Here is a 56,522-nt window from a genome sequence, read left to right as displayed (position 1 = left end):
GGCTGAAATGGGCGGCGTCGTTGAAGCCCCAACTGAAGGCGATCTCGCTCACGCTGCGTCGGGCAAGGGCCGGGTCGCATAAATCGCGTTTGGCGGCATCGAGCCGCTGTCCCCAGATCCATGAATTGAGTGAGACGGCCTCGCTGGAAAAAGCACGGTGGATCGTGCTGGGTGAGATTTTCAAGGCACGGGCAATCGTTCCAACAGAGAGGTTCGGGTCGCGCAGATGGGTGGCGACATGGGCCTTGATCTGATCGCGGTGAAAGGCTGTCAGGCCCGACAGCTGCGGAGCAGGGGTGCCGCCCAGCGTCGACAGTCCGGCCACCAGAATATTCTCCATGCTTTCTGCAACGGCCGTGAGCGACGCCGGTTCGAGGCTTTCCATGTCGCGGACGAGCGAATTGATCATGCTGTTCACCAGATGCCCCGCACCGCACCGGCCGTCGACCGTGCGGGCGGTGAGCGCCTCAGTGTCCTGCATGCGCGAGCGGAGGACCGTGCCGGGGAGTTGCAGCACGTATTGGCGAAACTCGCCGTCGAAGACGAGTTCGTAAGGCCTGGTTGAATCGTAAAGCGCGAAGTCGCCCGGTTTCAGCTCCGCCGTTCGTCCGTCCTGGATCACGACGCCGCGTCCGGTCGCCTGGAGACTGACGAGAAAATAGTCCTCGCTCGTTCTGGCGATCTTGGCGGGCGTGCGCCGGACCCATTGGGGTGTCGCGGTGACCTGGGACAGGGTGAGGGTCGCGAGCCGGCCACAAGCGATCTCTCCCCGAAACGAGGCGCCGTTGTCCGGCGCATCGCAGTCAAGCTGAACAAACGTGTCGCAAACGAGGTCGACCCAGTAGGAAAGACGGTCCTTTGCGACGATCGTATCTGTCGACCAAAGCCTCTCCATCCAAAAACCTTAGCAAAGCTCTCGGGTCTGTCCATTGAAAAGCGCGAATTGAAACGCTGGAGCAAGTGTGCTGCGTGGCTGAGACAAGCCGGCTTTCAACCGATGCATATGATCAATTTCTGGACAGGATCAAAAGCCGAGCAGAGGGGAAGCACATGTCCGTCACACATCCGAAATTCAAGGCCGCCGCCGTCCAGGCATCGCCGGTCTTTCTCGATCTCGACGCAACGGTCGACAAATGTATCGGGCTGATCAAGGAGGCCGCCGGGGCCGGGGCGGAGCTGATCGCCTTTCCGGAAACCTTTCTTCCCGGCTACCCGTGGCACATCTGGCTGGATGCGCCCGCCTGGGGCATGCAGTTCGTGCAGCGCTATTTCGACAATTCGCTGACCTATGGGTCGCCCCAGGCCGAGCGTCTGTCGAAGGCGGCAAAGGACAATTCCATCATGGTCGTCATGGGCCTGTCGGAACGCAAGGGCGGCAGCCTCTACATGGGCCAGTGGATCATCGGGGCGGACGGCGCGACCATCGCCCAGAGGCGCAAGCTGAAGCCGACCCATGTGGAACGCACAGTCTTCGGCGAGGGCGACGGCACGGACCTTGCCGTTCATGACACACCGCTCGGCCGGGTCGGAGCGCTGTGCTGCTGGGAGCATCTCCAACCGCTTTCCAAATACGCCATGTATGCTCAGGACGAGCAGATCCATATCGCCGCGTGGCCGAGCTTTTCGCTCTACAGGGGCGGTGCCTATGCGCTGGGGGCGGAAGTCAACAACGCGGCGAGCCGGATCTATGCGGTCGAGGGCGGCTGCTATGTCATCGCGCCCTGCGCAACGGTCTCGCAGGAGATGATCGAACAGTTGTGCACGGACGAGATGAAGAAAAACCTGCTGCTTCCAGGCGGCGGCTTCGCCCAGATCTATGCGCCGGATGGGCAATTGATCAGTGCAACGCTGCCGGAGGACGAGGAGGGGCTCGTCTATGCGGATATCGATCTCGGCATGATCTCGCTCGCCAAGGCCGCTGCCGATCCCGCCGGTCATTATTCCCGTCCGGACGTCACGCGGCTCCTGTTAAACCGGACACCGGGCGACCGGGTGATCCTGCAGGATCGCGGCGACCGGCAAATTCCAGCATCGGCTGTTGCCGTCGAAGCCGATGCAGTCGAAGAAACAGCAGGCAGCGAGGAAGCGGCCTGAAGGAAGAAGCCCTCCGGACTATTTGAGAATTTCCCGGACATGTCCTGCGCGTGTCCGGGAAGATCGTGGATACCCTCGTCCTTTCTTTGCTGCATTTCCTTCTCTCTATTTTCAATTATCGAAATATTAGCCAATACCCCCAAGAATTGGTGGGGTGGAGGAGCGAATTTCATGTTCAGGGGCGCTATCGTCTTTGGTTTTCTGATTTCCTTTGCTGCCGCCATGTTCTGGACGGCGCAATCGGGGCTGAAATCCACCGTGGACAGCGCCATCGCAGCCAATGCGGAACGCAAGGCGCGAAACTGGGCGGATTATCTCGCTCACACCATGCCCGATCTGGACGCCCTTCTTCAGACCGGCGTTCCCGACGAGGCCCAGAACGCCACGATCGAGACGGCCGTGCAGGTCGGTGACGTCTTCCGTTTCAAGCTGTTCGACGCCAACGGCCGGCTGGTCCTGATTTCGGATGAGCGCGGCACGCCGCTCGAGCCGGGGGCGAAGGCCGACCACAACGGACATGCCCGAAGCGTCCTGGAGACCGGTGCCGCGGTGATCGAGGTGAATGACGGAACGGAGAAAGCCAATCGGCCCGACCTCTACGTCGAAGCCTATGTTCCCGTTCCGGGAGCTGACGGAAAGGCCGTCGGCGTGGTCGAGGTCTATCTGGACCAGAGCCAGGTCGCCTCGCTTTTCCGCGCCAATTTCGTTCAGTTGGCCTTCGTTCTGGGCGGGGTCTTGCTGCTGATGTTCGGGGTCCCCTTCGTTGCCTACATCGTCAAGATGCGTCAGCAGGTCCGCACGGGCGAAAAGGTTCGCATGCTCTCCCTGGTCGATCAGATTACCGGCCTGAACAACCGGAACTCGTTCTTCCAGCAGGCGGAGGAGCGCCGCCGGAATGGAAAACTGGATCTGGCGCGGACGGCGGTCATCTTTATCGACATCGACAAGTTCAAGGCGATCAATGACACGTTCGGCCACAAGACCGGGGACGAGTTCCTGCGCCATGTCGGCAATGCGATTTCCAGTCACCTGGGGCCTTCCGATCTTGCCGCCCGGATCGGCGGCGACGAATTCGTTCTTCTGGCGGTCGATCGTACGGATGAGGAACTCTACGACCTGATCGAGGGGGTACGGACAACGGTCAGCGAACCGGTCCGGCTCGACGGTATCGCGATCACGGGCCATCTGAGCGTGGGCGTCTATCTGGAACAGGGCGGCGGACTGGGCCTGGAAGACCGCATGCACAAGGCGGATATCGCGCTTTATCAGGCGAAACTTCTCGGACGGAACACATGCGTCGTGTTCACGCCCGACCTGGAGGACACGATCGCGCGGCGCAGGCTGGTGGAGGAAGCCGTCATCTGCGGGCTTTCCGCCGACCGTTTCGAACTCTATTTCCAGCCCCTGATCGATCCTGTCGGCAGCCGGGTGGTCGGCTTCGAAGCGCTGCTGCGGCTTCAGGACGGCCAGGGCACCTTCATCCCGCCAAGCGAGTTCATTCCGATTGCGGAGGAGACCGGCGATATCATTCCGATCGGCACCTGGGTCCTGGAACAGGCGATCAGGACCGCGGTGGATTGGCCGGAGCACATGTTCGTCTCCGTCAACCTGTCGACGCGGCAGTTCGAGGACGGCAGGCTTACCGAACATGTGTCGCAATTCTTGTCCGACTACGGCTTCGCGGCGCGCCGGCTGGAACTGGAAGTTACGGAAAGCCTTCTGATCGAACAGTCGCACAACGCATCGCAGCAGCTGAAAGATCTCCGGGATCTCGGCGTCACCATCGCCATGGACGATTTCGGCACCGGCTACTCGAGCCTGGGCTATCTATGGCAGTTCAATTTCAACAAGCTGAAGATCGACCGGTCCTTCGTCCAGTCAATCGGACAGGGCGACGGCAAGTCGCGCGAAATCCTCGATACGATCATCATGCTCGGCCACAAGCTGGACATGAAGGTCACCGCGGAGGGCATCGAAACGAAGGAGCAGGCGGCTGTTCTGGAGACGCTTGCCTGCGATCATTTCCAGGGCTTCTACTACGGCGAGCCGATGCCTCTTTCGGAAATGGCGCCCTATCTCATGGAACATTCCGTGCTGCCGCTGGTGCGCGAGGACAAGGACGCAGGCAGGGACCGGGAGAAGGCCGCCGGCTAGGGTCCTGACCCTAGACCCGGCAAATGCGCGCAGATCGCCGCGCGGTTCGTTCCACCAGAAAATCCACCTTGGTGTTCTTCCCGATTTTACATGCGCGCCAATCGATGCAAAGCTTTTCGCCGAATCTTGAAGCGCGATAGAAGCACCGCGGGCATGCCGGAACAGAAGCAAGACTTCCTCAAGCGGAAAAGCAGGCTGTTTTGACGGCGCGGGCGCTCCTTCTTCTGGCGGGCGCTGTCGCCGCCTGGATAATGCCGGGTGAAGCCGCACAGGCCGGAAGCGCGGCTTACAAGCTGCTCAAACTCGACAGGCAATTTGTGAAATGGGGCGCTCCGCAGCTCGGGATGCCGGCCCTCATCACTTATGCATATGCGGACGGTCCGATCACGGATGAGAGCGCGCGCAATTGCAAATCCATGGACCGGCTCGACGCGGCTGCGGCTCGCTCGGGGCTTTCCGTGTCCGATATGACCGCAGCCGCGGAGGCGGCGTTCCGGCTTTGGGAAAAAGCGGGCGGTGTCGTGTTCGAAAAGACCGACGCTGTCGACAGGGCGAATATCGTGATCGGAGCGCAGACCGTCCCGCGCGGCTACGCCTTTACGAACGTTCACAAGGCAACCGGTGCGCCGCGAACCGTTTCTCGGGAAAGGAACAGTGAACGCGGCCTGGGAAGCGAAGATAGGGAAGCCGTGCGCCCGTCCGGAGAAACAACCGCGCAGGTCGCCCCTATCTCCAGATCGGCGATCTGCATCAATCCGGAACGGACCTGGAAACTCGGCCATGACGGAGACCTCAAGGTCTACGATCTGTCGTTCACCTTCGCCCACGAAATCGGCCACGCGATCGGGCTGGATCATCCGGGACGGAAGGGGGAGGTGATGTATTTCAAGTACAGCGAGGATTTCGATGGTCTTCAGGCAGGCGATATTTCCGGTATCGTCAGGCTCTACGGCCCCCCGGCATCATCAAATTGACAAGGTTCGGCGCTATGCGCGTGACCTGCGTGCTTCCCAAGTTCTTTATTTCACTCAATAATTTTATATCCGTATCTCCCGAAAATCGCCCTGTTTGATCACTACCTTTGCGTGTGTTTCTGGCGCGCCGCACTCGGTTTGTGCGGCGTTGGGGGTGACTGAAAAGGGAGTTAGACATGATGTACCGAACGATTGCAGCCGGGCTTGTCGTGGCCGCAATGGCCGCCGGTCCAGCCCTTGCCCAACAGGCAACGACACCGTCGCAGCCGCTTCCGCCCAAGAGCGAAGCATTCGATCCGGCGGTGGAAACGCCGATGGACGCTCCAAAGCCTGCCGACGCAGCCCAGGCGACATCGTCCCCGCCGTATGTGATGGCTCAGACGAAAGGCAACATTCTTTCCACCGACCTGATCGGACACGATGTGGAGAGCCCGGACGGGGAGACGCTCGGCGAGGTCTCCGCATTCGAAATCAGCCCGGAGGGCCGGATTGTCGCCTATGTGATCGATGTCGGCGGCTTCCTTGGCGTCGGGGCCAAGCAGGTTGCGATCCCTGCCGACCGGATACAGCACGACTTTACCCTGGGCGGTGAGAGCAAGCTGATGCTCAACGCCTCGGCCGAGCAACTGGAAAATGCGCCGGTCTACATGACCCTGCTCGAGAAGAAGCGCAAAATGGATGCAGCGAAGGCGGAAGAGCAGTCCTCGCCGCGTCAATCCACCGGTGCGCGGCCGACCCAATAAACCATCTGGTGCACGACAGTCCCGATAACGGAGGCCACCGAGGATCGGGTCGCGGAATTTCCGCGGCCCGATCTGCTTCGGGCAGACCCCGCCGAGGCTTCCTGTGCGAACCGCGGCGCGCGTTGCCCTGTCAGATTCCGCTGCGGATACGGCCGGCAAAACACTGCAGCTTGTCCCTGATTGCGGCCGCAATCTCCGGATCGGCGGCAAGGCCATCTGCCTCGATCCGGTTGGTCGTCGCCGGCAGCACGAAACTCGCCTCTTCCACCACATCGGCCGCCATGGTCTTCAGGACATCCCGCAACAGGGCCGGAACATGTTCGTGGCGGGAGGTCGCCTGGAAGAGCGCCACGGCTTTTCCGGGAAATTTTTCGCTTCCCACCATCCAGTCGAGCGCATTCTTGAAGCTGCCGGGCAGGCAGTGCATGTACTCCGGGCAGGAAATCACGAGCCCGTCGGCGTCCTCGACCCTTTGCCGCAAGACTTTTGCGGCATCCGGCAACAGCGCGTTGTCATCCAGATCCGGTGAAAAATGCGGCAGGGCGGCGATACCGTCATAGATGGAAATTTCGATATTGTCGGGCTGAACCTGCCGGGCTGCTTCGAGCAAGGCCCTGTTGGAGGACCCGGTGCGCAGGCTACCGCACAGGGCGAGTAATTTAATCCGCATGGCAAGGTCCCGTTGATGACACTGGTTGTGACAGGACGGCCATCGTTAGCAGATTCGCAAGGGGCGTGGGCGACGCCGGGCTTCAGATCTCTCCCATCGCCCTTCTAAACCGCCTGACACTCTCCGCAAAGCCGTAGATCAGGGCATCGGCCGTAAACCCATGGCCGATGGACATTTCGCGGATGAAGGGCGCGCGTTTGATCAGGGGCGGGATGTTGGCGACGGTGAGATCGTGGCCGGCGTTGACGCCGAGGCCGCAGTCTCTGGCGGCTTCCGCGGTGGCGACCACCTTGTTCAGTTCCTTTTCCGCCCGGTCCGGGTCGTCGTAGCAGGCGCCATAGGGGCCGGTGTAGATCTCGATCCGCTCCGCGCCGAGCCGGGCGGCATGTTCCGGCGCTGACGGATCCGGATCGCAGAACAGGGAGACCGTGACCGCCCAGTTCTTCGCCGCCGTGATCGCCGCGGCAAGGGCGGAGGTGTCGCGGTCGAACTGCCAGCCGTGGTCGGAGGTCTGCTGTTCCGGATCGTCGGGTACGAACAGCACCTGTTCGGGCCGGGCCTCCTCGACGAGCTTTAAAAAATCCGCGGACGGATAGCCCTCCAGGCACAGCTCCTTATTCGGATAGCGCTCCTCGATCAGCTCGGCGAGGTCGTAGACGTCGGTCTTGCGAATGTGGCGCTCGTCCGGGCGCGGGTGGACGGTGATGCCCTTGGCGCCGGCTTCCATGGCAATCGCCGACAATCCGGTCACGCTCGGCCAGGGCAGGTCGCGCCGGTTGCGGAGCATGGCGACGGCATTGACATTGACGGAAAGGCGCGAGGCGGTCATGGGATCTTCTGGATGCTTGAAACGGATTTCGGACGGCAAACAGGCCGTTTTTTAAAAGGAATCAGCCGAAAGGCCGTTGATGTCAAACGGGAAATTGTCCCTAGGGACAATGGCAGCGGAATGGAGCGCGCCTGGAAACAGGCGGTATGAGGCCGGATGTCCGCACTTCTGCCGGAGCCGGCAAAACGAGTTCAGGGTGCTTGTTCAGACCGCATTCGGGGGACAGCCTGGGAAACCCGCCGTTTTTCGCCGAAGTGATGCCTTGGCGGATGTTTTTTACGTGCTAACCCGTATGTCTCATTACGTTCAATAGGCAATTCAACAGGAATTGCGGGTGGGACCGATACACGGTTCGGCCTGAGGCGGATTTTCCGCTTTCCTGAGTTCTATTATTCCTAAGGTTGAAACTATTTTGAATGCTCTTTTCAGTTTTGAATTTAAAATATCCTGCAGGCCAGATGTATTGTTGTCGTTAACCCCTGTTTAGTCTTCGTCATGGAGTATTTGTTTAAATAGTGATTTGGGGGTTTCATGATACATTTATCAAGTGTGCGAGGACGTCTGCTCCTTGTGACCGCGGGCGTCATTTTCGGTTTCTGCGTCATGGTTGCCGTTGCCTGGGTTTCGGCCCGCAAGAGCGAACAGGCCATGCAGGATGTGGAGCAGCTCAGCGCCAACCTCTAGGTGGTCGAAGGCATGCGCCTGGCGAATGTGGAACTCGTCCTGGCCGCCATGGACACCATCATCGACAAGGACGAAGGCAAGGTTCTGCCCGAGCGCGCCCAGGCCATCGAGGATGCGATCAGGACGATCCGCGACGGCATCGAAACCGCCAGGGCAACCGGTGAGGTGATCGGTCAGCCGGACCTGATGGCCACTTTCGAAGCGGATCTGGCCACGGTCGCCAAGGCAATCCAGGTCGACCTGAAGACGATGATCGAGGCAAATGCCCCGACCGAGGAATTCAGCAAGCTCAACGACGCCATCGACGGCGGCGGCGAAAACATGATCGGCGCTCTGTCGACCCTGTCCGAACAGGGAAAGGTGGTATTAAGCGAAACCATCGTAAGCGAGAATTCGACGGCGTCGATGGCCCGGTTTGCCCAGATTGGGACCGCCCTTCTGGCGATCCTGCTGATTGCACCCGCCATGCTGTTCGTGGTTCGCTCCATTACCTCGCCGCTGACCCGTCTTCGGGAAAACATGGTTCAGCTCGCCGATGGAGAGCTTGAAATCGATATCGTCGATGCCGACCGGAAAGACGAGATCGGCCATATGGCCCGCGCCGTCGAGGTCTTCCGCGACAATGCCCGCGAGCAGTCCCGGCTATCGGTGGCAAGCGAAGCCGAGCAGTTGCAGAAGGCGCAGCGGCAGGAGCGGATCGATAGCCTGATCGCCTCCTTCCGCACCAACGTTCTGGAGCGTTTGAGCACGGTCGGGGCCAATACCGAGAAAATGGAAGAGACAGCCGCGGCGCTGACGGAGGTCGCCAATGCGACCAATCAGCAGGCAAGCGATGCATCTGCCGCTTCCCAGCAGGCTTCGAGCAATGTTCAGACGGTTGCCGCGGCTGCGGAGGAACTGGCGGCTTCGATCTCCGAAATCGAGCGTCAGGTCGAGCAGACAACGGCGATTGTCGGCGAGGCTACCGGATCCGCACAGGAGACCAATGAAAAGGTGGCGAGCCTTGCCAATGCGGCGCAGAAGATCGGCGACGTCGTGTCCCTCATTCAGGCCATTGCGGAGCAGACCAACCTCCTGGCGCTGAACGCGACGATCGAGGCAGCGCGCGCCGGCGATGCCGGCAAGGGGTTCGCGGTCGTTGCGGCGGAGGTCAAGGAACTGGCGACGCAGACCTCCAAGGCGACGGAGGAAATCAGCCAGCAGATCTCGGCGATCCAGGGATCGACCGATCAGGCGGTGGAAGCGATTGGCGTCATCGCGGAAAAGATCGAGAGCGTCAACGCGTTCACGACCACGATCGCCGCCGCCGTGCGCCAGCAGGGCGATGCGACCGGCGAGATTTCGGAAAACGTCAATCAGGCCGCCGTCGGCACCCAGCACGCGACCGACAATATCGCCGGCGTTACGGAAGCGGCTTCCAGGGCGACCGCTTCGGCGGAAGACGTCCGCCACGTCTCAAGCGACATGGCCGTTCAGGCCCAGGCGCTGGAAGATGCCATCAGCGCCTTCCTGGATGACGTTGCCGCCGCCTAAGGCGTCCAGGTCCGTTCAAGACGAAAAACCCCTCTCCGCCCGGAGAGGGGTTTTTTATTGCTCTTACACCCGGTTCAGCAGCCGGGCCCGGATCGTGTTGGGCAGGGCGCGGATTTCCTCCAGGATGTCCTCGGAGTTTTCGACCGGGCTGTCCACGTCGACCACCACGTAACCGATGTCCCGGTAGGACTGCAGGTACTGGGCGCAGATGTTGAGGTCGTGGCGGGCGAACAGGTCGTTGAGGGTGCGAAGCGCCCCTGGCGCGTTGTGGTGCACCTGGATGAACCGGGTGGCATCCGTGCCCTTGGGCAGTTGCACGGCCGGGAAGTTGACCGCGCCGATGGTGGAGCCGACGTCGGAATATTCCACCAGACGCTTGGAGACTTCCTCGCCGATCCGGTCCTGGGCTTCCTCGGTGGAACCGCCCACATGCGGGGTCAGGATCACGTTGTCGAGACCGCGCAGCGGGCTGATGAATTCGTCCTTGTTGGACTTCGGCTCCACCGGGAAGACGTCGATGGCCGCACCCGCCAGGTGACCGCTCTTCAGCGCTTCGGCCAGGGCGTCGATGTCGACCACCTTGCCGCGGGCGTTGTTGATGAGGAAGGCGCCCTTCTTCATCTTCGCAATTTCGGTTGCGGTGATCATGTTGCGCGTCGCGGGCGTGTCCGGCACGTGCAGCGAGACCACGTCCGACTGTTCCAGCAGTTCATCGAGGCTTTCGGCCGGCATGACGTTGCCGTGCTGCAGCTTGTCGGTCAGATCGAAGAAGATCACGCGCATGCCCATGGCTTCGCCCAGGTTGGCGAGCTGGGTGCCGATGTTGCCGTAACCGACGATACCCAGCGTCTTGCCGCGCACTTCGTGGGAGCCGACAGCCGTCTTCATCCACTTGCCGTGGTGGGCGGCGGTGGACTTCGGGAAGATGCCGCGCATCAGCATGACGGTTTCGGCAATCGTCAGCTCGGCGACCGAGCGGGTATTTGAGAACGGCGCGTTGAAGACCGGAATGCCGCGGATCAGCGTGGCGTCCAGATCGACCTGGTTGGTGCCGACGGAAAAGCAGCCGACGGCCACCAGCGTCTTCGCCGCTTCCAGCACCTCTTCGGTGAGCTGGGTGCGCGAGCGGATGCCGACCACATGGACGTTCTGGATCTTTTCGATGAGGGCGTCCTTGTCGAGGGCGGTCGAAAGGAGCTCGACATTGGTGTAGCCGGCTTTTTCCAGAACCGCGTGCGCGGTCGGGGAAATCCCCTCCAGCAGCAGCCAGCGAATCTGGTTTTTCGGTCGGGAGAGACCGTGGATCATGGCGGGGGCCTTCCTGATGGGATGTGGCAGGAACCTGTCTGAAGCCGGAGGGCCGGTCACGACCGTCCGGGCGCGCACATATACGCAAAGACACAGGGGTGCGTCTACCGCTCACGCGGATGTCTTTCGCGATTGCGACATAAAAACACGGGATTTGCTCAGGTAATCGGCGGGTAAAGCCTGCTCATGCGGGACCACAGCGCGTCGATGGTGGCGTCGTCGTAGCCAAGTCCCAGATCCTCGGTGACATAGCTGCGAAAGGCTTCCGGGGTTTCGATCTGCCAGGCCTCGCCGGTGCCGTCGTCCTTGCGCCGGGCCGCGCCGTTCAGAAAGGTGAAGCGGCCGCCGTCCGTCAGGCGGGCGAACATCAGATTGGCGATGAACGGCTTCCTGTCCCAGGTGGCGCAGATATAGTTCGCGGCCTCTATGTCGGGGCGGGTCGGCTGCATGCGGTCGAAGCTGTAGAGTTCGAGCCAGCCATCGGGCATCTCGCGTTCCAGAACCTGTTCCCGCGCTTCCTCATCGAAGCGGATGCGGAAGTTCTGGCCACGGATGGTCTGCGGGTCCGCCGTCTCAAGACTGACAGGTTCGGCAGGCGCAGGTCCTCCGAAACCGCAATCGGCCAGCCATTCCTTGCCGTCGATGGTGACGACGAAGGCGAGATGGCTTCTGTTCCACCCCTCCGGCGGCCCCTTGCGTACGCGGGCGAGCACCGGCCGGGCGGAAAAGCCGATCGCTGCCAGCGCCTCCCCGAACAGTGTGTTCTGCTCGAAGCAGTAGCCGCCATGCCGGTTCTCGACGATCTTTTTCCAGACTGCTTCGGAACGGACATCCGGGATCTGCCCCAGGAACGGCAGAACGTTTTCGAACGGGATGGCCGCCATGTGGTGGGACTGCAGCGCGCGCAGCCCCTCCAGGGTCGGTTCGCAGCCGGTGAGGCCGATGCGGTCGAGATAGGTTTGAAGGTCGAATGTCATGTCAGACGCTTAGCGCCCGCCGCCTGATTTCACAAGCGGCGGGCAAGCCGGACCTTAAAGCCCTTCGGCGCCGCGCTGGACGGCGGCCACGCCGGTGCGGGAGACTTCCACGAGGCCGAGCGGTTTCATGATGGAGATGAACTGCTCGATCTTGGAGGTCCGGCCGGTGATCTCGAAGACGAAATGGTCCGTCGTCGCGTCGATGACGGTGGCGCGGAAGGCGTCGCCGAGACGGAGCGCTTCCAGGCGCTTGTCGCCGCTGCCGGCGACCTTCACCAGCGCCAGTTCCCGCTCCAGCGGCTTTTCCTGGTTGGCCATGCGCGCCTGAACGGTGAGGTCGGTCACCCGGTGGACGGGCACCAGCCGGTCGAGCTGGTTGCGGATCTGCTCGATCACCATGGGCGTACCGGTGGTGACGATGGTGATCCGCGACAGGTGCTTCTCGTGCTCGGTTTCCGACACGGTGAGGCTGTCGATGTTGTAGCCGCGGCCGGAAAACAGGCCGATGACCCGGGCGAGGACGCCCGGTTCGTTGTCGACCAGGACCGAAAGCGTATGGGTCTCGATCTTGTCGCTGACTTCCGCGAGGAAATAGGCGGATAGGGCGGTCGGATTTGCTTGTGCGTTCATGTTTCTATCCTCAAACCAGGGCCTTGCCTGCCGCGCCGATGGCATTGGCCACGGCTTCGTCGTTGGCTTCGTCGGGAAGCAGCATTTCGTTGTGGGCCTTGCCAGACGGGATCATCGGGAAGCAGTTGGCAAGGTTCGCCACCCGGCAGTCGAACAGCACCGGCTTGTCGACGGCAATCATTTCCTCGATGGCGCCGTCCAGGTCGCCCGGCTTGTCGACCCTGAAGCCGACCCCGCCATAGGCTTCGGCCAGCTTGACGAAGTCGGGCAGGCTGTCCGTATAGGAGTGGGACAGGCGGTTGCCGTGAAGCAACTGCTGCCACTGGCGCACCATGCCCATGTACTGGTTGTTCAGCACGAACACCTTGACCGGAAGGCCGTATTGAACCGCCGTCGACATTTCCTGGATGTTCATCAGGATCGAGGCGTCGCCGGCGATGTCGATGCACAGCGCGTCGCGGTGGGCGACCTGGGCGCCGATGCAGGCGGGCAGGCCGTAGCCCATGGTGCCGAGGCCGCCGGAGGTGAGCCAGCGGTTCGGCGCCTCGAAGCCGTAGAACTGGGCGGCCCACATCTGGTGCTGGCCGACCTCGGTCGAGATATAGGTGTTGCGGTCCTTGGTCAGTTCATACAGCCGCTGAATGGCGTACTGCGGCATGATGATGTCTTCGTTGGGCTTGTAGGCGAGCGAGTTGCGCGCCCGCCAGGCGTCGATCTGCTCCCACCAGGCCTTCATCGCGGCCGGATCGGCCTTCAGCGACGACGACCGCCAGATGCGCACCAGATCCTCCAGAACGTGGCCGACGTCGCCGATGATCGGCAGATGGGCCTTGACCGTCTTGTTGATCGACGACGGGTCGATGTCGATGTGGATGATCTTGGCATCCGGCGCGAAGGCGTCGACGCGGCCGGTGATGCGGTCGTCGAAGCGCGCACCGATGCAGACCATGACGTCACAGTCGTGCATGGTCATGTTGGCTTCAAAGGTGCCGTGCATGCCGAGCATGCCGAGCCAGTTTGCGCCGCTCGCCGGATAGGCGCCGAGGCCCATCAGGGTGGAGGTGATCGGGAAGCCGGTCAGGTCGACCAGTTCGCGCAGCAGCTGGGCGGCATGGGGACCGGAGTTGACGACGCCGCCTCCGGTATAGAACACCGGCTTCTTGGCATGGGCCATCAGTTCGGCAGCCGCCCGGATCGACTGGGCATCACCCTTGACCTGCGGACGGTAGCTCTTGTGGGCGGCGGCCGGGTTTGCGCTCGGGCCGTGATAGGTGCCGGTGGCGAACTGGACGTCCTTCGGAATGTCGACAACGACCGGGCCCGGCCGGCCGGAGGTGGCGACATAAAAGGCCTCATGCAGGATGCGGGCGAGGTCGTCGACGTCGCGGACCAGCCAGTTGTGCTTGGTGCACGGCCGGGTGATGCCGACCGTGTCGCATTCCTGGAAGGCATCGTTGCCGATCAGATGGGTCGGGACCTGGCCGGTGATGCAGACCAGCGGGATGCTGTCCATCATGGCGTCGGTCAGCGCCGTGACCATGTTGGTCGCGCCCGGACCGGAGGTAACCAGCACCACGCCCGGCTTGCCGGTGGCCCGCGCATAGCCTTCGGCCGCATGGCCGGCGCCCTGCTCGTGGCGCACAAGGATATGCTCGACCGCGTCCTGCTGAATGATCTCGTCATAGATCGGAAGCACAGCGCCGCCCGGGTAGCCGAAAACGGTGTCAACTCCCTGGTCCTGCAGCGCCTGGATCACCATGTTGGCGCCGGTCATCTCCCGTGTCATTCTCGATTTCCTTGCGTTTGGCCTGTCGGCATGTGGCTCGTCGTGTCTGTTTTCTGGGTTTTTGTCAGGGTTTCGAATTCGCGACCTTGATCCGGCTCATCCGGAAGCACGAAGCGGAACGGGGAGGCATAAAAAAAGGCCCCATCGGGACCTCAGCGCGCGCCAGCCTGTTCCGAACGGGTCATCCCGTTCCGGCGGCGCGCTTTCCTACTACTAGAATGAGAGACGTCATGATGCAGTCTTCCCGAATCCGAAACTTTTGACAATTCAACGGCCGGAGACCCCGGACCGGAGATCGCGAAGGAACACAACCTCCTTCTTGATGCGCCGCACCCTAGTCAGGGGGGCAGGCAGGGTCAAGTGCAAAATTCCATTTATTGCGTTTATCGTGGCAAGGCTTTTTGAAAATTACAGGCGGGGTTTGACGGGAGGCGGCGGTGAGGGGCGCAATTGTGCGGGCGCACGGCTTTGCCCAACCCCGGTTGTCATCCCGGCCGGAGCGCAGCGGAGAGCCGGGATCCAGTATTCCGAGACGGTGGTTGCTTGAGTCGAGACGTCACGGCGTACTGGATCCCCGGTCGCGCTGTGCTTGCCGGGGATGACAAGCGAGGGAAGGGCAAGGCTGAAGGCCTTGCTCCCATGTCATTCGGGAAATGCCAAAAAAATGTCACGAAAGGGATTGTGCCGAGCCGATCACGACGATATATACCCGCCATCCGGTGCGCTTCGAGCGCGGCCGCGATGGGTGTATAGCTCAGTTGGTAGAGCATCTGACTCTTAATCAGACGGTCCCGGGTTCGAATCCCTGTGCACCCACCATTTTTCTCGTTGCGCTACCGCCTTCGGCTACTTGAGCGAGCGATTTCCGACTTCGTCGTTTCGCTTCACGCTGCCGCGCCTTTTGTCAAAGGCGCTTCGCTCCAGTCGGGGCCTCGCATCAGCTCGGGCGGCTGTTCGCCTTGCGAACCCCTAAGGGGTCGAACCCTTCGCGCCGAACCCGCTATTTCTTTTCCCGTATCAGTCCGATGAATGCCGTTCGACAAAGCTTGTTGCTTGCGTCCGAACAGTCCCCCGACACATAGTCCCTCACCATAATCGCTTCGGAGGGGCGCAATGAGCACGGAAAATCCCGTCATCGGACTTCTCGGCATCGGCGAGATGGGTGGCAACATGGCCCGGGAACTGACCGGGGCCGGGTTCCGGGTCGTGTCCGTGCTGACAGGGCGTTCGCGGGAGAGCGTCGGACGGGCGAAAGAGGCGGGGATTGAAGACGCTGCGGATCTGACGAGCCTCGTTGCCGCCTGCGATATCCTGTTTTCCGTCCTGCCGCCGGCCGTCGCGCAGGAGGAAGCCCGCGCCGTGGCGGACTGCCTGCGCGACGCGCCCAAACCACTTATCTTTGTCGAAGGCAACGCGATTTCGCCGGTGCTGGTGCGGGAGATAGCAGACCTGTTCGACGACACGCCGGCAACGTTCGTCGACGGCGGCATCGTCGGCCAGCCGCCGAAGGACGGCAAGGTTCCGCGGCTTTATCTTTCCGGGACAGGGAGCGAGATGCTCGATGTGCTCGACGGTCCGGCGTTCGAGATCGTTCACCTTGGCGACTGCATCGGCGATGCCTCCGGTTTCAAGATGGTCTACGCCTCCCAGACCAAGGGGCACAACGCGCTGCTGACCGCCGGGTTCGTGGCTGCCGAACGGATGGGACTGCTTGAGGCCTTTATCGCGGAACTGAAGCGCAGCCAGCCGGGGTTTCTCACCAAGGCGGAAACCAACATTCCGCGCCTGCCCGCCGATGCGGGGCGCTGGGTGCGGGAGATGGAGGAAATCCGCGACACCTACGAAGCGCTCGGCCTGACCGGCGGTTTCCATGAGGGCGCGGCCGCGATGATGCGCCTCTTGGCAAACTCGCCCTTCGGCCACGAGACAAGGCGCACCCGGGACACGTCGCGCGGCATGGTCGAGACGGTCAGGGCGCTCGCGCCGCAGGCGGCCAACGAAAATCGGCGGTCGGAACGCTAAACGTCCATTTCCCTAAGTCCGGCAGATGGCGAACAGTTCGCCGCGGGAATTGATACCGAGTTTCTCGTAGGCCCGCTGGCGGTAGGTGGCGACGCTGGTGGGCTTGATGTCGAGTTCGTGGCCGATCAGCTCCGCTTTCTTGCCGGCCAGCATACCGAGGCAAATGTCCCGCTCGCGGGCCGACAGTACCTGCAGGGCAGGCGGTTCGGACGAGGGCGCCAGGGCGTCGAAATGAAGCTGGACCAGCCGGGCGGCGATATTCAGAAGATCCGGTGAGGTGTCACATCGGGTCTGCCAGTAGAAGCTGATCGCCAGCCGTTGTTTGCTGACCGACAGCACCGTCGTCTTGTCCTCGATGGACGGGTCGTCGAAGAACCGGCGCCGGTAGTCTTGCGAAACTTCCGGCAGGACGTCTTTCAGCCGGTGGGTTTCGAAACTTCCCCCGTCGAGGGCCATGATCCGCGTATAGAGCGGGTCCTGCAGGAACCAGTCGTCCAGATAGTCCGCGGCCAGGCGCTTGCCGATGCCGCCTTCGATGAAATTGCGCGACAGCAGGCACTGGGCGTGGTTGTCCCTGTAGCTGAAAATCATGATCTGGGCGGTCGCCGTGGATTTCAGAAGGTCAAAGAAAGGCTCCAGGAACGCCGGTTTGCCGAGCGTGCCCAGGCATTGCGAGACGTCCGCAAGACTGCCGCCAGCGGCGTGACTATGGTCCTTGTCCTCCATAAAAGAGGACATATTCCATGGCGCCTGCGATGTATAGCAGGGGAAAGACAGGCCTCGCCTGTTCCAGAAAGGGAGGAAACCCCCATGCGTCCTGCAGGCCGATTGGAACTCGATTCGCTCTATTTCACCTATCCGCATTTCGACGGCCCGACGGACCGCGCCCATCTGAGCGACGATGCGCCGGTGGCAATCGTCGGCGCGGGCCCGGTCGGGCTGACAGCGGCGCTCACCCTCGCCAGTGAGGGCGTGCGGTCGGTGGTTCTGGAAAAGAAGGCGACCTTCAACGACGGCAGCCGGGCGATCTGCATTGCGCGCCAGAGCTATTACATCCTCGACCGGATCGGCGCGTTGAAGCCGTTTTTGGAGAAGTCACTCGGCTGGACCACGGGGCGGACATTCTACCGGGGCAAGCAGATCCTGGAATTCAAGATGCCGGACAGTGAGGCCGAGCGGTTCCGGCCGATGTACAATCTCCAGCAGCAGTATATCGAGCAGTTCCTGTGGGAGGCGGCGGATGCCTCGCCGCTGATCGAGATCCGCTGGCAGAGCGCGGTAACGGATGTCGCCGACGAGAACGACGGGGTCAGGCTTTCCGTCTCCGATCCGGCCGCGGACTACGCCTTCAAGGCGGACTGGGTGCTGGCGGCCGACGGCGCCCACAGCCCGGTCCGGAAAATGCGTGGGCTCAGGCTTCAGGGCGAGAATTACGAAGGCCGCTACGTGATTGCCGACGTGCGCATGGAACACGATTATCCGACCATCCGCCGGGCCCTGTTCGACCCGGTCTGCCGGCCGGGCGGAACCGTGCTGGTGCATCGTCAGCCCGACAACATCTGGCGGATCGACTACCAGCTGCGCGACGCCGAATCCGCGGAAGAGGCGACGCGGGAAGAGGAAGTGCGCCGAAACGTGGAAGCGGTGCTGGCCGATATCGGCCATACCGGCGGTTACGATCTGGAATGGTGGAGCGTCTATTCGGCGAACACGCTGGCGCTCGACGATTACCGGGACGGGCGGATCTTCTTCATCGGCGACAGCGCCCATATCGTGCCGATCTTCGGCGTGCGCGGCCTGAACAACGGGCTCGCCGATGTCCAGAACATCGGCTGGAAACTGGGCTGGGTGCTGAATGGCCGGGCCGGGGAGGGACTGCTCGACAGCTATACGCCGGAACGGCGCGGAGCGACGCTGGACGTCTTTGCCAATGCCTCGAAAAGCACCCGGTTCATGACGCCGCCGAGCCATGGCTGGCAGGTGATGCGCGACGCGGCCCTGTCGCTCGCCCTGACGAAACCATACGCAGGTGCGCTGGCAAACCCCCGGCAGATGGTTCCCTATACCTATGCCGACAGCCCGGTCACGCTTGCAGACGATCCGGCTTTTTCCTCCGGCCCCGCTCCCGGTTCGGTCGCCGCCGACCCGCCTCTGGACCAGGGGCATCTTTCCGAAAGGCTTTCAGGCTTTACGGTTCTTTCCTTCGGAGACGGGCCGGATAAAGGTGAATTGGACTGGATGGAAGGCGTGACTGTCCTACGTATCGGGTTAGAGACGGATGGCGCCCGCGCCTATGACGCGGAAGAGGGCACGCTCTATCTCATCCGCCCCGACATGCACGTGGCGGCAAGGTGGCGTCAGGGCGAACCGGACGGGGTTGAAAACGCTCTGCGCCATATTCTTCAAAATGCAGGAGGGGCTCGATGACTTCAGACGAGTTCGAAACCTTCTATGAGGCGATGGCGGAGGCGATTGACGCCATTGCTCCGGAATACACGGAAGTGTTCCTGGCGAAGCTCTGCCTGGCGCTCGGTCAGGAGATCGGTGAAGGCGAGAAGGCGCTGGCGCTGATCGCGGACTGCAGGAAGGACCTGGCTCGCGAATAATTGGCGGCGAGGGGTCCGATGAATTGCGGACTTCTCTTTTGCTCTGCCATGGCTGTATAAGCGGCGGGTCACTCTGACCGCAAAGAAATACAGCTGCCCGAAGCCTGAGCGCCATGTCGAACCAGTACCTGATTGCCGCCCTCTACAAGTTTGCCACCCTCGAGAACTACGAGGAGATGCGTGACGCGCTGAAGCGGTTCTGCGTGGAACGGGACGTGCGCGGCAGCCTGCTCCTGGCGCGCGAAGGCATCAACGGCACGGTGTGCGGTCCCCAGTACGGGGTCCGGGAGCTTCTGGAGCACCTGCGCGCCGATCCGCGGCTTGCGGACCTGGAGCACAAGGAGGCCTGGAGCCACCGGCACGTGTTCAAGCGCATGAAGGTGCGCCTGAAACAGGAGATCGTGCGGCTTGCAGTCGACGGCATCGATCCGAACGAACTGGTCGGCACCTATGTTAAGCCGGAAGACTGGAACGAACTGATCAGCGACCCGGATGTGGTCGTCATCGATACCCGCAACGACTACGAATATGCCTTCGGCACCTTCGAGCGCGCACTCAACCCGAAGACCCAGTCGTTCCGCGAGTTTCCCGACTGGGTGCAACAGGCGGTCGAGCTTGAGAACAAGCCGAAGGTCGCCATGTTCTGCACCGGCGGTATCCGCTGCGAAAAGGCCACCTCGCTCATGCTCCGGGAAGGCTTTGAAGAGGTCTATCACCTTCAGGGCGGCATCCTGAATTACCTGGAAAAGGTACCGGAGGACAAAAGCCTCTGGAAGGGCGAGTGTTTCGTCTTCGACGATCGGGTCTCGGTCGATCACAAGCTCGAGCCGCGCTGGGGAGAGTGGGTGCCGGAAGAAGCCCGGCACGTGATCAACGAAGATACGGATTACGACAACCGGTAGCGAACTGTATGTCCGGACCTGACGTTGCGGCTTTTTGGGGTTTAACACTTCGTTAATTTTCCCTAGACTTCGCCTTGCGGCCTGTCATTTCACAGGCTCGGGACAGGGGGGAAGTGTCATGCGTCGAACCGTTGTCAGCGCCAGTGTGGGCATTTTGTTGGCCCTCTCCCAGCATCAATCGGCCTTTGCCGGCGGCAGGGCGCTTGCCTGTTACGAGCAGGCCGTCGTTCCGGCCGTCTACCAGACCGTTCAGGAACAGGTGCTGGTCAGGCCGGCTTCCAGTCATGTGGTGCGCCAGCCTGCCGTCTATGCCTATCGGGCCCGGCAGGTGGTGCTTCAGCCGGAACGGATCAGCTATCGCACCGTTGCGCCCGTTTATGCGCTTCAGTCCCGCCGGGTGCAGGTCCGGCCTGCAAGCTACGGCTGGGAATACCGTGTCCGGAAAGGACGCCGGATCCTGTGCAAGATCGCCTATCCACCCGCTTATTCCACCGTCCAGGAACGGGTGCTGGTGAAGCCGGGCGGCAGGGTCGCCGTCCGCCAGCCGGCGATCTACGGATCGGTCAAGGAACGGGTGCTGGTCCAGCCGGCATCACAGCAGGTCGTGCGCGAACCGGCGGTCTACAGCACCGTGACCCGTACCGTGAAGGTCCGCGAGGCGCAGACCGTCTGGAAGCCGGTCAGGGTGCGCAGCGGCTGCAGATACTAGTGGCTGCCGGGGTTACGTATTCCGTGCGCCCTGTGGGCCAGGCAATTCCTTGAAATCACGCTGAGGGCAACCGCGCCGGCGATGCCTTCCAGGGCGACCGGTGTGAGCGGAGCGAGCAGAACCGGCACGGCAAAGACCGGTAGCGAAAAACGGGCGCTTCCCTTGAGTGTAAAACGGTCGCGGACGAACCACAGGCCGACCATGTAAAGCGCGACCGGGACCGCGACGGCGTAGGTCCCGGCCATTAGAGACGCATGTCCGTGACCGGAGAGGACATCCACCAGAATGGCGAAACCGACGCCGACGGCGGCGCCCGACGCAAATATGATGTAGTGGCCATAGCCCCAGATCAGGGCGCGGTTGAGGTCGCTGGTTTCAAGATGGTCCTCGGCGCTGAAATAAAGCCACCACATGGAAAAGACGATGACGAGGGCGGATACGGCAACGTCGATGAAGGCGAAGTCGATCGTGCCGTCGGCCAGTTGCTGCAGCGACATGGCGCCCGACAGCAGGGTTTCGCCGAGAACGATGATGTTCAACAGGCCGTAGCGTTCGATGATGTGATGGCGGTGCCAGGGTGTGGTGCTCTTGCGTTCCGCGATCACCGGGACGGTCAGCTCCAGCACCACCCCGACGAGAAACAGACCGTAATTCACGGGAGCCGCGAGAGGTTGCAGCGGAATGAAGGCGACGATCCAGAATATCTGAACGAGGCCGATGCCGACCGCATAGGCGATGGCCGTCGCTTGGCGCTTCCGGTCGGATGCGGCCGCCCTGAGCCAGAAGGCGATCATGCCGACGCGCATGATCACATAGCCGATGACGACCATGGCGAGGTCACCGGTCTCGACCAGGACATTGATGCCTGCGGCCATGGTCAGCGAGCCGGCCATGATGACCATGGTCAGAAGCCGGAAGACCATGTCGTCATTGTCATAGGCCGAGGCGAACCAGGTGTAGTTCATCCAGGCCCACCAGATCGCGAAAAAGGCCATCAGGAAGGTGATCACGCCTTCGAAGGTGTGTGCTTCGACGACGGCATGATGGAGGCCCGCCGCGGCCGCGGCAATCGCGATGACCGAGACAAGATCGAACAGCAGTTCCAGGGGCGTCGCCGCCCGGTGTGCTTCTGCGGGGTTTCTGGCAATCAGGGGGCGGTAGAGCAAGGACATGATCAGGCAATTAGGCTCGCGGTTGAAAAGGCGGTTTCGCATTCTTGCGATATTGGCAAGGCCTTACAACCGGGAAGGACGCCAGGCGACGCGAGCGGTCAGATTGCGCCCGTCCTGAACCGGGCCGCCGGCAGGCCCTTTGTCCCATGGCCTTCCACCAGATAGACCCCGCCGGAGACACCGTCGTCGGTCTCCGGTGAAGCCTTGAGGCTCGTGACCACCAGCTGGTCGAGATCAGGTCCGCAGAAGCAGGGCATGGTCGGCTTCGGGCAAGGCATGGGAATGGCGCGTTTCAGCTCGCCGTCGGGCGAAAAGCAGTTGAGAACACCGGCGGAGACGCCCGCGCTCCAGTAGTTGCCTTCCGCATCCACGGTGGCGCCGTCCGGTCTGCCGGTCTCGTCTTTCTGTTGGGCGAAGAGCATCTTCGCTCCGAGAGCGCCGGTCGCAGGATCGAAGACATAGGCCTCGATCCATCCCGGCGAACTGTCGGAATGGTACATGAGGGTTCCGTCCGGGGACCAGGCGAGACCATTGGAGACCTTGAGCCCGTCGCGGATCTGCCAGACGTCGCCGCCCGCATCCACCCGGTAGAACCCGCCGATCGGCTCACGCGGGTCCGACGTGTCCATGGTGCCGACCCAGAAGGCGCCGTCCGGGCCCACCTTGCCGTCGTTCAGCCGGGTCTGGGGCAGGTCGGTCTCGATCTCCGCCAGCACCGACCTTTCGCCTCTCTCAGGATCGAACAGGATGACCTTGTCCCACACGCTGACGACAAGCCGGCCGTCATCCGCCAGGCCGAATGATCCGACCTCGTTTTCGAATTGCCACGATGTGATGGATTTGGTGGCCCAGTCCATGGACTGGATGGTCCGGCCTTGAATATCGGTCCACAGCAGGCGGCCGGTCCTGTCGTCCCATGTCGGACATTCGGCCAGCTGATAGGTCGGATCGATAAGCCGGGTTACCTTGTAGGTCACCCTGCGGTTTCTCCCTTGGTGCAGCTCCATGTGCTGTCGCGACTATAACTTGCGTCATCAAGGGCGTCGATACGGATTGTCCACCGACGTGCACCGGCCGATCAATCGCGGTTTTCGGCCATCGGAAAGGCGGTCTTGCGCACGATCGGCCGGATGGCGAAGGAGGATTTCATTCTGAGAACGCCGGGCAGGCGCGCCAGTTCCTCCCGGTGAATACGCTCGAAATCGGTCGGGTCGGCGGCCGTCACGCGCAGCATGTAGTCGGCGTCGCCGGCCATCAGATAGCATTCCATGATCTCGCCGGAGCGGGCGACCGCCTTTTCGAAACTCTCCAGCACCTCGTTCGACTGGCCCGTCAGGGCGATTTCGACGAAGACATCCATACGCCTTCCAAGCTTGCGCTGATCCAAAAGCGCGACATACTTGTCTATGATCCCGACGTCTTCCAGGGCGCGGACGCGGCGCAGGCAGGTCGACGGCGACAGGCCGACCTTTTCGGCAAGGTCCGCATTGGCAATCCGTCCGTCGCGTTGCAGTTCCTGAAGGATACGGCGGTCAAGCCGATCGAGTTTCATGAAAGCTCCTTTGGCAGAAAATTCGAATAATTTGCCAATTTTTATTTCGATATTGCAATTTTGAGGTTTTCCATGCGGCGATTGCAAGGAAATTCGAGCGATGGTGGCTTAAAATAGTTAGCAACTCGAACCCGACCAGAGAGGGCAAAATCATGCGCATCGGTGTGCCGAAGGAAATCAAGAACCAGGAATACCGGGTCGGTCTGACCCCGGACAGTGTTCAGGAGATCGTGGCGCGCGGCCACGAGGTTTTCGTGGAAACCCAGGCGGGCGCGGGCATCCGTGCGGACGACGCGGTCTATGAAGCCGCGGGCGCGAAGATCCTCGGATCGGCGGCCGAAGTCTTCGACACGGCGGAAATGATCGTCAAGGTCAAGGAGCCGCAGGCCGTGGAACGAGCCATGCTGCGTCCGGATCATATCCTTTTCACCTATCTCCACCTTGCGCCCGATGCGCCCCAGACGGCGGACCTTGTGAAGTCCGGCGCGACCTGCATCGCCTATGAAACGGTCCAGGGTGTCGATGGCGGGCTGCCGCTGCTGGCGCCGATGTCCCAGGTCGCCGGCCGGCTGGCCGTGACCGCTGGCGCGACCGCGCTGGAACGTGCAAACGGCGGCGTGGGCATCCTCATCGGCGGCGTGCCGGGCGTTGCGCCGGCCAAGGTCGTCGTCATCGGTGGCGGCGTCGTCGGCTCCAACTGCATCACAATGGCTCTGGGCCTCGGCGCGGACGTGACGGTGCTGGATCGCAACGTCACCGTTCTGGCCCATCTGTCGCAGACCTTCGGGCCGGCGCTGAAGACCGTCTATTCCACGAAGGCGGCGCTGGAGCAGTACGTCATGGACGCCGACATGGTGGTCGGCGCGGTTCTGGTTCCCGGAGCGGCAGCACCGAAGCTTGTCAGCGCGGACATGGTCAAGCGCATGAAGCCGGGGGCGGTTCTGGTGGACGTGGCCATCGACCAGGGCGGCTGCTTTGCCACCTCGAAGCCGACCACCCATTCGGAGCCGAGCTATATCGTCGACGAGGTCGTCCATTACTGCGTGGCGAACATGCCGGGTGCTGTTCCGCGGACGTCTGCCTATGCACTCAACAACGCCACCCTGCCGTTCACGCTCGCCCTTGCAGACAAGGGCGCGAAGCAGGCGCTGCTCGATGACCCGCTGTTCCTGCCGGGCCTGAACGTTCATGCCGGCATGGTTACCTGCGAAGCCGTCGCCACCGCACTTGGCTATGACTTCGTCGATCCGAAGACGGCGCTGGAAACCAAGGTGTCGCAGGCCGCCTGAGGCAACTTCCTGCGGAAGAACATGAAAAAGGCAGGGGCTTGCGCCCCTGCCTTTTGTCGTTTCTGAAGACCGGTCCGGTAATTCGCCGCCTCAGGGGCAGCGCACCTTGTAGGGCACGCCGTTCTGGTCGCGGGCAACGCAGTTCCTCGGCGTGGTCATCACGCCGATAATCCCGCCGCCCATGGCACCGATTGCAGCGCCGGCAAGGGTGGCTCCCCCGCCCGAGCCGACGGCAGCGCCGACCGCGGCACCGGTCGCCGCACCGAGACCTCCGCCGATCAGCATGCGGTCCCGCTGGCTTTCGCTGTTTACGCAACCGGCTAGGAAAACGGCCAGAACCGCTACGGCAAGTAAGGGTTTCATCCACGCCTCCCGACGTTTTAGGAATCGAATCACCCTTATTTTACAACGGTTCTGGCCAAATGTCGGTCTTGTCTATTTTACGGGCATGCAACCCGGTACGGACGGCCGTAGCGGTCATAGGCAACGCAGTTCTTCGGAGTGGTCGCCGATCCGACGACCGCGCCGCCGACTGCACCGATCGCGGCACCGGCAATGGCGCCGCCGGCACCGCCGCCGTCAATGGCCGAACCGATGACTGCCCCGGTTGCAGCACCGAGGCCGCCGCCGACGAGCGCACGGTCACGCTGGCTGTCCGACTGGCAGGCCGCCAGAAGCAGACCGGCAGCTGCGAGAACAATCAACTTCTTCATTTCACAAGTCTCCAGATTCCATCGAAGAGTACGAAGGTGATCTCATCATATTGTATTGGCAACAATGAGATATGTCATTTCGTTCCATATTTTTCGCTTAAAGATGCCCAAAGGTAATCGGGTTTCTTCAAGACGGCAATCGGTCTGTGGAGCGGTCTCCACCATTTGAAGCCTAACCGGCGACCGGTTGAGAAAGCGTGGCGAGAAGGCCTTTCGTGGAGCTGTCCTTGCCGTCCGGTCCCTGTTCGCCCCGGACCATGGGCAGCAGCGCGGTCGCGAGTTCCTTGCCGAGTTCCACACCCCACTGGTCGAAGGAATTGATCCCCCAGATCACGCCCTCGACGAAGACCCGGTGCTCGTAAAGGGCGATCAGCCGGCCAAGTGCAAACGGGGTCAGCCTGTCGTAGGCAATGGTCAGGGACGGCCGGTTGCCGGGGAAAACCTTGTGCGGGGCAAGGCGGTCCGCTTCTTCGTCCGACTTCCCTGATGCCTTCAGCAGGGCTTTCGCCTCCTGAAGCGTTCGGCCGACCATCAGGGCCTCCGACTGGGCCAGGCAATTTGCGACCAGCATTTCGTGATGGTGAACGAGATCCGCTTCGTGGCCCCTGGCGGCAACGATGAATTCGCAAGGGATCACTGTCGTTCCCTGATGCAGGAGCTGGTAGAAGGCGTGCTGTCCGTTGGTGCCGGGTTCGCCCCAGACCAGTGGCCCCGTGTCCATGTCTACCGGTGTGCCGTCCAGCCTGACCCGTTTGCCGTTGGATTCCATGTCGAGCTGCTGCAGGTAGGCGGGAAGGCGGGCAAGCCGCTGGTCATAGGGCAGGACCGCCCGCGCGGAATACCCCAGGATATCCCGGTTCCAGACACCGACCAGTCCAAGCAGCACAGGCAGGTTGGTCTCCAGCGGCGCTTCGGCGAAATGCCGGTCCATGGCATGGGCGCCTTCCAGGAAATCGGCGAAGGCATCGGGGCCGATGGCGATCATCAGCGGCAGGCCGATGGCCGACCAGATGGAGTAGCGTCCGCCGACCCAGTCCCAGAAGCCGAAGATCCTGTCCTCCGCGATGCCGAAGGCCGCGACCTTGTCGAGGGCTGTGGAAATGGCCGCGAAATGCGCTTCGACGGCCTCTTCGCCGAGCACATCGGTGATCCATTTGCGCGCCGTCTGCGCATTGGTCATGGTTTCGATGGTGGTGAAGGTTTTCGAGGCGACCAGGATCAAGGTTGTTGCCGGGTTAAGCGCCTTCAGCGTATCGGCGATATGAGCGCCGTCGACGTTGGAGACGTAGTGGACCGCCGGACCGTCGTGGTAGGGCGCCAGCGCCAGCGTGGTCATCAGGGGGCCCAGGTCGGAGCCGCCGATACCGATATTGACCACGTCGGTGAAAGGCGCGCCGTTCTTTGCCGTCAGATCACCGGCGCGGACCACTTCGGCGAAGTCGGCCATTGCTGTCAGCACGGAGCGGATCTCAGGCATGACGTTCTCGCCATCGACAAGCACGGGCCGGTCCGAACTGTTCCGCAAGGCGGTATGCAAGACGGCGCGGCCTTCGGTTTCGTTGATCTTTGCGCCTTCGAACATGGCATCCCGGCGGGCTTCCACGCCGGCTTCACGGGCGAGACCGAGAAGCAGCTCCAGCGCCTTTTCGTCCAGGATGCATTTGGAGAAATCGATCAGCAGATCATCGAGGCGGAACGACAGCGTGTCGAAACGGGCCGGGTAGGCCTCAAACAGCTTGCGCAAGGGCCGCTCTTCAAACGTCCGGGCATGGGAGGCGAGGTTCTGGAAAGTGTCCGCTGCAGCCATGCAAAGGGCCTCCTGGGATGTGTATTTAAAACGATTAAAACGAGAGGATTCCCGAGATCCTCTCCTCCGGTAGCGTCTTAGCACAGGATACCGGGGGAGAGGAGGGGCAGGCTGAAAATATGGATGAGTTTACGACTTAATCGATCGGCGCCAGAAGTTCCGGTGCGGTCACGAGCTGGCGGACGCCATGGGAGTGGTCCTCCTTGAAGATGTTGCCGTTTTTCGCCCACCGGTTCAGCGAGTTGATGTCGAGCTTCGCGCATTGCGGCCGAACGCTCCAGGTGACCTGGAGAGGCGAACAGACCTCCTGGGTATAGCTCGGTCCGGTGGTCGATCCGGCAAAGCGCACGGGCTCGCCGGTTCCCGTCGGAAGCGCCTTGGCCTGGTACAGGCCGTTCACCTTGTTGTCCTCATAGGCGAAATCCGTGAAGTCGAGGGCCTTCGGATCGTTCACGACCAGAAAGACCTGGGCTTCCACGCGCAATTGCGGGTTGGCGCAAGTGTCGCTCAGACACGAGCCGAGGCCCGGTCCGGGAATACCATCGCATGAGGTGTAAACCCAGTGAACCTCGATGGTGTCGCCCGGCTTCACGCCGTGATAGGCAAGTTCGCCCGGATCCTCGAGCTCCGCCTCGGTCAACTGATCGGTCTCGTTGCACTTGAAGCCGCCATGTTCGCCGCCGCCGGCAAATACCGTGAAGCCGGGCCCCTTGTGTTCGGCATTGGTATGGGTGTGGATATCGCACAGGTTCATTTTTGTGGCGTCGGGCGCGAGGGTGAACGTCCGGGGATTTGTTCCGGCTTTATTCGAGATGTCGCGGGGCGTTTGCGGGCCGAACCCGGTGCAAAGGGTTTCCGCGGTCGCAGCGGTTGCAAAGAGGCAGCAGGAAAATACCAGCGCAAATGTCGGTGTCGTCAAAGGTTTCATGGAAATGGGCTCCATATCGAATTTTCATTCGGGAGGTTAACACTGTTATATCCCTTCGGTCCCTTTATCCTTGGGATATCGGTAAATAGAATCGATCCACCAATTCAATCGCAGGTTTGCTCACTCTCGTCATGCTGATCTTTCTCGGTGCCGTCTTTTTTCTTCTGATCACGCCGGGTCCCGGCGTGCTGTCGACGGCCGGTGTCGGATCCGGGTTCGGTGCCCGGGCGGGTCTGCGCTATGTCACCGGGCTTTTCATCGGCACGAATATGGTCGCTCTTGCCGTGGTCAGCGGCCTGGCCGCCGTCATCTTCTCCGTTCCGGTCGTCAGGGACATCCTGTTTTACGCCTCGGCCGCGTATCTCTTCTATCTTGCGCTCAAGATCGCCCTGTCCGGAACGCGGATTGCCTTCATCCATTCCGAGCGGGCGCCGGGTATCATGGGGGGGCTGGCGCTTCAGGCGATCAATCCCAAGGCCTACGCGGTCAATACGACGTTCTTCTCAGGCTTCAATTTCTATCCGGATAGTCTTGCTACGGAAACGGTCCTGAAATTCCTTGCGATCAACGCCATCTGGATACCCGTGCATCTGCTCTGGCTGGGCGCCGGGATCTACCTTCATCGTCTGGATCTGAGCGAGCGGGCACATTTTACCATCAACGTGCTGATGGCCCTGTCCATGCTCGCCGTTGTCGCGCTTGCGGCCTATGCCCAGATGTAGGCCCAGTGAACCGAAGAACTGTCAAAACTGCTGAATATTGAATGAGGTAACCGCATCAAAAACCGGTTTCCCTTAAGTGATCGGCAACCGTTTGTTGATAGTTTCAATTTCGGTAGATTTCGGAGATGGGTAATGCACGGCCTCGCGCACCTTCAGGATCAGGAAGATGTCACGGAAGAAGTCCTTGTGATTGACTTCGACAACCTTGCCTGCATCAAGGCCACCGCCTCGAACGTGAGCGAGTGGGGATGCAAGCTCATTGCGGACGACGTGAACGAGTTGCGCAAGAATATCGGCATCCGCGTCGGCAATACCGGCAAGCTGACCAAGGCGCAGGTGACCGCGGTCAAGGGCAACGAGGCGGCAGTCGTCTTCCCGCGTGGAGAGACCGGCACGGTTCAGGACAAGCGGCGGGAGCGGCGCAACAAGGTCTCCATCCCGGTCAAGATCGCCGACAAGGATGGCATCACCGAAATTTCCGGGACGATCGTGGACGCAGGCCAGAACGGCTGCCGCGTCACTGCCAAGGGTTTCAAGTCCCTGCCCGAGGAAGTCATGCTTACCATCAAGAAGTTCGACAAGCCGGTTCTTGGCGAGTTCGTCTGGCGTAACGACAATTCCGCAGGGCTTCGCCTTGTCTGGGAAACCGTGGAACCGGCCAGTTAAGTCGGCTTGCCAAACGATCGGCAGGCAACCTGAAACGGCGGTCCCTGTTCGCCGGCCTATTTGCCGAGTGCCGCCGCGGCGCGGGCCAGCCGTTCGATTTCATCCCATTCTTCAGCCATGATCATCTCGGCGGTCGCGACCCAGGACCCGCCGACGCAGACCACATTCGGCAGGCCGAGGTAGGTCTTCGCCTTTTCCGGCGTAATGCCGCCGGTCGGGCAGAATTTTATCGCGCTCAAGGGCGAGGACAGGGATTTCAGATAGGCAGCACCTCCGGCCTGTTCGGCGGGGAAGAATTTCAGCCGGCTGTAACCGCGTTCCATCAGGCGCATGACTTCCGAAGCCGTTGCCGCTCCCGGCAGCAGCGGCACGTCATAATGGGCCGCAGCATCGACCAGCGCATCGGTCGCCCCGGGCGACACGACGAACTGGGACCCGGCGGCAACCACATCGGCATACTGGCCGGCGTTCAGGACCGTTCCCGCACCGACGATCGCGTCGCTGACGTGTTCGCGGATGGCGTCAATGGCTTCAAGCGCATGTGCGGTTCTAAGCGTGATTTCCAGGACCTTCAACCCGCCGCGCACCAGCGCCTTGGCCATGGGGACCGCTCTTTTGGGGTCTTCAATGATCAGGACCGGAATGACCGGAGCCGCGGTCATGATGGCATCCAGCCGGTCGGTGTTCTGGGACATTAATCGGATCTCCTCGAAGGGCTTTCAGCCTAAATCTGTTCTCACGCGCCGAAAACATGCGCGCCCGTATCCGCCGTACCGACGTTGGCGCGGAAGGCGGCGAAGAGGTCGCGGCCGACACCGGTCTGATGCGCGCTCATGTCCTGGGTTGCCGGTTCGCGGGCGGCGAATTCCGCCGCGTCGACCAGAACCTCCAGAGCGCCGGTCACGGCGTTGATGCGGATCATGTCGCCGTCGCGGATCCTTGCGATCGCGCCGCCGTCGGCGGCTTCCGGGGTGACATGGATGGCCGCGGGCACCTTGCCGGAGGCGCCCGACATGCGCCCGTCGGTTATCAGCGCCACCTTGTGGCCGCGGTCCTGCAGGATGCCGAGGGAAGGGGTGAGTTTGTGCAGCTCCGGCATGCCGCAGGCCTTAGGGCCCATGAAGCGGACCACAGCGGCGACATCGCTGTTGAGTTCCTTGCGCGAGAAGGCGGCGAGGAAGTCTTCCTGGGAATGGAACACGCGGGCGGGCGCTTCGATGACATGACGCTCCTTCGCGACGGCCGAAATCTTGATCACCGCCTTGCCGATGTTGCCGGTCAGCATCTTCAGTCCGCCGGTCGGCTGGAACGCCTTGGCAAGCGGCGCCAGAACGGTCTCGTCGCCGGAGGCGTCCGGCACCGGCTCGCGCCGGACGGTGCCGTCACCGTCGAGTTTGGCTTCGACCGTATAGCCGGCGAGGTCCGTGCCGTGGACCGTCTTGACGTCCTGGTGCAGGTAACCGCCCGAAAGCAGTTCCCGGATCAGGAAGCCGAGGCCGCCGGCGGCCTGGAAATGGTTCACGTCAGATTTGCCGTTCGGGTAGACGCGAGCCAGAAGCGGGACCACGTCGGAAAGATCGGAAATATCGTCCCATGTCAGCCGGATGCCGGCGGTTGCCGCCATGGCGACCAGGTGCATGGTGTGGTTGGTGGACCCGCCGGTGGCATGAAGGCCGACGACGCCGTTGACGATGGCCTTTTCGTCGATCACCTCGCCGACGGGGGTGAATTCGTTGCCGAGAGCGGTGATGGCGAGCGCCCGTTTCGCGGCTTCGCGGGTCAGGGCATCGCGCAAGGGCGTGCCCGGATTGACGAAAGAGGCGCCCGGCATGTGCAGCCCCATGATCTCCATCAGCATCTGGTTGGAATTGGCGGTGCCGTAGAAGGTGCAGGTTCCCGGCCCGTGATAGGCCTTGGATTCCGATTCCAGCAGCGCGTCCCGGCCGACCTTGCCTTCGGCATAGAGCTGGCGGATCTTGGCCTTCTCGTCGTTGGAAATGCCCGTCGTCATCGGGCCGGCGGGAATGAAGACCACCGGCAGATGGCCGAAGGAGAGGGCGGAAATCACCAGTCCGGGCACGATCTTGTCGCAGATCCCCAGGAACACCGCGGCGTCGAACATCTGGTGCGACAGGCCGACGGCCGCGGCCATGGCGATCACATCGCGGGAAAACAGCGACAGTTCCATGCCGTCCTGGCCCTGGGTGACGCCGTCGCACATGGCCGGCACGCCTCCGGCGACCTGCGCCACGGCACCCACTTCATGCGCGGCCTGACGGATCAGGTCGGGAAAATGCTCGTAAGGCTGATGGGCCGACAGCATGTCGTTATAGGCGGTGATGATGCCGAGGTTCGGCACCACGTCGCCGGAGAGCGCCTGCTTGTCGGACAGGCCGCAGGCGGCAAAGCCGTGGGCGAGGTTGCCGCAGGACAGGCGGGAGCGGTGCGGCCCCTTGTCGGCGGCGGCACGGATACGGTCCAGATAACGCGAGCGGCCGTCGTGGCTGCGTTTGACGATGCGTTCGGTGACTTCGCCGACGCGGGCTTGGATGGTCGTCATGGCTGGTTCCTCGATCGCTTGGTTCTCAGGTGTCGGGCCGGGCGGCTCAAAGCCCGTCTTCGGCCCAGGTGCGGCCGTCGCGTTCGACCAGGGCAATGGAGGCCGACGGGCCCCAGGTGCCGGCGGTGTAACCGCGTGGCTTGTCCTTGGAATTTGCCCAGGCCTCCAGGATCGGGTCGACCCAGGTCCAGGCGGCATCCACTTCGTCGCGGCGCATGAACAGGGTCTGGTTGCCGCGGATCACGTCCATGATCAGCCGCTCGTAGGCGTCCGGATTGCGCACCTTGAAGGCCTCGGCAAAGCTCATGTCGAGGGGAACCTGGCGCAGGCGCATGCCGCCCGGACCCGGGTCCTTGATCATGACCTTCATCTGCACGCCTTCATCCGGCTGCAGGCGAATGATCAGCCGGTTCGCCGATATGGTACCTGCTTCCTCATCGAAGATCGAATGGGGGATCGGGCGGAACTGGACCACGATCTCCGAGACGCGCTGGGCAAGCCGCTTGCCGGTGCGCAGATAGAAGGGAACGCCCGCCCAGCGCCAGTTGGCAATTTCCGCCTTCAGCGCGACGAAGGTTTCCGTGGTGCTCGTCTGGTCGCCGAGTTCCTCCAGATAACCGGGTACCGCTCCGCCTGCGGATGCACCCGCACGATACTGGCCGCGGACCGTGACCTTTTCCATATTCTGTTCGCTGATCGGGGCAAGCGCCTTGAGGACCTTCAGCTTCTCGTCACGGACGCTGTCGGCATCCATGGATTCCGGCGGTTCCATGGCCACAAGGCAGAGCAGCTGGAGAATGTGGTTCTGGACCATGTCGCGCAGGGCGCCGGCAGTATCGTAATAGCCCGCCCGTCCGCCGACCCCTAGGGATTCGGCGACGGTAATCTGGACATGGTCGATGTGGGCGGCGTTCCACAGCGGTTCGAACAGGGCGTTGGCGAAGCGCAGCGCCATCAGGTTCTGCACCGTTTCCTTGCCCAGGTAGTGGTCGATACGGAAAATCTGGTGCTCGTCGAAGACGGCGCCGACGGTGTCGTTCAGGATCTTGGCGGATGCGCCGTCCTTGCCGATCGGTTTTTCAATGACAACTCGCGTCTGGTCGGTGACGAGACCGGCTCTGCCGATCTTCTCGCAGATCGTGCCGAACAGGTCCGGACCGACGGCGAGATAGAAGGCGCGGATCACATCGGCGCGTTCGTTCAGGATCTTCTTCAGGTCGTCGAAACCTTCGCCGCTGCCGATGTCGATCTTGACGTAGTAGATCCGGCCCAGGAAGCGGTTGAGATGAGCTTCGTCGATGTCCCTGACATGCTCCTTCAGGGCCAGGCTGGCCCATTCGCGGTAGTCGTCGTGGGAATAGTCGCGGCGGGCGCTGCAGACGATTCGCGCGTTTTCCGGCAACTGGCCGTCGCAGTCGCGGTGATAAAGGGCCGGGATCAGTTTGCGGTGGGCGAGATCGCCCGAGGCCCCAAAGACCACAAGGTCAAAATCGTCGACCTCCAAGAAACGTGCCGCCATGAAACGATCCTCAAATCTGGTAATTTCGATCGGGTTTTAAATCGATTTAATTTGCTTGTCAGCAATTGTTTTCAAACCGGATCACGTCTTCCCGCGAGGGGAGGTCCGCCCCCTGTCTGGTGCAGGTCAGCGCCGAGGCGTTGACCGCCTTCAAGACAATCTCATGCAGTGCAGCATGGTCAAGCCCCTCCATGGCATCCCGGCTCGTGATGTCACGCGCGACAAGCCCGGACAGCAGGGCGGCCTGGAAGGTGTCTCCCGCGCCAACGGTGTCGATGACGGTGACGGTCCTGCCGGGCACTTGGACGCTAAGGTCCCCGGTGAAGGCCGTTGCCCCCCCGGCGCCGGCAGTGACGACGACGAGCCCGGCGCCAAGGTCCAGCCAGTGCCGGGCGATTTCCGCGGGGTCCCGATCCGGGTAAATCAGGGCAAGGTCCTCGTCGCTCACCTTTATGATGTCGGCAAGGGCGGCAATCTCTTCCGTGTTTTGCCGCCAGCGGCAAAGGTCGGCGACGACCGTCGGGCGTATGTTCGGGTCAAAGGCGATCAGGCAGTTCGCCTTCTGCTGCCTCATCAGGGTCTTCAGGGCCGAAGCGACCGGTTCGACGAGGGCGGAATAGGACCCGACGTGCAGGATGGAAAGATCGTCGATTTCCGACGGCAGGTCGGCCACCGTGACCATGCGGTCGGCGGCGCCGTCGCCATAGAAGGTATAGGCCGGATGGCCGTTTGCATCCTTTTGCACGACGCTCAGGGTCGTGAGCGCTTCCGGACGGCAGACGTGGCCGGTACCGACGCCTTCCGACCTGAGCCGTCCGATCAGTTTCTCACCGAGCAGGTCTTTCGAGATGCCGCCGAAAAAGGCGACGTCGTCGCCAAGCCGGGCAAGGCCGATCGCAACATTGAAGGGCGATCCGCCCACATAGGCGTCGAAGGTGACGGGGTCCTGCGCGAGGTCGGAGGCGAACATGTCGAAGAGCGCTTCGCCGCAAATCAGTATCATCGGGTTCTTCCAGAATTGCGGACCGGCATTCGTTTGAGGATGCCGGCCCGCCGGGAGGGGGCTTTCAGCCTTGTTAGGCCGCAAGCCCTTCGGGTGGATCCATGGCTCCGGTCATGATGGCGACCGCATCCGCCATGGAGAAATCCTGCGGCTTGATGACAGCCGCCCGTTTTCCGAGCCGGTGAATATGGATGCGGTCGGCCACCTCAAAGACGTGGGGCATATTATGGCTTATGAGGATGATGGGGAGCCCGCGTGCTTTCACGTCCTTGATCAGTTCGAGCACGCGGCGGCTTTCCTTGACGCCGAGCGCTGCGGTCGGTTCGTCCATGATGACCACCTTCGAGCCGAACGCGGCGGCGCGCGCGACGGCGACGCCCTGGCGCTGGCCGCCGGACAGGGTTTCCACCGCCTGGTTGATGTTCTGGATGGTCATCAGGCCGAGTTCGGAGAGCTTTTCACGGGCCATCTCTTCCATCTTCCGGCGGTCGAGCTGGCGCAGCCACCTGCCTCGGAACCCGGGTTTGCGGATCTCGCGGCCCATGAACATGTTGTCGGCGATTGAGAGCGCCGGCGACATGGCAAGCGTCTGGTACACGGTTTCGATGCCGGCCTCGCGGGCCTGGATCGGCGAGGTGAAATGGATGCGCTTGCCGTCCAGATGGATTTCGCCCTCATCGGGAACGACGGCGCCGGAAATTGCCTTGATCAGGGTGCTCTTGCCGGCGCCATTGTCGCCGATCACGGCAAGGATCTCTCCCGGCATCAGATCGAAATCGCAATGATCCAGGGCAGTTACGCGGCCATAGCGTTTGACGAGATTGCGGCCTTTGAGAAGGGGTTCCATCAGACTGACACCTTTCTGATCCACTGGTCCACGGCAACGGCTGCGATGATCAGCACGCCGATGAGCAGATAGGTCCATTGCGCGTCGGCACCGAGCAGACGCAGGCCAAGGGTGAAGACGCCGACGATCAGGGCGCCGAACAGGGTTCCGAGGATCGAGCCGCGGCCGCCGAAGAGGGAGATGCCGCCGATCACGACCGCGGTAATGGATTCGATATTCGACAACTGGCCGGAGGTCGGCGACACGGAGCCGATGCGCCCGATCAGGGCCCAGCCGGCAAAGGCGCAGATCAGGCCGGACAGCACGTAAACGGAGATCAGGGTCTTTTTCACCTGAACGCCGGAGAGTGCGGCCGCCTCCGGATCATCGCCGACGGCGTAGACATGGCGGCCCCAGGCGGTATGGCGCAGGCAATAGGCCAGCACGATGACCAGAAGCACCATGAAGATCACGCCATAGGTGAAGATCGCGCCGCCGATGTTGACCTTGTTGCCGAAGAAATGGAGCAGGGGCGCCTGTTCGGCAATCTCCTGGGCGCGAATGGTCTCGTTGGCGGAATAGAGGAAATTGGTCGCCAGCACGATCTGCCACATGCCGAGCGTGACGATGAACGGCGGCAGTTTCATCGCGGCGACGAGCCAGCCGTTGATATAGCCGCAGATCGAGCCGCAGAGCAGACCGGAAAAGACTGCGAGCGGGACGGGCAATCCGTAGCGGAAAGCGAACTGGCCCATGACCACCGAGGACAGGACCATGATCGCGCCGACGGACAGGTCGATCCCGGCGGTCAGGATCACGAGGCTCTGGGCTGCGGCCACAATGCCGACGATCTGCACCTGCTGCAGGATCAAGGTCAGGGCGAAGGGCGAGAAGAACTTCGAGCCGAGCAGGATGCCGAAGACGAGCATGGACAAAAGCAGCACGATCAGCGGCACCAGCGACGGGGTCATGTGCAAGGCGTGCTGAACCTTGTGCATCAGGCCGTGACGATGGTCGTCGAAGGCGGCCACCTGCTGGGGGGTCGCTGCGGCAGCGGCTTCATAGGAAGCCGGATTGGCGGCTGTCTGGTTGCTTGAAGTCATCCCTTATCCTCCCACGGATTTTGGAGCCTTTCCGGGCTTCCTGAGCTTGGGGGCGGCGGAACCGCCCCCAAGGAGAGCTTGCCGTCTGCTTGAGGGTTCAATCAACCCCAGCAGAGCTTGGTGCCTTCGGCGGTGTCGATGGACGGAACGCCCTCGGCCGGCTTGTCGGTCACGAGCGCGACGCCGGTGTCGAAGAAGTCCTTGCCCGGGCTCGGCTCCGGCTTGGCGCCGCTCTTGGCGTATTCGGCAATCGCCTCGATACCCTTGGAGGCCATCAGCAGCGGATACTGCTGGGAGGTGGCGCCGATCACGCCGTCCTTGACGTTGGCGACGCCGGGGCAGCCGCCGTCGACGGAGACGATCAGAACGTCGTTTTCGCGGCCGATGGCCTTGAGCGCCTCATAGGCGCCGGCGGCGGCCGGTTCGTTGATGGTGTAGACCACGTTGATCATCGGGTCCTTGGCGAGCAGGTTTTCCATGGCCTTGCGGCCGCCTTCCTCGTTGCCGGCGGTCACGTCGTTGCCGACGATGCGCGGATCGGTTTCGTCACCCCACTTGTTCGGGTCGCCGAGGTCGATGCCGAATCCCTGCAGGAAACCCTGGTCGCGCAGCACGCCCACGGTCGGCTGGCTGACGGCCAGGTCGAGCATGCCGATCTTGGCATCGGCGGCGTCGGCGCCGAGCGTGGCGGCGGCCCATTTGCCGATCAGTTCACCGGCCTTGAAGTTGTCGGTGGCGAAGGTGGCGTCCGCAGCGTCGATGGGATCGAGCGGCGTATCGAGGGCGATCACCAGAAGGCCGGCGTCGCGTGCCTGCTGAACCGAGGAGACAATCGAGGAGGTGTCGGATGCGGTCAGCAGGATGCCCTTCGCACCGTCGGCGATGCAGGTTTCGATGGCCGAGACCTGGGTTTCATGGTCGCCGTCGATCCTGCCGGCATAGGTCTTCAGGTCGATCCCGAGTTCCTTGGCCTTGGCCGAGGCGCCTTCCTTCATCTTGACGAAGAAGGGATTGGTGTCGGTCTTGGTGATCAGGCAGGCGGAGATGTCTGCTGCCGCAGCGGGTGCAGCCGCCATGACCGCGAGGACGGAGCCTGTTGCGAGTAGCTTACGGATCATTTCGTTTCCTCCCTGGCCGTGTCTTGAATGGACGGTTCGGATTTGGCCAGTCCTGACCCGAACCGTATCTTATGGCCGCATCTTTCGGCCGTGTCCCTCAGGCCGGTGCGCCGGCCTCTTCATTCCGGACGGCAGCGCCGGCGGAGCCTCCGGGCCGGTTCCCGGTCAGGATCGCCGCGCGCGGCGAAAAGTTGAAAAACATCGGCAGGCTGGCGGCGCCGATCGCGCCTGCATCCTGATGGAAGCTGCCGAACAGCAGATCGGGTGTGTTGCGGGCTTCCGGCGCGGCTTCCGCCAGTGCCGCGGCCAGCCCTTTCGTCAGCTGCTCGGCGAAGACACCGTCGAGATCGCTGTCGATGATGACGAGCGGCATGTCGAGGAGGGCATAGGCGGCGCCGAGCGACGGCGTGAGCGCGTCGATGCAGTCAGCCATCCATTCGGTGACCGCCGGATCGCCCCGCTCGGCGGCGTCCTGCAGGTCCAGGCGGCTGAGCGACGCAAAATTCTCCGGCGACAGGTGACGGGCAAGCGACACCAGGGAGGCGCGGGTCAGAAGCAGGTCCCATTGCTTCTTCGGCTCCGGCGCCGTCGACAACCTGCTCGGCGGAACCGGCATCATGGCCACATCGCCCGCATTGCCGGTGACACCGCGCACGACGTCGCCGGACAGGATCAGGCCTCCGCCGATCGCCGGGCCGAGAAAGAGGTAGAGGAAGTTGTCGTGTTCGCGGCCATGGCCGTAAAAGAGTTCCGCCACGGCCGCAGCCGTGCCGTCGTTCTCGTGGAACACTGGCAGGTCGGTGGCGTCCTGCAATGCCTCGGTGATGTCGAAATCGTCCCACTCGCGAAAGCTTGCCGGCGGCAGGCCGAGTTCGAGGAGCCAGGCACCCAGGTTGAACGGCTGGGCGACGCCGATCCCGGCGATGCGGTCCTGTTCCTCGTCGCTCAGCAGGGATTTCAGGTTGTCGAGGTCGCTGCGGATGATTTCCAGGGTCTTGGCGGGCGGCGGCAGGATCATGTCGTGGGCGCGGCGGCCGATGACCTTGCCCTCGAAATCGAGCAGGACGACTTCCAGGTTGGTGCGGTCGATCCGCACGCCGAAGCCGAAGGCGCCGCGCGGCGCGAGTTTCAGGAGGGTCGCCGGCTGTCCGCGGCCGCCGTCATGACGCTTGCCGCTTTCAATGATCAGCCCGTCCTCGATCAGGGTCTGGATGATGCCGCCGACCGCCGCATTGGTCAGTTTCGTCGCACGGGCGAGGTCGGCCTTGGACGCGCTGCCGGCGCGGCGAAGCATCAGCAGGACGATGCGCTCGTTGTACTGGCGCAGTTGGGCGGAGTTCGATCCGCGCCCGCTCTGATCGCGCTTGTTCAAGGCCTTTTCCTCCCGGACGCCGCCTGCCGGCGGCCAATTTCAGTTCGGAGCTATTAATTATTCTTGATTTAATTATTTGTAATCGGCTGTTTTCTGTCAATTTTAAAAGTGATGCCGTCGCATTTTCTTTTTAATGCAATGCGGTAAGGTATTGTAAAATATTGTTTTCGCTGCGTAAGATTTTATGGCGAAGCCGTCTGAAATCCAGTGTCCGGACAGATGAATCGCCTCGAAGGCGACGTTTTGGACCGGCTGAGGGCTTTTTCTTCAAAGCGGTCCGAAGGGCGCAGCGGCGTTGTCGGCGCGGCGGGTCCTCCGATAGACTGGCGTGAAACGAAGCTGCGGCTTCCCGATTCTTTGGAGACCCCCATGGCTGCCGGCACGGATCACCCAATCGACTTTCTGGCACGGGCGATCGCCGCGGGATCCGGCGAAGAGCCTGCCGATCTCGTCATCAAAAATGCCCGGATCTTCAGTGTTCTGGACGGCTCGCTCACCGAAAGCGATATCGCCGTCGTCGGCGACCGGATCGTCGGGACCTACGGAAACTACGAGGCGGCCAGAACGGTCGATGCGGACGGGCGGGTCGTGGTGCCGGGGTTCATCGACACCCATCTGCATGTGGAATCCTCACTGGTCACGCCGTTCGAATTCGACCGGTGCGTGCTGCCCCACGGAGTGACGACGGCGATCTGCGATCCGCACGAGATCGCCAATGTGCTTGGCAGTGCAGGCATCCGCTATTTTCTGGACAGCTCCCTGGAAACGGTGATGGACCTCAGGGTCAACCTGTCCTCCTGCGTTCCCGCGACCGCCTTCGAGACCTCCGGGGCCTGCCTGGAAATCGAGGACCTGCTGCCGTTCAAGGACCATCCCAAGGTGACCGGCCTTGCGGAATTCATGAATTTCCCCGGCGTTCTGGCGCGCGATCCGAAGGTGCTGGCCAAGCTCGCCGCCTTCCAGGACGGGCATATCGACGGCCATGCGCCGCTGCTGTCCGGGCTCGCACTCAACGGCTATCTGGCGGCCGGTATCCGCACCGACCATGAGGCGACGACCGCCGAAGAGGCGCTGGAAAAGCTTTCCAAGGGCATGAATATCCTGATCCGCGAAGGTTCCGTCTCCAAGGACCTGGAAGCGCTTTACCCGATCCTGCAGCCGGATGTGTCCGCGTTCGTCGCGCTTTGCACCGATGACCGCAATCCGCTCGACATTGCCGAGGAAGGCCATCTCGACAGCATGATCCGGCGGCTGATCGCCAAGGGTATCCGGCCGCTCGATGCGTACCGGGCGGCGAGCTGGTCGGCGGCCAATGCGTTCGGGCTGAAGGACCGCGGCCTGATTGCGCCGGGCAGGCGGGCGGATCTGGTGCTGCTCGACGATTTCGAGGATTGCCAGGTGGCGTCGGTCGTCAGCGGCGGACGGCCGGTGACGGACGAGCTCTACGACCGGCGGAAGATCGTTGCCCCGGTTGGGTTGACGAGCGTCAAGGCGGATAAGGTGCAGGCAACGTCTTTCGAGATCCGGGCCGCGAACCGTGAGGGCGACGTCATCGGTGTGGTGCCGGGACGGATCATCACCGAACATCTCAAGCACGCGCTACCGGTCGAAAACGGGCAGGCGCAGATCGATCTCGATGCGGATGTGCTGAAAGTCGCCGTCGTCGAGCGGCACAAGGGGACCGGCAATATCGGCAAGGGCTTCGTCAAGGGGTTCGGCATGAAGGCAGGCGCGATCGCGTCATCCGTCGGCCATGACAGCCACAATATCTGCGTCGTCGGCGCCAGCGAGGTGGCGATGGCCCATGCGGTCAACCGGGTCATCGCCCTCCACGGCGGTTTCGTCGTTGCCGACGATGACGGTATCCGGGCCGAACTGGCCCTGCCGCTTGCCGGACTGATGAGCCTGGAGCCGTTCGAGACGGTCCGCCATGCCCTGGAGGACCTGCGCCAGGCGGCGAAGGATCTCGGCTGCACCCTGCCGGAGCCGTTCCTCCAGGTCGCCTTCCTGCCGCTTCCTGTCATTCCCCATCTCAAGATCACCGATTTCGGGATGTTCGACGTGGATCGGTTCGAACTTATTGAGCCGGCATGAATTCGCGCTGCTGACCTTCGGTCACGAGTTGACGTTCACGGAAGGTTGTGTCCATTTCAGACACACGGCTTGCAAGTCGGCGTTCGCTTGGCTGGTAACAGGGAGGAACGGCACGGAGGAAACGGCTGGAGGAGGCCGTCCGGATGTCGTTCGCATATGTCTTTCGCAGGCCCGCGGGTGTAAGAATAAGAATGATCTGGAGCAGGTAATGACGACTGTGGAGGAGTGGAGGAGCGCGTTTACGCCTCGTCCGGTGCATGGCTATCTGGAGGACACGGTTCGGCAATTCGGAGACCGGCCGGCAATCGATTTCCTGGGCCGTATGTGGAGCTATGCGCAACTGGGCGCGCTGGTCGACAAGACCGCGGCCGGTCTGCAGGCAATCGGGGTGAAGCCTGGCGTTCACGTCGGCCTGTGTCTTCCCAACACGCCCTACTACACCATCTTCTATTTCGCGATTCTGAAAATCGGCGGCACGGTGGTCAATTTCAATCCGCTCTACGTCAAGCGGGAGATTGAATTCCAGGCCCGGGACGCGGATGTGAGGATCATGGTCACGCTCGACCTGAAGATGATCTTCGATACGGTCGAGGCCGTGCGCGCGGAAGGTGCGCTCGACAAGATCATTGTCTGTTCCATGTCGTCCTGCCTGCCGACGGTCAAGAGCATCGCCTTCAAACTGCTGAAGCGCAAGGAAGTGGCGCGGATCCCGGACGGCACGACACATATCCGGTTTGAGGACCTGACGAAGGGGGTGGGCCGGCCAGAGTCGGTCGAGATCGACCCGGAAACGGCGACCGCAGTTCTGCAGTATACCGGCGGCACCACCGGGGTCCCCAAGGGCGCGATGCTCACCCACCGCAACCTTTCCGCCAATATCGAGCAGATGAACTGCGTCTTTCAGATGGCGAAGAAGGGCGAGGAAAAGCTGCTTTGCGTCCTGCCCTTTTTCCATGTCTTCGCCATGACCGCCGCGCAGAACCTGTCCGTCATCCTGGGGGCGGAAATGGTGCTGCAGCCGAGGTTCGAGCTGAAGTCGCTGTTGAACGTGATCACCCGCAAGAAGGTGACCCTGTTCCCGGGTGTGCCGACGATCTACACCGCGATCAACAACTCGCCGCTGACCCAGAAATACGACCTCAGCAGTATCCGGGTATGCATTTCCGGCGGGGCGCCGTTGCCGGTCGAGGTCAAGCAGAAGTTCGAGGCGCTGACCCGATGCGTCCTGGTCGAAGGCTACGGGCTCACCGAAACCTCGCCGGTCGCGGCGGTCAATCCGCTCGACGGGACGGGCAAGACCGGATCCATCGGCACGCTGGTGCCGGGAACGAAGGCGCGTTTCTGCAGCATCGAGGACCGCAACACGGTTCTGCCCGACGGTGAAAAGGGCGAACTTTGCCTTCAGGGGCCGCAGGTCATGAAAGGCTACTGGAAGCGGCCGGATGCCACCGAGGAGACCATCGAGGCGGACGGTTTTCTCCATACCGGCGATGTCGGCTATATCGATCCGGACGGGTTCATCTATCTGGTCGACCGGATCAAGGACCTGATCCTGTGTTCCGGCTATAATGTCTACCCTCGGGTCGTGGAAGAGGCTATCTATCTGCACGAAGCGGTGGCGGAAGTGATTGTGATCGGTATTCCCGATCCCTATCGGGGCCAGTCGCCGAAGGCGTTCGTCAAGCTCAAGGAAGGCTATCAGCTGACCGAAGAAGAGCTGGCGGCCTTCCTCAAGGATCAGCTCTCCGCGATCGAGCTTCCGCGGGAGTACGAATTCCGCACCGAACTGCCGAAAACGATGGTCGGCAAATTGTCGAAGAAGGAACTCGTGGAAGAGGAACTGGCAAAGCGGGCAGCACAGGTCGGCTGATCCGCAGCGGCCTGTCGCCAATGGGTTGTTTTCTGCGTGGCTTCTCGCTACCGATTAAAAAAACACTGTGAGCGAAAAAATGATGCAGGACCTGCCGCCCTATCTGACAACCCGTGAACTGGCCGACCTGATCCGGGTCAAGGAACGGAAGGTTTACGACCTGGCGGCGGCCGGCGAGGTGCCGCACAGCCGGGCCACGGGCAAGCTGCTCTTTCCGCGCGACGCGGTGCTTGCCTGGATCGACCGGGCCGGCGATGCGGCGGACGAGGGACACGAGCGCCCCGCTGTCGTTCTCGGCAGCCATGATCTGCTGCTCGAATGGGCCCTGCGCGAATCCGGTTGCGGGCTTGCAAGCCTGTTCGACGGTTCGCTGGACGGTATCGAGCGCCTCGCCCGCAAGGAAGGCGTGGCGGCCGGCGTCCATGTTCCGGACATGGAAGACGAAGACTGGAATATCGAGGCGGTCTCAAGCCAGTTCGCCTTCAAGTCCGTCGTCCTGATCGAATGGGCCAAGCGCCACAGGGGTTTCATCGTTCCGTCGGGAAATCCGGCGCGGATCAAGACGGTTGCCGATCTTGCGGGCAAGCGCCTCGCCCGGCGCCAGCAGGCGGCGGGGACCCATGTCCTCTTGCAGAAGCTGGTCGCGGCCGCCGGTAACAATCTGGAGGCCGCCATCGTCGATGGGCCGACGGTCCGCGACGAACGGGAAGCGGCCCAGGCGGTCTTCGGCGGCGATGCGGATGTCGCGTTCGGCCTTGAAAGTGCCGCGCGCCAGAGCCGGCTGGATTTCGTTCCGGTCTGCACCGAGCGGTTCGACCTCGTCGTCCTGAGACGGGAGTATTTCGAGCCGGCCTTCCAGAAACTGCTTGCCTTTGCGCGGAGCGAGGCATTCGCGAACAAGGCGGAACAGCTTGGCGGCTACGATATCTCCGACCTCGGCAAGGTCCACTTCAACGGCTACTGACGCGCCTTGGCGAAACGATCAGCATTGGAGATGGCATGGGCATCCATGATTTCATGGCGGCATACAAACGGGTCTGGGAAGGTCAGGACAAGCAGGGTTTCGCCGCGCTCTTCGTCGACGGCGGACGCTACTGGAATACGCCTTTCCAGGTGCAGACCGGAGCAGAGGAACTGGCCGCCTATTGGGCCCGCATCGAGTTGCAGCGCGATATTGCCCTGAGCTACGAAGTCCTTGCCGAGACGCCACGCGGCGGCATTGCGCATTGGCATGTCAGCTACCAGGTCGCCTCGGAGGAATTGTTCCGGATCTGGGCTGCTTCCACGGGGACGGGGTTGCCGGACCGCAAGCCCGGCGACCCGCTGCCGCGACTGACGCTTGACGGCTTGCTGAAAGCCGATTTCGCGCCTGACGGCCGGGCCGAAGAAGTGCGCATCTGGTGGCATTCGATCGCGGATATGTCCTGACCCGAATTGAACGGAACATGCTTTAATTGTTGTAACCGCGCCCTTCGGCGGCGCGAGCCAGTTGGCGGCCGCGCTTCGCCTCGCGGCGGACGGTGTAAAGCGAGGCGCCGATGATGATCGCGGCGCCTGCGAGCGTTTCGACGCTCGGCCAGTTGCCGAAAACAACAACGCCGATGATCGCGGCATAAAGCAGCCTGGTGTAGTCGAGCGAGGCAATGGCCGTGGCCTCACCGGCCCGGAAGGCCTTGATGTTGCACATCTGGGAGCCCCAGGCGACAACGCCGACCAGGATCAGGATGCCCCACTGTTCAAGCGTCGGCGCGTGCCATGTGTAGATCGCCGGGCCGATCATCAGCAAGCCGACCAGCAGGGCCTGGTAAGTCAGGATGGTGGTCGGCGAATCCGTCCGGGTCAGGATGCGCAGGATGATCATCACGATCCCGGCTCCGGCCGCGCCCATGATGGCAAGAAGGGCATACGGGTCGACGAAACCGGTTCCTTCGGGTCTGAGCATAAGGAGAACGCCGATAAAGCCGACAATGGTCGCACCCCAGCGGTGGATGCCGACCTGTTCGCCCAGAAAGAAGATCGCGAAGATCGTGATGAAGAAGGTTTTCGAGAAGCCCAGCGCGGTCGCGTCCGCCAGCGGCAGCTTGATGATCGCGGTAAAGCCGCAGAGCATGGCGATGGTCGCAAAGATCACGCGTGCGATCTGCAGATCCGGGCGATGGGTCGCAAGCGAGGTCGGAAGGCCCCGGAGGATTTTCGGAGCGACGATGACGACCATCACAAGCTGGCGAATGGCCAGGATCTGGAACACCGAAATGTTCTCTCCGGCCATCTTGATGAAGGTCGCCATGATGGTGAACAGGAAGGCTGCCAGCAATATCCACAAGGCGCCGATGGTGTTGGGGGGCAGATCGTCCCAGACCGGCAGGCGGAACCGGGACCTGTTGTCTTCCGGTCTGTTGGCGGAATCGGGAGCGGAACTGTCCGCCGGCGCTTTGTCTGGCGCCTTGTCCATTATCGGTGTCCTTGCTGTTGACGCGGCGCATGGGGGCAGGGGGTGAGCCGATCATAACCGTTTTGCGCCATTCGGAAAGGGGGCTGGCCAAATGCGGCCGGGACTTGGAATATAGGCGCGGGTTTGGGATCGCCGCAGAAATGTCTGTAACGACCATCTGTCGGCCGGAATGAATTCAGGACGAAGACCGAGGCTATCGGGAAGGGAGCGTGTCATGAGGAAAATCCAGAGCCAGGGCGTTCATCACATCACGCTGGTGGGAGCCGACAGGCAGACATCGATCGATTTCTGGGAGGGGCTTTTGGGCATGCCCTTCGTGTTCGAACAGCCCAACCTCGACAATGCCAATGAGAGCCATCTCTATTTCGATCCGGGCGATGGCCGGCTGATCACGATTTTCACCAATGAGGAGCGCAAGCCGGATCCGAAAAGGACGTCGACCGATATCGGATGCGTGCATCACCTGGCGCTATCCGTCTCCCGGGCGACCTTCCAGCAGACGGTCGAACGCCTCGACGAACGCGGGATCCGCCACAGCGGACCGAAGGACCGCGGCTTTATGGATTCCATCTATTTCGAGGATCCGCTCGGCTTCCTGATCGAGCTGGCGTCCTACCGCTTCGAACCGCCGGCGGGCGTTTCTTATGGCGAGGTGATGATCGAGGCGCACAAGATCCGGGTTGCGCGCGGCGACTATAATATCGCGGAGATCCATCTCGCGGACGCGATCGAGAACCTGACGCGGACCACGCGGCGCAGTCTGTCGGATGACCGTTCGCCGAAAGATCCCTACGGGAGCACGTGACCGTCAAAGATCCGGCAGACAGTGGTTTGAAGGTCTTTCGCCGTCTCCATTGCGTCACTTTGGAATGGAGATTTTATCACTGAAGGAACATGTGTTTTTCAGCAGGTTGCAAAATGTTGAAACAACTAGACAAAAGGGTGTTCTCAGTGACTTCTGGGAGGGTTTTAACAGTCACCTGCATTGATTTTTCTTGAGTTTTTTCCGCATGCAGCGGAAGCTGAAGGCGTAGAAATACCGGGGAGGACTGAACGTGTGTCAGATTTTTGCCGGGCAAGACCCAGCTGACTATGAACCGGAAACGCGCCGTCTCAGGCTTAATGGACAAAGCACCAGCATCAGACTGGAGCGGTCCTTTTGGCAGATCGTCGACGAAATCGCCGCTGCCGAAGGGTTGAGTACGCCCGCATTCGTTTCAAAACTGCATTCGGAAGTGCTCGAACTGCATGGGGAAGCGCGGAACTTCACGTCGCTTTTGCGGTGCGCCTGTATCGTGCGTGTCCGCCATACCATGGCGCCGATCGAAACAATCGCCGCAGAATAATTGCGTGTAGTACTTTGATACTACCCACCCATTGAAATATTCGGGCAACCTTCCATCAGGATCGCAAAGACGGTCTGTTGGGAGGAGAAGTTGGCTAAAGTAATACATGCGATGTTTCGCGTGCTCGATGAAGTGCGTTCTGTTGACTTCTACAAGAAGGCCTTTGGTCTGGAGGTCTCCGAACGTCTCGACTTCGACAGCTTTACCCTTGTCTATCTGAAAAATTCTTCCGCTGATTTCGAGATCGAGCTGACCGTCAACAAGGGACGGGAGGAGCCTTACGACCTTGGCGATGGCTACGGTCACGTGGCCTTCTGCGTCGAGGATCTCGACAGCGAACATGCCCGGTTCGAAGCGGCGGGCCTTTCTCCCCGCAAGATCGTGGAATTTGACCGTGATGGTGCGCTGCTGGCGCGCTTCTTCTTCGTCCAGGACCCGGACGGATACCAGATCGAGGTGCTGCAGCGGCACGGCCGCTACAGGTAAGCGCCGTCGCGGAGACTGAGGGAGGAGAAAATGAAGGCAACTCTGGACCGTCACAAGATGACGAGAAGGGACCTGCTGGCCCGCAGCGCGGCAATCGGCGGGGCGTTTGTGATCGGGGCGGGATTTGTTGCCGGTCCGACGGCGGCCTGGGCCTTGGAGGTCGAATACATCAAGCCGGACACCATGGCGGCGCTGATCCAGATGGCGCGGGACATCTATCCCCACGACCATGTGGCGGATCAGTTCTATGCGGCCGCCGTGAAGGGCTACGACAACGCCGATCAGGCCCAGATGATCGAGGCGGGGATCGCGGCCCTCAATGCTGCCGCCGCCGGCAAGGGATATGCCGGTTATCTCGCCACCGGCTGGGAACGCGACCGGGTGGATATTCTGCGCGCCCAGGAAGACAGCCCGTTCTTCCAGACCATCCGCGGCGGCCTCGTGACCGGGCTCTACAACCAGAAGGCCGTGTGGCCGCTGTTCGGTTATGAGGGCGAGAGCTATTCCAAGGGTGGCTACATCGACCGCGGCTTCAACGACATAGACTGGATCTGAGGGAGGGCGCGAACATGGCTGCATCATTTGATCTCAACGACGACAGCGTCGTCGTCGTCATCGGCACCGGCGCAGGCGGCGGCGTTCTTTCCAACGAACTGGCGCAAAAAGGCGTCAAGGTCGTCGCCCTTGAGGCGGGGGGGCGTTATCTCCCCGACGACTACATCAACGACGAGTGGGACAGTTTCGGTCAGCTTGCCTGGACCGATCCGCGCACGACCTCCGGCGACTGGCGTGTCGCGAAGGACTTTTCCGGCCTGCCGGCCTGGATCGTGAAGGCCGTCGGCGGCACGACGATCCACTGGGCAGGGGCATCGCTGCGCTTCCAGCCTCACGAATTCAAGACCAAAACAACATACGGGGACGTTCAGGGCGCGAACCTCCTCGACTGGCCCATCGATCTCGCCGAAATGGAACCCTGGTACGAAAAAGCCGAGACCAAACTCGGCGTGACCCGCACCGGCGGGCGTCCCGGGCTCCCCGGCAGCAATAACTTCAAGGTCTTCGAGGCCGGTGCCAAGGCGCTGGGCTACAAGGAAGTCCATACCGGCCGGATGGCGATCAACAGCGAGGATTACGACGACCGGATCTCCTGCCAGCAGACCGGCTTCTGTTTCCAGGGCTGCAAGTGGGGGGCGAAGTGGTCGGCGGCCTATACGGACGTTCCGCGCGGCGAAGCCACCGGCAATCTGGAAGTCCGCGACCGCTGCCATGTGCTGAAGATCGAGCATGACGCATCCGGCAAGGTGACCGGCGTCGTCTACGCCGACAAGGACGGCAATCAGCAGATGCAGAAGGCGCGGCTTGTCTGCGTGGCCGGAAATTCCATTGAAAGCCCGAGGCTGCTTCTGAATTCCGCGTCGAACATGTTCCCGGACGGCCTTGCCAATTCCTCCGGCCAGGTCGGGCGCAACTACATGCGCCACACGACCGGTTCGGTCTATGCGGTTTTCGACAAGCCGGTGCGCATGTGGCGCGGCACGACCATGGCCGGCATTATCCAGGACGAGGCCCGGTTCGATCCGTCCCGCGGTTTCGTCGGCGGCTATGAGTTCGAGACCCTGTCCCTGGGCCTGCCGTTCATGGCGGCCTTCCTGGATCCGGGTGCATGGGGCCGCGAGTTCACGACCGCGCTCGATTCATACGAAAACATGGCCGGCATGTGGATCGTGGGCGAGGACATGCCCCAGGAAACAAACCGGATCACGCTGAACCATGACGTGAAGGACAGCCACGGGCTTCCGGTCCCCGACGTGCATTTCGACGATCACCCCAACGACATCGCCATGCGCAACCATGCCTACAGCCAAGGCCAGGCGATCTATGACGCGGTGGGAGCCACCCGGACGTTCCCGACGCCGCCTTATCCGTCGACGCACAATCTTGGAACCAACCGGATGTCTGCAAATGCCCGCGACGGGGTCGTCAACAAATGGGGGCAGACGCACGACATTCCGAATCTTTTCGTTTCTGACGGCAGCCAGTTCACGACGGGTGCCGCGGAGAATCCCACGCTGACGATCGTTGCCCTTGCCATCCGGCAGGCGGATCACATCGCGGGGGAAATGAGCAAAGGCAATCTCTAGCAGCCGGCTGCATTGCATTTGCTTGAAACTGGGGTGGTCTTCGCGAAGGCCGCCCCGCAAGCACGTCGAGTGCGACTTACATTGGGAGGAAGTAATGAAAAGACTGCTTTTGGGAACAGCGAGCCTGCTCGCGGTAACGGTCCTGGCTCACGCCCAGGCGCCGGTGCCGGAAAATCTGGAGAAACTGTCGAATTTCCAGACGACAGGGACTTCGGAATTCACCTTCATCGACCAGACCGGCGACTATGCCGACGGCATCAAGAAGAACCTTGAGCGGATCAAGCTGCCGGACGGTTTCAAGATCGGCCTTTACGCGGTCGTGCCCGATGCACGCCACATGGCGGTGGGACCGCAGGGCATCGTGACCTTCGTCGGAACCCGCAAGGACAAGGTCTGGTCGGTCACCGACCGCAACAAGGACCGCGTCGCCGACGAGGTGAAGGATTTCGCGCCGTCGCTGAAGTTCGCGATCCCGAACGGGCCGTGCTTCTCCAAGGACGGGTTCCTTTATATCGCCGAACAGAACCGGGTCCTGGTCTATCCGGCGGCCGAGTTCTTTTATGAAAGCCCGGATGTGGCCGCCTTCAACGTGGTCAAGCAGGGCGAACTGATCCCGCCGGAGGAAGAAAGCTACAACCACACCGCCCGTGTCTGCGATATCGGGCCGGACGGCAAGCTCTACATCACCCTCGGTCAGCCGTTCAACGTGCCGGCACCGGAAAAGCTGGACCTCTACAGGAAGTGGGGCATCGGCGGCATCATCCGCCTGAACACCGACGGTACGGGCCGCGAGGTCTTTGCGACCGGCATCCGCAATTCGGTCGGCATGGATATCGATCCGAAGACCGGCGACGTCTGGTTCACCGACAACCAGGTCGACGGTATGGGCGACGACATCCCTCCGGGTGAAATCAACCATGCGACCGCGGCCGGACAGAACTTCGGTTTCCCGTGGTACGGCGGCGGTCATACCCGCACCAACGAGTATCAGAACGAGGAGCCGCCGGCGGATATCGTGTTCCCGGCCGTCGAGCAGGTCGCCCATGCCGCCGACCTCGGCATGAAGTTCTACACGGGCAAGATGTTCCCGGCCAAATACCAGGGCGCCATCTTCTCCGCACAGCACGGTTCGTGGAACCGGACGACCCCGGTCGGCGCCCGTGTGATGGTGACCTACGTTGCCGATGACGGAACCGCGACCAGCGAGCCGTTCGCGGAAGGCTGGATCGACGAGAACGGCGAGTATCTCGGCCGTCCGGTCGATGTCGCCGAACTGCGTGACGGATCGATCCTGGTGTCCGACGACCTGGCCGGTGCCATCTACCGGATCTGGTACGAGGGCAATTGATGCTGCGTGGCGTGATACTGGCTCTGGGCGGGGTTTTCCTCGCCCAGAGCGCATTTGCGGAAATGCCGGCGGGCGACCCGGCGGCTGGCCGCAAGAAAGCGAATATGTGCCGGACCTGTCACGGGATCGAGGGGCTGGCCAAAATTCCGATCGCACCGAATATCGGCGGCGAGCCGGCGTCCTATATCGCCCGGCAACTGCTGGCGTTCCGCTCCGGCGCGCGCACCCACGAGATGATGAGCGTCGTCGCCAAGTCGCTCGACGATCAGACGATCGCCGATGTGGCGGCCTGGTATTCTGAACAGAAGGCGTCGGCGAGCCTGCCGGCCGGCAAGACGGATGCGCAAGCGCCGGAGACCTGCGTGCCCTGTCACGGCGCTGAAGGCATCGCGACCATGGAGGATGCGCCCAATCTTGCCGGCGAGACGGTGATGTATATCGACACCCAGCTCAAGGCGTTCCGGGGCGGCAAGCGGACCCATGAAATCATGTCCGATATCGCTGCCGATCTCAGCGATGACGACATCCGCGCGCTTGCCGAATGGTACTCCGGGATCAAGCTGAAGATCGAAAAGGCGAAGTAGTTTCCAGGGTCCTGACCCTAGCGGCCTGATCCACAGGATTTAACGGACTCCCCGCAGCCCAACCTGCCCTGGTGCATGCATGGAACTGAAGGTTTTGTGCGTGTTCCGGGGATCTTTTTTACCTATGTTGGAACAGGAGGGAGTGGCGGTTGCCGTCTTGCAGGTCGACGACGTGTTTTTCCGCTTTCCATGCATCATAAATCCGTATTTATGATTCAGGTCTCACGAGAGCCTGGCAGGAAAAGGCGCTCGATCCGACTGGGACAACGGGAACCGGAACCAAAGTGCATGCAATCCGCGAAACCTAAAACGCCGGGACCTCCTGCGGATGTGATCGGCTGGCGTGAACTCGTCGCCCTTCCGGAACTCGATCTGCCCTTGATCCGGGCCAAGATCGATACGGGTGCGCGGACGTCGGCCTTGCATGCGGAGGACCAGGAGATTTACGATCGGGACGGAAGGAGCTGGGTGCGCTTTCGTCTGCCCGGTTCACGCTATCACCGCGATATGCAGGTGGAGGTTCCGCTCGCGGATGCGCGGGACATCAAGAACACGAGCGGAGTGCCCGAACAGCGGCATGTCATCGAGACTTTGCTGATCCTCGGGCATCATCACTGGCATGTGGAAGTCTCCCTGGCCAACCGGGAGAACATGGGGTTCGACATGATCCTGGGCCGAACGGCAATCCGCGGCCGCAACGTCCTTGTCGATCCTGGCCGGTCCTTTCTGGCCGGGGATCCCGTCATTCCCGGGTCATGGCCGCACAAGTAATGTCGCGCCAGCGCTTCGGATTCTGACGTCCCGAAAGGCGTTGCGGCAGCCAGATGGCCGGCAGACCGGCCGCATCCCATCCCGATTGGAGGTTATTTATGAAAATCGCAATGCTGGCGCGGAACGCGGATCTCTATTCGCACAAGCGGCTCAAGGAGGCGGCCGAGGAGCGGGGGCTGCAGCTCGACATCATCAACACATTGCGATGCTACATGAACATCGCCGCGCGTCGGCCGGAGATCTATTACAACGGGGAAAAACTGACCGGTTACGACGCGGTCATTCCGCGCATCGGGGCCTCGATCACCTTTTACGGCCTGGCCATTCTGCGCCAGTTCGAAATGATGGGTGTCTATCCGCTCAACGAATCCGTCGCTATCGGACGCTCGCGCGACAAGCTGCGCTCGCTGCAGCTTCTGGCGCGCGACGGTATCGGCCTGCCCGTGACGACCTTTGCGCATGATCCGAAGATGACGGAAGAGGTCCTGAAGGTGGCGGGCGGTGCTCCGGTGGTCATCAAGCTCCTTGAGGGCACCCAGGGCATCGGTGTCGTTCTGGCGGATACGGAACGCTCCGCCAAGTCGGTGATCGAGGCTTTCCGCGGCGCCAATGTGAACATTCTGGTGCAGGAGTTCATCAAGGAGGCCGGCGGTACCGACATCCGGGCGCTGGTGGTCGGCGGCAAGGTGGTGGCAGCCATGAAGCGAAGCGGACCGGAAGGCGAGTTCCGCTCCAATCTGCACCGCGGCGGCACTGCGGCGCGGGTCCGGATTTCGCCCGAAGAGCGGTCAATCGCGGTTCGCGCCGCGAAGGCCATGGGGCTCAATGTCTGTGGCGTGGACATGCTGCGGTCAAATCACGGCCCGGTGGTGATGGAAGTCAATTCCTCCCCTGGCCTGGAAGGCGTGGAGAACGCGACCGGGATCGACGTCGCCGGAAAGATCATCGAATTCCTGATAAAAAATGCAAAGGCGGGCAAAACGAAAACCAAAGGCAAGGGTTAGGTCGTGATCAATCGCAGAGCGTTCGAGATCGGCAGTTTCAAGGTTGCTCCGGGCGCCCGCAAGACCGTCGACCTGCCGGTCAGTGTCCTGTCCGACCATACGCCGGTGACGATGTCGGTGCATGTCATCCATGGCCGGCGCCCGGGACCCGTGGTTTTCGTCAGTGCCGCGATCCACGGCGACGAGGTGATCGGCGTGGAGATCGCCCGCAGGGTTCTGCGCGCGCCGAACCTGGATACGCTCAAAGGCACCTTGCTGGTCATTCCGATCGTGAACGCTTTCGGGTTTCACAATCATTCCAGGTATCTGCCGGACAGGCGCGATCTCAACCGCTCGTTTCCCGGCAGCGAACGGGGATCCATGGCCAGCCGGCTGGCAAACCTGTTCATGACCGAGATCGTGTGCAGGGCCGATCTTGGCATTGACCTGCACTCGGCCGCCATCCACCGCACCAACCTGCCGCAGATCCGTGTTTCGCCGTCCAAGGAGGAAACCATGGAACTCGCCGAAGCCTTCGGGGCACCGGTCATCCTGACGTCGAAGCTTCGGGAAGGGTCCTTGCGCGAAGCCGCTCATAAAAAGGATGTCGATATTCTGATTTACGAGGCGGGCGAGGGGCTTCGATTCGACGAGATGGCAATCCGGGCAGGCGTCTCGGGGATTTTGCGGGTGCTGCGCAAGCTCGGCATGATTTCGGGCAAGGGCGTGACCAGGCCCAAGGCGGTCTCGATCCGGACGTCGTCAAGTTCCTGGGTCAGGGCGCCGGCCGGCGGTCTGCTCCGGCCTTTCAAGTCGGTCGGCGAAGTGGTTGAACGGGACGACCTTCTGGGGATCGTCTCCGATCCCTTCGGCGAGGTGGAAAAGGAAATCATCGCCCCGGACGGCGGGCTGATCATCGGACGCACCAACTTGCCGACGATCTATGAAGGTGACGGCCTGTTTCACATCGCCGAGATCCGAAAACATCGCGATCCGGCCGGAACCGTTGACAGCCTTGCGTCGCAACACATGGCCGATCCTCTCTTCGACGAGGATGAAATCATATGATTTTCAGGCTTCGGAAATTTTGTTCCAAGGGATTGAAAGTCCTTTGCTTCGCCCCTCTGGAACTGAACGGTCAGAGCCGTTAAGCTCCGCCCAAACAATCGCCCCTCTCTTCAGAGAACCTCCTCCCCAGGGCGACCCACATCACGTTATCAAGGACGTAGCCAGATGAACCAGATGGTCCCAGCCAAGTTCGGTATCGGCGCGCCGGTCCGGCGCAAGGAAGATGCAGCCCTGATCACCGGTCACGGCCATTTCACCGACGATTTCGCACCGGAAGGCTGCCAGCATGCCTATGTGCTGCGGTCTGCCATGGCGCATGCGAAGATTTCCCTGTCCGGGCTCGATGAAGCCCGCGCGTTTCCGGGGGTGTCGCTGATCCTGACGGCTGAGGACATCCAGGATCTGAAGACCATGCCGACCCGCGCGGTGATGAAGCAGATCGACGGGACCATGCACAAATGCCCGCCCCAGCCTGTGCTGTGCGGCGACGAGGTGCGCTATGTGGGCGATGCGATCGCCTTCATCGTGGCCGACAGCGTGAACACGGCAAAGTCCGCCGCGGAACTGATCGAGGTCGACTACGAGCCGCTCGATGTGGTCGTCGGTATCGAGGACGCGCTTGCCGACGGGGCACCGCTGGTCTGGCCGGAGTTCGGCACCAACAGGGCCTTCACGCTCGGCCATGGCGACGCGGACAAATGCGCAGCCGCCTTTAAGAAGGCGGCCCATGTCACCAAGATCCGGATCGTCAACAACCGGCTTGTCTCCAACTACATGGAAGCGCGCGCCTGCATCGGCGAATACGATGCGCAGACGGAGCGCTACACGCTGACCGCCGGCACCCAGGGCGGCCATGGCACCCGCGACGTGATCTGCGAGGGTATCCTCGGCATCGATCCGTCGCGTCTGCGGGTCGTGACGCCGGATGTTGGCGGCGGTTTCGGCACCAAGATCTTCGTCTACCGCGAATATCCGCTTTGCCTTGTTGCTGCGCAGCGGCTCGGCAAGCCGGTGAAATGGACCGGCGAACGCACGGAACATTTCGTCACCGATGCCCATGGCCGGGACAATATCACCACCGCGGAACTGGCGATGGACGCGGACCACAAGATCCTCGGTCTCAAGATCGATGTGCTTGCTTCCATGGGCGCCTATCTGCACCAGTTCGGCCCCTATATTCCTTACGTGGGAACCTCCATGTCCACCGGCCTCTACGATGTGCCGGCGCTCGCCGTGACGGCGACCGGGGTCTATTCCAACGTGGTGCCGACCGATGCCTACCGCGGCGCCGGCCGGCCGGAAGCCGCCTATCTGATCGAACGGCTCATTGAAAAGGCCGGACTTGAAACCGGTCTCGGATCGGCTGAAATCCGCCGCCGCAACTTCGTGCCGCAGGAAAAACTGCCTTACACGACCGCGACCGGGCGCCTGTACGATACCGGCGACTTCGCCGGGCACATGGACAAGGCAATGGCGGAAGCCGACTGGGACGGCTTCAAGGCGCGCCAGGAAAAGAGCGCTGCTGCGGGCAAGTACCGCGGCATCGGCATGTGCAGCTACATCGAGGCCTGCGCCTTCCCGGGCGGTGAGGAAGCGACCGTCGAACTCAACGACAACGGCACGGTCACGCTCCTGATCGGCACCCAGACGAACGGTCAGGGCCATGCCACGGCCTACGGCCAGGTGATCGCCGAGAAGCTCGGTCTCGACCTTGAGCATATCGAGGTGATCCAGGGCGATACCGACCGCGTGCGCAAGGGCGGCGGTACGGGCGGGTCGCGCTCGATCCCGCTCGGTCTGCCATCGGTCAACGAAGCCTCCAAGATCCTGGTCCAGAAGATCAAGGAACAGGCCGCACAGCAGCTTGAAACGGGCACGGATGACCTTGAGCTCGTCGACGGCAATGTGCGGGTCGTCGGGACCGACCGTCAGGTCACGCTGGCGGAGGTCGCCGCCCAGGCGTCGGAAAAGCTCACCGGACGGGACGAGGTCAAGCAGGTGGAAGCGACCTATCCGAACGGTACCCATATCGCCGAGCTGGAAGTCGATCCGGAAACCGGCGAGGTGACGATCGAAAACTATGTCATCGTCGACGATTTCGGCGTGACGGTGAACCCGATCCTTCTGGAAGGCCAGGTTCATGGCGGTGCCGCCCAGGCCATCAGCCAGGCGCTTTGCGAAAACACGGTCTATGACGAGGACGGTCAGCTCCTGACGGCCTCGCTCATGGACTACAAGCTGATCCGGGCGGCCGATCTGCCCTATTTCAATTTCCAGACCAAGAACGTGCCGTCGACGACCAACGCGCTCGGGATCAAGGGCGCCGGCGAAGCCGGGACCATCGGCGGCTGCGCATCGGTCATGAATGCGCTGCAGATGGCGCTTCGCGACGGTGCCGGCGTTGCGCA

The 56,522-nt window shown here is 62.0% G+C and carries 53 protein-coding genes and 1 tRNA gene (2 of these 54 cut by a window edge); 30 read left to right on the top strand and 24 right to left on the bottom strand.

What is annotated here, in order from left to right; genetic code table 11:
- On the bottom strand, positions 1–895 hold the 5' portion of the coding sequence (locus HK439_RS16745; RefSeq protein ID WP_190292678.1) for a helix-turn-helix domain-containing protein. The gene continues 92 nt to the left of window position 1, outside the view; 895 of the gene's 987 nt are visible here — the first part of the coding sequence; its start codon is at positions 893–895; its stop codon lies off the left edge, out of view.
- A gap of 155 nt (positions 896–1,050) precedes the next feature.
- Here HK439_RS16745 and HK439_RS16740 point away from each other — a divergent pair, with 155 nt between their 5' ends.
- The 4 genes from HK439_RS16740 (at position 1,051) to HK439_RS16725 (ending at position 5,965) form a co-directional block, all read left to right on the top strand.
- A complete protein-coding gene (locus HK439_RS16740; RefSeq protein ID WP_190292677.1) occupies positions 1,051–2,094 on the top strand; it encodes a carbon-nitrogen hydrolase family protein in 1,044 nt (347 codons plus the stop codon).
- 171 nt (positions 2,095–2,265) lie between these two features.
- The gene (locus HK439_RS16735) at positions 2,266–4,248 is read left to right on the top strand and encodes a putative bifunctional diguanylate cyclase/phosphodiesterase (RefSeq protein ID WP_190292676.1); all 1,983 of its coding nucleotides are present in this window, start codon (positions 2,266–2,268) and stop codon (positions 4,246–4,248) included.
- A 200-nt stretch (positions 4,249–4,448) separates the two neighbouring features.
- Positions 4,449–5,222 carry a matrixin family metalloprotease gene (locus HK439_RS16730; protein ID WP_190292675.1) on the top strand — a complete coding sequence of 258 codons (774 nt, stop codon included), beginning with the start codon at positions 4,449–4,451 and terminating at the stop codon, positions 5,220–5,222.
- Positions 5,223–5,398: 176 nt separating this feature from the next.
- Positions 5,399–5,965: a PRC-barrel domain-containing protein gene (locus tag HK439_RS16725; protein WP_190292674.1), complete on the top strand. Its 567-nt coding sequence runs from the start codon at positions 5,399–5,401 to the stop codon at positions 5,963–5,965.
- Positions 5,966–6,095: 130 nt separating this feature from the next.
- Here HK439_RS16725 and HK439_RS16720 read toward each other — a convergent pair whose 3' ends face one another.
- Entirely contained in the window at positions 6,096–6,635 is a 540-nt protein-coding gene (locus tag HK439_RS16720) for an NADPH-dependent FMN reductase (RefSeq protein WP_209011889.1), read from the bottom strand.
- 82 nt (positions 6,636–6,717) lie between these two features.
- Positions 6,718–7,464 carry a pyridoxine 5'-phosphate synthase gene (locus HK439_RS16715; protein WP_190292673.1) on the bottom strand — a complete coding sequence of 249 codons (747 nt, stop codon included), beginning with the start codon at positions 7,462–7,464 and terminating at the stop codon, positions 6,718–6,720.
- A gap of 12 nt (positions 7,465–7,476) precedes the next feature.
- On the opposite strand from HK439_RS16715, the gene HK439_RS16710 reads away from it, so the two are divergent.
- The gene (locus HK439_RS16710) at positions 7,477–7,614 is read left to right on the top strand and encodes a hypothetical protein (protein WP_190292672.1); all 138 of its coding nucleotides are present in this window, start codon (positions 7,477–7,479) and stop codon (positions 7,612–7,614) included.
- Between the two features lie 546 nt (positions 7,615–8,160).
- On the top strand, positions 8,161–9,681 hold the full coding sequence (locus HK439_RS16705; RefSeq protein WP_190292671.1) for a methyl-accepting chemotaxis protein: 1,521 nt from the start codon (positions 8,161–8,163) through the stop codon (positions 9,679–9,681).
- Positions 9,682–9,744: 63 nt separating this feature from the next.
- Here the strand turns inward: HK439_RS16705 and serA are convergent, their stop codons facing one another.
- From serA to HK439_RS16685, 4 genes are all read right to left on the bottom strand, one after another.
- Complete coding sequence (gene serA / locus HK439_RS16700; RefSeq protein ID WP_190292670.1) at positions 9,745–10,989, bottom strand: phosphoglycerate dehydrogenase; 1,245 nt, start codon at positions 10,987–10,989, stop codon at positions 9,745–9,747.
- Between the two features lie 158 nt (positions 10,990–11,147).
- Complete coding sequence (locus tag HK439_RS16695; RefSeq protein ID WP_190292669.1) at positions 11,148–11,966, bottom strand: arylamine N-acetyltransferase family protein; 819 nt, start codon at positions 11,964–11,966, stop codon at positions 11,148–11,150.
- A gap of 54 nt (positions 11,967–12,020) precedes the next feature.
- A complete protein-coding gene (gene ilvN, locus HK439_RS16690) occupies positions 12,021–12,596 on the bottom strand; it encodes an acetolactate synthase small subunit (protein ID WP_190292668.1) in 576 nt (191 codons plus the stop codon).
- A 10-nt stretch (positions 12,597–12,606) separates the two neighbouring features.
- A complete protein-coding gene (locus HK439_RS16685; RefSeq protein WP_190292667.1) occupies positions 12,607–14,382 on the bottom strand; it encodes an acetolactate synthase 3 large subunit in 1,776 nt (591 codons plus the stop codon).
- Between the two features lie 743 nt (positions 14,383–15,125).
- Between HK439_RS16685 and HK439_RS16680 the strand changes: the two genes are divergently transcribed.
- A tRNA-Lys gene (locus HK439_RS16680) sits at positions 15,126–15,201 on the top strand.
- A gap of 294 nt (positions 15,202–15,495) precedes the next feature.
- Entirely contained in the window at positions 15,496–16,404 is a 909-nt protein-coding gene (locus HK439_RS16675) for an NAD(P)-dependent oxidoreductase (RefSeq protein ID WP_190292666.1), read from the top strand.
- A 12-nt stretch (positions 16,405–16,416) separates the two neighbouring features.
- Here the strand turns inward: HK439_RS16675 and HK439_RS16670 are convergent, their stop codons facing one another.
- Positions 16,417–17,142: a helix-turn-helix transcriptional regulator gene (locus HK439_RS16670; RefSeq protein ID WP_190292665.1), complete on the bottom strand. Its 726-nt coding sequence runs from the start codon at positions 17,140–17,142 to the stop codon at positions 16,417–16,419.
- A 72-nt stretch (positions 17,143–17,214) separates the two neighbouring features.
- Between HK439_RS16670 and HK439_RS16665 the strand changes: the two genes are divergently transcribed.
- The 4 genes from HK439_RS16665 to HK439_RS16650 all read left to right on the top strand — a co-directional run bounded on the left by HK439_RS16665 (position 17,215) and on the right by HK439_RS16650 (position 20,621).
- A complete protein-coding gene (locus HK439_RS16665; RefSeq protein ID WP_190292664.1) occupies positions 17,215–18,831 on the top strand; it encodes an FAD-dependent monooxygenase in 1,617 nt (538 codons plus the stop codon).
- Positions 18,828–19,010, top strand: coding sequence for a hypothetical protein (locus tag HK439_RS16660; protein WP_190292663.1), 183 nt, complete (start codon positions 18,828–18,830; stop codon positions 19,008–19,010). The genes HK439_RS16665 and HK439_RS16660 overlap by 4 nt, the downstream gene beginning before the upstream one ends.
- A gap of 113 nt (positions 19,011–19,123) precedes the next feature.
- The gene (locus tag HK439_RS16655; protein WP_190292662.1) at positions 19,124–19,912 is read left to right on the top strand and encodes a rhodanese-related sulfurtransferase; all 789 of its coding nucleotides are present in this window, start codon (positions 19,124–19,126) and stop codon (positions 19,910–19,912) included.
- Between the two features lie 118 nt (positions 19,913–20,030).
- Positions 20,031–20,621 (top strand): hypothetical protein, encoded by a 591-nt coding sequence (locus HK439_RS16650; protein WP_190292661.1) that lies wholly within the window; start codon positions 20,031–20,033, stop codon positions 20,619–20,621.
- Here HK439_RS16650 and HK439_RS16645 read toward each other — a convergent pair.
- The 3 genes from HK439_RS16645 to HK439_RS16635 all read right to left on the bottom strand — a co-directional run bounded on the left by HK439_RS16645 (position 20,618) and on the right by HK439_RS16635 (position 23,345).
- Entirely contained in the window at positions 20,618–21,793 is a 1,176-nt protein-coding gene (locus tag HK439_RS16645) for a low temperature requirement protein A (RefSeq protein WP_190292660.1), read from the bottom strand. The two genes, HK439_RS16650 and HK439_RS16645, sit on opposite strands and share 4 nt — an antisense overlap.
- A gap of 98 nt (positions 21,794–21,891) precedes the next feature.
- A complete protein-coding gene (locus tag HK439_RS16640; protein WP_190292659.1) occupies positions 21,892–22,770 on the bottom strand; it encodes an SMP-30/gluconolactonase/LRE family protein in 879 nt (292 codons plus the stop codon).
- 101 nt (positions 22,771–22,871) lie between these two features.
- Positions 22,872–23,345 (bottom strand): Lrp/AsnC family transcriptional regulator, encoded by a 474-nt coding sequence (locus tag HK439_RS16635; protein WP_190292658.1) that lies wholly within the window; start codon positions 23,343–23,345, stop codon positions 22,872–22,874.
- Between the two features lie 152 nt (positions 23,346–23,497).
- Here HK439_RS16635 and ald point away from each other — a divergent pair, with 152 nt between their 5' ends.
- Positions 23,498–24,634 (top strand): alanine dehydrogenase, encoded by a 1,137-nt coding sequence (gene ald / locus HK439_RS16630; RefSeq protein WP_190292657.1) that lies wholly within the window; start codon positions 23,498–23,500, stop codon positions 24,632–24,634.
- 90 nt (positions 24,635–24,724) lie between these two features.
- Here the strand turns inward: ald and HK439_RS16625 are convergent, their stop codons facing one another.
- From HK439_RS16625 to HK439_RS16610, 4 genes are all read right to left on the bottom strand, one after another.
- On the bottom strand, positions 24,725–24,997 hold the full coding sequence (locus tag HK439_RS16625; protein ID WP_190292656.1) for a hypothetical protein: 273 nt from the start codon (positions 24,995–24,997) through the stop codon (positions 24,725–24,727).
- 77 nt (positions 24,998–25,074) lie between these two features.
- A complete protein-coding gene (locus HK439_RS16620) occupies positions 25,075–25,347 on the bottom strand; it encodes a bacteriocin (RefSeq protein ID WP_190292655.1) in 273 nt (90 codons plus the stop codon).
- 172 nt (positions 25,348–25,519) lie between these two features.
- Entirely contained in the window at positions 25,520–27,154 is a 1,635-nt protein-coding gene (pgi, locus tag HK439_RS16615; protein ID WP_190292654.1) for a glucose-6-phosphate isomerase, read from the bottom strand.
- A gap of 136 nt (positions 27,155–27,290) precedes the next feature.
- Complete coding sequence (locus HK439_RS16610; protein ID WP_209011888.1) at positions 27,291–28,082, bottom strand: delta-class carbonic anhydrase; 792 nt, start codon at positions 28,080–28,082, stop codon at positions 27,291–27,293.
- 131 nt (positions 28,083–28,213) lie between these two features.
- Here HK439_RS16610 and HK439_RS16605 point away from each other — a divergent pair, with 131 nt between their 5' ends.
- Together HK439_RS16605 and HK439_RS16600 are read left to right on the top strand one after the other, a co-directional pair.
- Positions 28,214–28,804, top strand: a complete 591-nt coding sequence (locus HK439_RS16605) for a LysE family translocator (protein ID WP_190292652.1) — start codon at positions 28,214–28,216, stop codon at positions 28,802–28,804.
- A 132-nt stretch (positions 28,805–28,936) separates the two neighbouring features.
- Positions 28,937–29,470 (top strand): PilZ domain-containing protein, encoded by a 534-nt coding sequence (locus HK439_RS16600; protein WP_190292651.1) that lies wholly within the window; start codon positions 28,937–28,939, stop codon positions 29,468–29,470.
- Between the two features lie 56 nt (positions 29,471–29,526).
- On the opposite strand, the gene eda is transcribed toward HK439_RS16600, so the two are convergent.
- The 8 genes from eda to HK439_RS16560 form a co-directional block, all read right to left on the bottom strand.
- On the bottom strand, positions 29,527–30,165 hold the full coding sequence (gene eda, locus HK439_RS16595; RefSeq protein ID WP_190292650.1) for a bifunctional 4-hydroxy-2-oxoglutarate aldolase/2-dehydro-3-deoxy-phosphogluconate aldolase: 639 nt from the start codon (positions 30,163–30,165) through the stop codon (positions 29,527–29,529).
- Positions 30,166–30,206: 41 nt separating this feature from the next.
- A complete protein-coding gene (edd, locus tag HK439_RS16590) occupies positions 30,207–32,030 on the bottom strand; it encodes a phosphogluconate dehydratase (protein ID WP_190292649.1) in 1,824 nt (607 codons plus the stop codon).
- A 46-nt stretch (positions 32,031–32,076) separates the two neighbouring features.
- On the bottom strand, positions 32,077–33,549 hold the full coding sequence (gene zwf / locus HK439_RS16585) for a glucose-6-phosphate dehydrogenase (RefSeq protein WP_190292648.1): 1,473 nt from the start codon (positions 33,547–33,549) through the stop codon (positions 32,077–32,079).
- 58 nt (positions 33,550–33,607) lie between these two features.
- The gene (locus tag HK439_RS16580) at positions 33,608–34,552 is read right to left on the bottom strand and encodes a carbohydrate kinase family protein (RefSeq protein WP_190292647.1); all 945 of its coding nucleotides are present in this window, start codon (positions 34,550–34,552) and stop codon (positions 33,608–33,610) included.
- 73 nt (positions 34,553–34,625) lie between these two features.
- Positions 34,626–35,399, bottom strand: coding sequence for an ATP-binding cassette domain-containing protein (locus tag HK439_RS16575; RefSeq protein ID WP_190292646.1), 774 nt, complete (start codon positions 35,397–35,399; stop codon positions 34,626–34,628).
- Positions 35,399–36,481: an ABC transporter permease gene (locus tag HK439_RS16570; RefSeq protein ID WP_190292645.1), complete on the bottom strand. Its 1,083-nt coding sequence runs from the start codon at positions 36,479–36,481 to the stop codon at positions 35,399–35,401. Before HK439_RS16570 ends, HK439_RS16575 begins: the two co-directional genes overlap by 1 nt.
- Before the next feature lie 101 nt (positions 36,482–36,582).
- Positions 36,583–37,599 carry a sugar ABC transporter substrate-binding protein gene (locus HK439_RS16565; protein WP_190292644.1) on the bottom strand — a complete coding sequence of 339 codons (1,017 nt, stop codon included), beginning with the start codon at positions 37,597–37,599 and terminating at the stop codon, positions 36,583–36,585.
- Between the two features lie 97 nt (positions 37,600–37,696).
- Complete coding sequence (locus HK439_RS16560) at positions 37,697–38,971, bottom strand: ROK family transcriptional regulator (RefSeq protein WP_190292643.1); 1,275 nt, start codon at positions 38,969–38,971, stop codon at positions 37,697–37,699.
- Between the two features lie 369 nt (positions 38,972–39,340).
- Here HK439_RS16560 and ade point away from each other — a divergent pair, with 369 nt between their 5' ends.
- From ade to HK439_RS16540, 4 genes are all read left to right on the top strand, one after another.
- On the top strand, positions 39,341–41,065 hold the full coding sequence (ade, locus tag HK439_RS16555; RefSeq protein WP_190292642.1) for an adenine deaminase: 1,725 nt from the start codon (positions 39,341–39,343) through the stop codon (positions 41,063–41,065).
- Between the two features lie 208 nt (positions 41,066–41,273).
- The gene (locus tag HK439_RS16550; RefSeq protein WP_190292641.1) at positions 41,274–42,935 is read left to right on the top strand and encodes a long-chain-fatty-acid--CoA ligase; all 1,662 of its coding nucleotides are present in this window, start codon (positions 41,274–41,276) and stop codon (positions 42,933–42,935) included.
- A gap of 67 nt (positions 42,936–43,002) precedes the next feature.
- Entirely contained in the window at positions 43,003–43,899 is an 897-nt protein-coding gene (locus HK439_RS16545) for a helix-turn-helix transcriptional regulator (RefSeq protein ID WP_328804186.1), read from the top strand.
- A 35-nt stretch (positions 43,900–43,934) separates the two neighbouring features.
- On the top strand, positions 43,935–44,363 hold the full coding sequence (locus tag HK439_RS16540) for a nuclear transport factor 2 family protein (RefSeq protein WP_190292640.1): 429 nt from the start codon (positions 43,935–43,937) through the stop codon (positions 44,361–44,363).
- Positions 44,364–44,385: 22 nt separating this feature from the next.
- Here HK439_RS16540 and HK439_RS16535 read toward each other — a convergent pair whose 3' ends face one another.
- The gene (locus HK439_RS16535; RefSeq protein WP_190292639.1) at positions 44,386–45,387 is read right to left on the bottom strand and encodes a DMT family transporter; all 1,002 of its coding nucleotides are present in this window, start codon (positions 45,385–45,387) and stop codon (positions 44,386–44,388) included.
- Between the two features lie 214 nt (positions 45,388–45,601).
- Here HK439_RS16535 and HK439_RS16530 point away from each other — a divergent pair, with 214 nt between their 5' ends.
- The 11 genes from HK439_RS16530 to HK439_RS16480 all read left to right on the top strand — a co-directional run.
- On the top strand, positions 45,602–46,192 hold the full coding sequence (locus tag HK439_RS16530; protein WP_190292638.1) for a VOC family protein: 591 nt from the start codon (positions 45,602–45,604) through the stop codon (positions 46,190–46,192).
- A 250-nt stretch (positions 46,193–46,442) separates the two neighbouring features.
- Entirely contained in the window at positions 46,443–46,733 is a 291-nt protein-coding gene (locus tag HK439_RS16525) for a ribbon-helix-helix domain-containing protein (protein WP_190292637.1), read from the top strand.
- 90 nt (positions 46,734–46,823) lie between these two features.
- On the top strand, positions 46,824–47,219 hold the full coding sequence (locus tag HK439_RS16520) for a VOC family protein (RefSeq protein ID WP_190292636.1): 396 nt from the start codon (positions 46,824–46,826) through the stop codon (positions 47,217–47,219).
- 30 nt (positions 47,220–47,249) lie between these two features.
- Positions 47,250–47,774, top strand: a complete 525-nt coding sequence (locus HK439_RS16515; protein ID WP_190292635.1) for a twin-arginine translocation signal domain-containing protein — start codon at positions 47,250–47,252, stop codon at positions 47,772–47,774.
- A 14-nt stretch (positions 47,775–47,788) separates the two neighbouring features.
- A complete protein-coding gene (locus HK439_RS16510) occupies positions 47,789–49,360 on the top strand; it encodes a GMC family oxidoreductase (RefSeq protein WP_190292634.1) in 1,572 nt (523 codons plus the stop codon).
- Positions 49,361–49,454: 94 nt separating this feature from the next.
- Positions 49,455–50,708: a PQQ-dependent sugar dehydrogenase gene (locus HK439_RS16505; RefSeq protein ID WP_190292633.1), complete on the top strand. Its 1,254-nt coding sequence runs from the start codon at positions 49,455–49,457 to the stop codon at positions 50,706–50,708.
- Positions 50,708–51,292 carry a c-type cytochrome gene (locus HK439_RS16500; RefSeq protein ID WP_190292632.1) on the top strand — a complete coding sequence of 195 codons (585 nt, stop codon included), beginning with the start codon at positions 50,708–50,710 and terminating at the stop codon, positions 51,290–51,292. Before HK439_RS16505 ends, HK439_RS16500 begins: the two co-directional genes overlap by 1 nt.
- 288 nt (positions 51,293–51,580) lie before the next feature.
- On the top strand, positions 51,581–52,063 hold the full coding sequence (locus HK439_RS16495; RefSeq protein ID WP_190292631.1) for an ATP-dependent zinc protease: 483 nt from the start codon (positions 51,581–51,583) through the stop codon (positions 52,061–52,063).
- Positions 52,064–52,161: 98 nt separating this feature from the next.
- Positions 52,162–53,067 carry a 30S ribosomal protein S6--L-glutamate ligase gene (gene rimK, locus HK439_RS16490; RefSeq protein ID WP_190292630.1) on the top strand — a complete coding sequence of 302 codons (906 nt, stop codon included), beginning with the start codon at positions 52,162–52,164 and terminating at the stop codon, positions 53,065–53,067.
- A 3-nt stretch (positions 53,068–53,070) separates the two neighbouring features.
- The gene (locus HK439_RS16485) at positions 53,071–54,114 is read left to right on the top strand and encodes a succinylglutamate desuccinylase/aspartoacylase family protein (protein ID WP_209011886.1); all 1,044 of its coding nucleotides are present in this window, start codon (positions 53,071–53,073) and stop codon (positions 54,112–54,114) included.
- A gap of 165 nt (positions 54,115–54,279) precedes the next feature.
- A protein-coding gene (locus HK439_RS16480) for a xanthine dehydrogenase family protein molybdopterin-binding subunit (protein ID WP_190292629.1) crosses the window boundary here: on the top strand, positions 54,280–56,522 show its 5' portion. It continues 61 nt past the right edge of the window; 2,243 of the gene's 2,304 nt are visible here — the first part of the coding sequence; it begins with the start codon at positions 54,280–54,282; its stop codon lies off the right edge, out of view.

Source organism: Roseibium aggregatum (assembly GCF_014692675.1).
In the GTDB taxonomy this organism is placed as follows: domain Bacteria; phylum Pseudomonadota; class Alphaproteobacteria; order Rhizobiales; family Stappiaceae; genus Roseibium; species Roseibium aggregatum_C.
This window is presented reverse-complemented; position numbering and strand designations above follow the sequence as displayed.

Excerpts from the sequence above, each read along its gene's own strand:
- HK439_RS16725 (WP_190292674.1), top strand. The coding sequence starts at position 5,399 with ATGATGTACCGAACGATTGCAGCCGGGCTTGTCGTGGCCGCAATGGCC.
- HK439_RS16655 (WP_190292662.1), top strand. The coding sequence starts at position 19,124 with ATGTCGAACCAGTACCTGATTGCCGCCCTCTACAAGTTTGCCACCCTC.
- HK439_RS16625 (WP_190292656.1), bottom strand. The coding sequence starts at position 24,997 with ATGAAACCCTTACTTGCCGTAGCGGTTCTGGCCGTTTTCCTAGCCGGT.
- edd (WP_190292649.1), bottom strand. The coding sequence starts at position 32,030 with ATGACGACCATCCAAGCCCGCGTCGGCGAAGTCACCGAACGCATCGTC.
- HK439_RS16575 (WP_190292646.1), bottom strand. The coding sequence starts at position 35,399 with ATGGAACCCCTTCTCAAAGGCCGCAATCTCGTCAAACGCTATGGCCGC.
- HK439_RS16675 (WP_190292666.1), top strand. The coding sequence starts at position 15,496 with ATGAGCACGGAAAATCCCGTCATCGGACTTCTCGGCATCGGCGAGATG.
- HK439_RS16570 (WP_190292645.1), bottom strand. The coding sequence starts at position 36,481 with ATGACTTCAAGCAACCAGACAGCCGCCAATCCGGCTTCCTATGAAGCC.
- HK439_RS16610 (WP_209011888.1), bottom strand. The coding sequence starts at position 28,082 with ATGAAACCTTTGACGACACCGACATTTGCGCTGGTATTTTCCTGCTGC.
- ald (WP_190292657.1), top strand. The coding sequence starts at position 23,498 with ATGCGCATCGGTGTGCCGAAGGAAATCAAGAACCAGGAATACCGGGTC.
- HK439_RS16685 (WP_190292667.1), bottom strand. The coding sequence starts at position 14,382 with ATGACACGGGAGATGACCGGCGCCAACATGGTGATCCAGGCGCTGCAG.
- HK439_RS16665 (WP_190292664.1), top strand. The coding sequence starts at position 17,215 with ATGCGTCCTGCAGGCCGATTGGAACTCGATTCGCTCTATTTCACCTAT.
- HK439_RS16510 (WP_190292634.1), top strand. The coding sequence starts at position 47,789 with ATGGCTGCATCATTTGATCTCAACGACGACAGCGTCGTCGTCGTCATC.
- HK439_RS16535 (WP_190292639.1), bottom strand. The coding sequence starts at position 45,387 with ATGGACAAGGCGCCAGACAAAGCGCCGGCGGACAGTTCCGCTCCCGAT.
- HK439_RS16600 (WP_190292651.1), top strand. The coding sequence starts at position 28,937 with ATGCACGGCCTCGCGCACCTTCAGGATCAGGAAGATGTCACGGAAGAA.
- HK439_RS16540 (WP_190292640.1), top strand. The coding sequence starts at position 43,935 with ATGGGCATCCATGATTTCATGGCGGCATACAAACGGGTCTGGGAAGGT.
- HK439_RS16635 (WP_190292658.1), bottom strand. The coding sequence starts at position 23,345 with ATGAAACTCGATCGGCTTGACCGCCGTATCCTTCAGGAACTGCAACGC.
- ade (WP_190292642.1), top strand. The coding sequence starts at position 39,341 with ATGGCTGCCGGCACGGATCACCCAATCGACTTTCTGGCACGGGCGATC.
- HK439_RS16695 (WP_190292669.1), bottom strand. The coding sequence starts at position 11,966 with ATGACATTCGACCTTCAAACCTATCTCGACCGCATCGGCCTCACCGGC.
- HK439_RS16670 (WP_190292665.1), bottom strand. The coding sequence starts at position 17,142 with ATGTCCTCTTTTATGGAGGACAAGGACCATAGTCACGCCGCTGGCGGC.
- ilvN (WP_190292668.1), bottom strand. The coding sequence starts at position 12,596 with ATGAACGCACAAGCAAATCCGACCGCCCTATCCGCCTATTTCCTCGCG.
- HK439_RS16620 (WP_190292655.1), bottom strand. The coding sequence starts at position 25,347 with ATGAAGAAGTTGATTGTTCTCGCAGCTGCCGGTCTGCTTCTGGCGGCC.
- HK439_RS16705 (WP_190292671.1), top strand. The coding sequence starts at position 8,161 with ATGCGCCTGGCGAATGTGGAACTCGTCCTGGCCGCCATGGACACCATC.
- HK439_RS16735 (WP_190292676.1), top strand. The coding sequence starts at position 2,266 with ATGTTCAGGGGCGCTATCGTCTTTGGTTTTCTGATTTCCTTTGCTGCC.
- pgi (WP_190292654.1), bottom strand. The coding sequence starts at position 27,154 with ATGGCTGCAGCGGACACTTTCCAGAACCTCGCCTCCCATGCCCGGACG.
- eda (WP_190292650.1), bottom strand. The coding sequence starts at position 30,165 with ATGTCCCAGAACACCGACCGGCTGGATGCCATCATGACCGCGGCTCCG.
- HK439_RS16645 (WP_190292660.1), bottom strand. The coding sequence starts at position 21,793 with ATGTCCTTGCTCTACCGCCCCCTGATTGCCAGAAACCCCGCAGAAGCA.
- HK439_RS16715 (WP_190292673.1), bottom strand. The coding sequence starts at position 7,464 with ATGACCGCCTCGCGCCTTTCCGTCAATGTCAATGCCGTCGCCATGCTC.
- HK439_RS16515 (WP_190292635.1), top strand. The coding sequence starts at position 47,250 with ATGAAGGCAACTCTGGACCGTCACAAGATGACGAGAAGGGACCTGCTG.
- HK439_RS16660 (WP_190292663.1), top strand. The coding sequence starts at position 18,828 with ATGACTTCAGACGAGTTCGAAACCTTCTATGAGGCGATGGCGGAGGCG.
- HK439_RS16605 (WP_190292652.1), top strand. The coding sequence starts at position 28,214 with ATGCTGATCTTTCTCGGTGCCGTCTTTTTTCTTCTGATCACGCCGGGT.
- HK439_RS16740 (WP_190292677.1), top strand. The coding sequence starts at position 1,051 with ATGTCCGTCACACATCCGAAATTCAAGGCCGCCGCCGTCCAGGCATCG.
- HK439_RS16495 (WP_190292631.1), top strand. The coding sequence starts at position 51,581 with ATGCAATCCGCGAAACCTAAAACGCCGGGACCTCCTGCGGATGTGATC.
- HK439_RS16505 (WP_190292633.1), top strand. The coding sequence starts at position 49,455 with ATGAAAAGACTGCTTTTGGGAACAGCGAGCCTGCTCGCGGTAACGGTC.
- HK439_RS16650 (WP_190292661.1), top strand. The coding sequence starts at position 20,031 with ATGCGTCGAACCGTTGTCAGCGCCAGTGTGGGCATTTTGTTGGCCCTC.
- rimK (WP_190292630.1), top strand. The coding sequence starts at position 52,162 with ATGAAAATCGCAATGCTGGCGCGGAACGCGGATCTCTATTCGCACAAG.
- HK439_RS16550 (WP_190292641.1), top strand. The coding sequence starts at position 41,274 with ATGACGACTGTGGAGGAGTGGAGGAGCGCGTTTACGCCTCGTCCGGTG.
- zwf (WP_190292648.1), bottom strand. The coding sequence starts at position 33,549 with ATGGCGGCACGTTTCTTGGAGGTCGACGATTTTGACCTTGTGGTCTTT.
- HK439_RS16500 (WP_190292632.1), top strand. The coding sequence starts at position 50,708 with ATGCTGCGTGGCGTGATACTGGCTCTGGGCGGGGTTTTCCTCGCCCAG.
- HK439_RS16710 (WP_190292672.1), top strand. The coding sequence starts at position 7,477 with ATGCTTGAAACGGATTTCGGACGGCAAACAGGCCGTTTTTTAAAAGGA.
- HK439_RS16720 (WP_209011889.1), bottom strand. The coding sequence starts at position 6,635 with ATGCGGATTAAATTACTCGCCCTGTGCGGTAGCCTGCGCACCGGGTCC.
- HK439_RS16565 (WP_190292644.1), bottom strand. The coding sequence starts at position 37,599 with ATGATCCGTAAGCTACTCGCAACAGGCTCCGTCCTCGCGGTCATGGCG.
- HK439_RS16580 (WP_190292647.1), bottom strand. The coding sequence starts at position 34,552 with ATGATACTGATTTGCGGCGAAGCGCTCTTCGACATGTTCGCCTCCGAC.
- HK439_RS16530 (WP_190292638.1), top strand. The coding sequence starts at position 45,602 with ATGAGGAAAATCCAGAGCCAGGGCGTTCATCACATCACGCTGGTGGGA.
- serA (WP_190292670.1), bottom strand. The coding sequence starts at position 10,989 with ATGATCCACGGTCTCTCCCGACCGAAAAACCAGATTCGCTGGCTGCTG.